The organism is Pseudoalteromonas apostichopi (assembly GCF_030297135.1).
In the GTDB taxonomy this organism is placed as follows: Bacteria; Pseudomonadota; Gammaproteobacteria; order Enterobacterales; family Alteromonadaceae; genus Pseudoalteromonas; species Pseudoalteromonas apostichopi.
Window position 1 is genome coordinate 519,042 of sequence record NZ_AP028065.1, and the last position, 57,671, is coordinate 576,712.

Annotated in this window: 50 protein-coding genes and 1 other RNA gene (2 of these 51 cut by a window edge); 18 read left to right on the forward strand and 33 right to left on the reverse strand. The window is 41.2% G+C overall.

Annotation, left to right across the window (positions count from 1 at the left end):
- From QUE86_RS02340 to QUE86_RS02355, 4 genes are all read right to left on the reverse strand, one after another.
- Positions 1-1,090 carry the beginning of a TonB-dependent receptor gene (locus QUE86_RS02340; protein ID WP_256854594.1) on the reverse strand. The gene continues 1,529 nt to the left of window position 1, outside the view, so the window shows 1,090 of its 2,619 coding nt (coding positions 1-1,090); the start codon lies at positions 1,088-1,090; the stop codon falls past the left edge of the window.
- 315 nt (positions 1,091-1,405) lie between these two features.
- The gene (locus QUE86_RS02345) at positions 1,406-2,128 is read right to left on the reverse strand and encodes an SIMPL domain-containing protein (protein WP_239978042.1); all 723 of its coding nucleotides are present in this window, start codon (positions 2,126-2,128) and stop codon (positions 1,406-1,408) included.
- Positions 2,129-2,280: 152 nt separating this feature from the next.
- A complete protein-coding gene (locus tag QUE86_RS02350) occupies positions 2,281-3,126 on the reverse strand; it encodes an HDOD domain-containing protein (protein WP_130051044.1) in 846 nt (281 codons plus the stop codon).
- A gap of 194 nt (positions 3,127-3,320) precedes the next feature.
- Entirely contained in the window at positions 3,321-3,620 is a 300-nt protein-coding gene (locus tag QUE86_RS02355; RefSeq protein WP_130051043.1) for a hypothetical protein, read from the reverse strand.
- A gap of 282 nt (positions 3,621-3,902) precedes the next feature.
- Between QUE86_RS02355 and QUE86_RS02360 the strand changes: the two genes are divergently transcribed.
- From QUE86_RS02360 to QUE86_RS02380, 5 genes are all read left to right on the forward strand, one after another.
- Positions 3,903-5,693, forward strand: a complete 1,791-nt coding sequence (locus QUE86_RS02360) for an ATP-binding protein (protein WP_286258966.1) — start codon at positions 3,903-3,905, stop codon at positions 5,691-5,693.
- A 275-nt stretch (positions 5,694-5,968) separates the two neighbouring features.
- Positions 5,969-6,169, forward strand: a complete 201-nt coding sequence (locus tag QUE86_RS02365; protein ID WP_130051041.1) for a hypothetical protein — start codon at positions 5,969-5,971, stop codon at positions 6,167-6,169.
- A gap of 245 nt (positions 6,170-6,414) precedes the next feature.
- Positions 6,415-7,794, forward strand: coding sequence for an alpha-amylase family glycosyl hydrolase (locus QUE86_RS02370; RefSeq protein ID WP_178927202.1), 1,380 nt, complete (start codon positions 6,415-6,417; stop codon positions 7,792-7,794).
- Between the two features lie 420 nt (positions 7,795-8,214).
- Complete coding sequence (locus QUE86_RS02375) at positions 8,215-8,538, forward strand: winged helix-turn-helix domain-containing protein (protein WP_130051039.1); 324 nt, start codon at positions 8,215-8,217, stop codon at positions 8,536-8,538.
- Between the two features lies 1 nt (position 8,539).
- The gene (locus QUE86_RS02380; protein ID WP_130051038.1) at positions 8,540-8,824 is read left to right on the forward strand and encodes a hypothetical protein; all 285 of its coding nucleotides are present in this window, start codon (positions 8,540-8,542) and stop codon (positions 8,822-8,824) included.
- A 661-nt stretch (positions 8,825-9,485) separates the two neighbouring features.
- Here QUE86_RS02380 and ffs read toward each other — a convergent pair.
- Both ffs and QUE86_RS02390 read right to left on the reverse strand, forming a co-directional pair.
- Positions 9,486-9,582, reverse strand: an RNA gene (gene ffs / locus QUE86_RS02385) — signal recognition particle sRNA small type.
- 138 nt (positions 9,583-9,720) lie between these two features.
- Complete coding sequence (locus tag QUE86_RS02390; RefSeq protein ID WP_286258969.1) at positions 9,721-10,590, reverse strand: DUF3014 domain-containing protein; 870 nt, start codon at positions 10,588-10,590, stop codon at positions 9,721-9,723.
- Between the two features lie 134 nt (positions 10,591-10,724).
- On the opposite strand from QUE86_RS02390, the gene QUE86_RS02395 reads away from it, so the two are divergent.
- Positions 10,725-11,870, forward strand: coding sequence for a patatin-like phospholipase family protein (locus tag QUE86_RS02395; protein WP_130051036.1), 1,146 nt, complete (start codon positions 10,725-10,727; stop codon positions 11,868-11,870).
- On the opposite strand, the gene QUE86_RS02400 is transcribed toward QUE86_RS02395, so the two are convergent.
- Positions 11,871-13,844, reverse strand: coding sequence for a monovalent cation:proton antiporter family protein (locus QUE86_RS02400; protein ID WP_167658367.1), 1,974 nt, complete (start codon positions 13,842-13,844; stop codon positions 11,871-11,873).
- Positions 13,845-13,983: 139 nt separating this feature from the next.
- Here QUE86_RS02400 and QUE86_RS02405 point away from each other — a divergent pair, with 139 nt between their 5' ends.
- Positions 13,984-14,880 (forward strand): GGDEF domain-containing protein, encoded by an 897-nt coding sequence (locus tag QUE86_RS02405; protein ID WP_167658368.1) that lies wholly within the window; start codon positions 13,984-13,986, stop codon positions 14,878-14,880.
- A gap of 25 nt (positions 14,881-14,905) precedes the next feature.
- Here QUE86_RS02405 and QUE86_RS02410 read toward each other — a convergent pair whose 3' ends face one another.
- The 6 genes from QUE86_RS02410 to lpxB all read right to left on the reverse strand — a co-directional run bounded on the left by QUE86_RS02410 (position 14,906) and on the right by lpxB (position 22,860).
- Positions 14,906-15,250, reverse strand: coding sequence for a hypothetical protein (locus QUE86_RS02410; RefSeq protein WP_130051033.1), 345 nt, complete (start codon positions 15,248-15,250; stop codon positions 14,906-14,908).
- Positions 15,243-16,553: a tRNA lysidine(34) synthetase TilS gene (gene tilS / locus QUE86_RS02415; RefSeq protein ID WP_130051032.1), complete on the reverse strand. Its 1,311-nt coding sequence runs from the start codon at positions 16,551-16,553 to the stop codon at positions 15,243-15,245. Before tilS ends, QUE86_RS02410 begins: the two co-directional genes overlap by 8 nt.
- A 90-nt stretch (positions 16,554-16,643) precedes the next feature.
- A complete protein-coding gene (gene accA, locus QUE86_RS02420) occupies positions 16,644-17,600 on the reverse strand; it encodes an acetyl-CoA carboxylase carboxyl transferase subunit alpha (RefSeq protein WP_130051031.1) in 957 nt (318 codons plus the stop codon).
- Positions 17,601-17,616: 16 nt separating this feature from the next.
- On the reverse strand, positions 17,617-21,108 hold the full coding sequence (gene dnaE, locus QUE86_RS02425) for a DNA polymerase III subunit alpha (RefSeq protein ID WP_130051030.1): 3,492 nt from the start codon (positions 21,106-21,108) through the stop codon (positions 17,617-17,619).
- The gene (gene rnhB / locus QUE86_RS02430) at positions 21,108-21,713 is read right to left on the reverse strand and encodes a ribonuclease HII (protein ID WP_130051029.1); all 606 of its coding nucleotides are present in this window, start codon (positions 21,711-21,713) and stop codon (positions 21,108-21,110) included. The genes dnaE and rnhB overlap by 1 nt, the downstream gene beginning before the upstream one ends.
- Positions 21,703-22,860 (reverse strand): lipid-A-disaccharide synthase, encoded by a 1,158-nt coding sequence (lpxB, locus tag QUE86_RS02435; RefSeq protein WP_178927204.1) that lies wholly within the window; start codon positions 22,858-22,860, stop codon positions 21,703-21,705. Before lpxB ends, rnhB begins: the two co-directional genes overlap by 11 nt.
- A 421-nt stretch (positions 22,861-23,281) precedes the next feature.
- Here lpxB and QUE86_RS02440 point away from each other — a divergent pair, with 421 nt between their 5' ends.
- From QUE86_RS02440 to cydC, 5 genes are read left to right on the forward strand one after another with little or no spacing between them, the layout of a single operon-like run.
- Positions 23,282-24,868 (forward strand): cytochrome ubiquinol oxidase subunit I, encoded by a 1,587-nt coding sequence (locus tag QUE86_RS02440; RefSeq protein ID WP_130051027.1) that lies wholly within the window; start codon positions 23,282-23,284, stop codon positions 24,866-24,868.
- A complete protein-coding gene (cydB, locus tag QUE86_RS02445; protein ID WP_130051026.1) occupies positions 24,865-26,004 on the forward strand; it encodes a cytochrome d ubiquinol oxidase subunit II in 1,140 nt (379 codons plus the stop codon). The genes QUE86_RS02440 and cydB overlap by 4 nt, the downstream gene beginning before the upstream one ends.
- A 12-nt stretch (positions 26,005-26,016) precedes the next feature.
- Positions 26,017-26,169, forward strand: a complete 153-nt coding sequence (gene cydX / locus QUE86_RS02450) for a cytochrome bd-I oxidase subunit CydX (protein WP_036969707.1) — start codon at positions 26,017-26,019, stop codon at positions 26,167-26,169.
- A complete protein-coding gene (gene cydD, locus QUE86_RS02455; protein WP_286258979.1) occupies positions 26,159-27,919 on the forward strand; it encodes a thiol reductant ABC exporter subunit CydD in 1,761 nt (586 codons plus the stop codon). The genes cydX and cydD overlap by 11 nt, the downstream gene beginning before the upstream one ends.
- A complete protein-coding gene (gene cydC / locus QUE86_RS02460) occupies positions 27,912-29,651 on the forward strand; it encodes a thiol reductant ABC exporter subunit CydC (RefSeq protein WP_286258982.1) in 1,740 nt (579 codons plus the stop codon). The genes cydD and cydC overlap by 8 nt, the downstream gene beginning before the upstream one ends.
- Here the strand turns inward: cydC and QUE86_RS02465 are convergent.
- The 14 genes from QUE86_RS02465 to rpsB all read right to left on the reverse strand — a co-directional run bounded on the left by QUE86_RS02465 (position 29,648) and on the right by rpsB (position 43,158).
- Positions 29,648-30,016, reverse strand: a complete 369-nt coding sequence (locus QUE86_RS02465) for a septal ring lytic transglycosylase RlpA family protein (protein ID WP_167658374.1) — start codon at positions 30,014-30,016, stop codon at positions 29,648-29,650. The genes cydC and QUE86_RS02465 overlap by 4 nt on opposite strands.
- A 267-nt stretch (positions 30,017-30,283) precedes the next feature.
- A complete protein-coding gene (gene lpxA, locus QUE86_RS02470; RefSeq protein WP_054553112.1) occupies positions 30,284-31,054 on the reverse strand; it encodes an acyl-ACP--UDP-N-acetylglucosamine O-acyltransferase in 771 nt (256 codons plus the stop codon).
- Positions 31,055-31,056: 2 nt separating this feature from the next.
- A complete protein-coding gene (gene fabZ, locus QUE86_RS02475) occupies positions 31,057-31,509 on the reverse strand; it encodes a 3-hydroxyacyl-ACP dehydratase FabZ (RefSeq protein WP_054562040.1) in 453 nt (150 codons plus the stop codon).
- A 10-nt stretch (positions 31,510-31,519) separates the two neighbouring features.
- Positions 31,520-32,560 (reverse strand): UDP-3-O-(3-hydroxymyristoyl)glucosamine N-acyltransferase, encoded by a 1,041-nt coding sequence (gene lpxD, locus QUE86_RS02480; RefSeq protein ID WP_130051022.1) that lies wholly within the window; start codon positions 32,558-32,560, stop codon positions 31,520-31,522.
- 9 nt (positions 32,561-32,569) lie between these two features.
- A complete protein-coding gene (locus tag QUE86_RS02485) occupies positions 32,570-33,088 on the reverse strand; it encodes an OmpH/Skp family outer membrane protein (protein WP_130051021.1) in 519 nt (172 codons plus the stop codon).
- Positions 33,089-33,100: 12 nt separating this feature from the next.
- Positions 33,101-35,572: an outer membrane protein assembly factor BamA gene (bamA, locus tag QUE86_RS02490; protein WP_130051020.1), complete on the reverse strand. Its 2,472-nt coding sequence runs from the start codon at positions 35,570-35,572 to the stop codon at positions 33,101-33,103.
- A 106-nt stretch (positions 35,573-35,678) separates the two neighbouring features.
- On the reverse strand, positions 35,679-37,031 hold the full coding sequence (rseP, locus tag QUE86_RS02495) for a sigma E protease regulator RseP (protein ID WP_286258991.1): 1,353 nt from the start codon (positions 37,029-37,031) through the stop codon (positions 35,679-35,681).
- Position 37,032: 1 nt separating this feature from the next.
- Complete coding sequence (ispC, locus tag QUE86_RS02500; protein ID WP_286258992.1) at positions 37,033-38,232, reverse strand: 1-deoxy-D-xylulose-5-phosphate reductoisomerase; 1,200 nt, start codon at positions 38,230-38,232, stop codon at positions 37,033-37,035.
- On the reverse strand, positions 38,229-39,095 hold the full coding sequence (locus QUE86_RS02505) for a phosphatidate cytidylyltransferase (RefSeq protein WP_286258994.1): 867 nt from the start codon (positions 39,093-39,095) through the stop codon (positions 38,229-38,231). Before QUE86_RS02505 ends, ispC begins: the two co-directional genes overlap by 4 nt.
- A gap of 22 nt (positions 39,096-39,117) precedes the next feature.
- A complete protein-coding gene (uppS, locus tag QUE86_RS02510; RefSeq protein ID WP_130051016.1) occupies positions 39,118-39,897 on the reverse strand; it encodes an undecaprenyl pyrophosphate synthase in 780 nt (259 codons plus the stop codon).
- A 104-nt stretch (positions 39,898-40,001) separates the two neighbouring features.
- Complete coding sequence (gene frr, locus QUE86_RS02515) at positions 40,002-40,559, reverse strand: ribosome recycling factor (protein ID WP_054553121.1); 558 nt, start codon at positions 40,557-40,559, stop codon at positions 40,002-40,004.
- A 14-nt stretch (positions 40,560-40,573) separates the two neighbouring features.
- Positions 40,574-41,323: a UMP kinase gene (gene pyrH / locus QUE86_RS02520; protein ID WP_130051015.1), complete on the reverse strand. Its 750-nt coding sequence runs from the start codon at positions 41,321-41,323 to the stop codon at positions 40,574-40,576.
- 151 nt (positions 41,324-41,474) lie between these two features.
- Complete coding sequence (gene tsf / locus QUE86_RS02525; RefSeq protein ID WP_130051014.1) at positions 41,475-42,326, reverse strand: translation elongation factor Ts; 852 nt, start codon at positions 42,324-42,326, stop codon at positions 41,475-41,477.
- Between the two features lie 103 nt (positions 42,327-42,429).
- Positions 42,430-43,158: a 30S ribosomal protein S2 gene (gene rpsB, locus QUE86_RS02530; protein ID WP_054562046.1), complete on the reverse strand. Its 729-nt coding sequence runs from the start codon at positions 43,156-43,158 to the stop codon at positions 42,430-42,432.
- Between the two features lie 271 nt (positions 43,159-43,429).
- On the opposite strand from rpsB, the gene map reads away from it, so the two are divergent.
- The 6 genes from map (at position 43,430) to QUE86_RS02560 (ending at position 52,641) form a co-directional block, all read left to right on the forward strand.
- The gene (gene map / locus QUE86_RS02535; RefSeq protein WP_130051013.1) at positions 43,430-44,215 is read left to right on the forward strand and encodes a type I methionyl aminopeptidase; all 786 of its coding nucleotides are present in this window, start codon (positions 43,430-43,432) and stop codon (positions 44,213-44,215) included.
- A gap of 12 nt (positions 44,216-44,227) precedes the next feature.
- Positions 44,228-46,846 carry a [protein-PII] uridylyltransferase gene (gene glnD, locus QUE86_RS02540; RefSeq protein WP_130051012.1) on the forward strand — a complete coding sequence of 873 codons (2,619 nt, stop codon included), beginning with the start codon at positions 44,228-44,230 and terminating at the stop codon, positions 46,844-46,846.
- Between the two features lie 9 nt (positions 46,847-46,855).
- Entirely contained in the window at positions 46,856-47,683 is an 828-nt protein-coding gene (dapD, locus tag QUE86_RS02545) for a 2,3,4,5-tetrahydropyridine-2,6-dicarboxylate N-succinyltransferase (protein WP_167658377.1), read from the forward strand.
- 167 nt (positions 47,684-47,850) lie between these two features.
- The gene (locus QUE86_RS02550) at positions 47,851-48,249 is read left to right on the forward strand and encodes a hypothetical protein (protein ID WP_286259004.1); all 399 of its coding nucleotides are present in this window, start codon (positions 47,851-47,853) and stop codon (positions 48,247-48,249) included.
- 193 nt (positions 48,250-48,442) lie between these two features.
- Positions 48,443-51,553 (forward strand): efflux RND transporter permease subunit, encoded by a 3,111-nt coding sequence (locus tag QUE86_RS02555; RefSeq protein WP_286259006.1) that lies wholly within the window; start codon positions 48,443-48,445, stop codon positions 51,551-51,553.
- Positions 51,554-51,564: 11 nt separating this feature from the next.
- The gene (locus QUE86_RS02560; protein ID WP_130052260.1) at positions 51,565-52,641 is read left to right on the forward strand and encodes an efflux RND transporter periplasmic adaptor subunit; all 1,077 of its coding nucleotides are present in this window, start codon (positions 51,565-51,567) and stop codon (positions 52,639-52,641) included.
- Between the two features lie 132 nt (positions 52,642-52,773).
- On the opposite strand, the gene QUE86_RS02565 is transcribed toward QUE86_RS02560, so the two are convergent.
- From QUE86_RS02565 to megL, 6 genes are all read right to left on the reverse strand, one after another.
- A complete protein-coding gene (locus QUE86_RS02565; protein WP_286259008.1) occupies positions 52,774-53,343 on the reverse strand; it encodes a hypothetical protein in 570 nt (189 codons plus the stop codon).
- Positions 53,344-53,534: 191 nt separating this feature from the next.
- On the reverse strand, positions 53,535-54,701 hold the full coding sequence (locus QUE86_RS02570) for a lipase family protein (RefSeq protein ID WP_256854610.1): 1,167 nt from the start codon (positions 54,699-54,701) through the stop codon (positions 53,535-53,537).
- A 39-nt stretch (positions 54,702-54,740) separates the two neighbouring features.
- On the reverse strand, positions 54,741-55,250 hold the full coding sequence (locus QUE86_RS02575; protein ID WP_256854611.1) for a DUF4198 domain-containing protein: 510 nt from the start codon (positions 55,248-55,250) through the stop codon (positions 54,741-54,743).
- A gap of 278 nt (positions 55,251-55,528) precedes the next feature.
- Positions 55,529-55,873, reverse strand: coding sequence for a 4a-hydroxytetrahydrobiopterin dehydratase (locus tag QUE86_RS02580; RefSeq protein WP_036969771.1), 345 nt, complete (start codon positions 55,871-55,873; stop codon positions 55,529-55,531).
- Positions 55,874-55,882: 9 nt separating this feature from the next.
- Positions 55,883-56,680, reverse strand: a complete 798-nt coding sequence (gene phhA, locus QUE86_RS02585; RefSeq protein ID WP_286259012.1) for a phenylalanine 4-monooxygenase — start codon at positions 56,678-56,680, stop codon at positions 55,883-55,885.
- Between the two features lie 226 nt (positions 56,681-56,906).
- Positions 56,907-57,671 carry the 3' portion of a methionine gamma-lyase gene (gene megL, locus QUE86_RS02590; protein WP_286259014.1) on the reverse strand. The gene runs 417 nt beyond the window's last position, so only the last 765 of its 1,182 coding nucleotides appear in the window; the start codon falls outside the window, past its right edge; its stop codon occupies positions 56,907-56,909.

A 57,671-nucleotide genomic window follows, 5' to 3' on the forward strand; every position in this document is an offset into this window, starting at 1 on the left:
TTAAGTCATGCGCTTGAGTTTTAAACTCACCGCGATATCCCGCATTACCATAATAACCCAAGTTATTGTGTGCTGGTAAATCACCTGCGACAACCGTACCATCAACAATCACTGGGTTCTCAATATTAGCAATATTCTGTAAGATAAAACCGCTTGAATACGTGCCATATGATTCATGTTCTGACTTTGAATATAAGTTATTGAAAACAAATTCAAGATTATCATTAGCTGCGTATTGGAATGTCGCTGTTGCGGTATCTAAATCACTATCACTTGCGTAGCGGTTGTAACCCACTGCCCCTGGATAAAATTCTGCATTCCCATCTTGGTTGGCATCTGTGCTGCGATATCCAAAACGTACTTCTTTACTATCACGCTGCGTTGCCGTTTCTTTGTGGACAAAACCTACATTAAACCCAAAATCTTGGGCTTCATTTTTCCATGAATATAAACCAGACACGTATGGCTTAGTTTCGTCTGCGTTTTCAAAATGAAATGCTTTTACTGAAAGCGCAGCATAGTTAGCTTCACTATCAAGCGGTTTACGTGTTTTTACTACAACAGTGCCGCCAATTGAACCCTCATCAATGTCAGCTTCAGCAGACTTATAAACCTCTAGAGTATCGACCATTTCTGCTGGTAATAATGAGTAATTAAAACCACGCGACGGGCGTGTAATTGATGCCGAAGCCGTTGCAGAAGCCACGTTTTGGCCATTTAACAGCGTTATATTTAAATGAGGTGCAGTACCACGAATACTCACTCGATCGCTTTCACCGCCTAAGTCTTTCTCTACTTGCACGCCTGGAATACGCTGTAGTGCATCAGCAACTGTTTGATCAGGAAATTTACCGATGTCTTCGGCAGAAACCGCATCAACAACGCTGTTTGAAAAACGTTTCATGTTGATACTTTTCTCAACTGACGCCGCATAGCCGCGTACTTCGATCTGCTCTATATCCTCTTTTGTAATTTTATTTTTTCCATCTTCTTGAGCAGCTGCAAAGGCAGTCGTACATGTTCCTAACACAAGTGTTGGGAGCAATGCTTTTTTAATACAAACAGTTAGCGTGGAGAATTTTTTATTCATGGAAATGTAACCCTATCGTTTTTAAAAAGTGAGAGATTTTGTGACTACAAACTACATAAATGCTCTTTTGAACAACAACTGGTAACAACTTTATTGCTACATTGCGGCTACAATAGTAGCAACGCCGCACAAAATCAAGATATTTTATTCTTGATAAAGTTGCAAATTAAAATATAAAATTCCTAAAAGACATCCAAAAAAACACCCTAAAAAAGGCAATAAAAATACCCCATTAAAATCAATTATTTGAATTTACAATAAAAACAAGCGCTTACAATTAAGCTAGTACCTAAAAAGCATTCTTAAAAGAAAGAATTATTCTAACAACAAATCAAACACAACATTGACACTTGCTCTGAAGGTAATCGATTCTTGTAAATACTTACCTTCTGGGACTGCATTAATACGTGAGCCCGTTACCATAATTTGTTCAATATTGTTGTTGCTACCATAGCCGAAGTGACTACCTACCTCTTGCGATTGAATACTATACACTCGACCAAGTTTCGCTTCGAATGCGCTAGCAAGGCTGCTCCCCTGTTGTTTGGCATTCACTACTGCCTTATTCAGAGCGACTTGCTCGTAGTTTGAGGCTTTCGTTGATAAAAGTTGAATTTGCTCGATTTGATTGACACCCACTTTAAGCGCAAAGTTTAAGAAACCATCCAAAAGAGAGAGTTGTTTAAGGCTGACTTTGAGCTTACGCGTGGCTCGAAAACCATCTTTAGCTAGGTTATCGTTTTCGTCATAACGCATATTGGGCTCAACAAATATCCGCCCCGCAGAGATACTTTTTTCGTCTATAGAAAAATTGCTTAATCCCGCAAGAAGTTTGTTCACTTGCGTATCGACTTGCTGCTTCGCTTGCAAACTTTCAGCTTTTACAGATTCAAACTCTAACGTGATATTAGCCATATCGGGAGCAGTACGCACAACAGCCTCACCTTTAACAACGATGTGGCGATTATCTGGTAAACTCGTTGCAGCCATCACAGAACTGGTACATAAAACCAATAGTAACAAAGATTTAAGCATCATAATCTCTCCCTAGAAAAAGTTATGATGCCTTGCTACGGTATGAAAGTATAGTAATACTATGCTTTAATGAAGTGTAAAAAAACCAAAGTTAGCAAGTCTGCACTCGCTACCGCATCGAAGTTAAGATGAGAGGAAATAAAATCTAAGCAGCTTTAGCTCGCCATCGCATTGTCGACGTAATCTTCGACCATATCTGCAAAATCTTGGTCAACAATGCCAAGTTCAGATAAGCATTGCTCTTTAATTTTAAACCACTCGCTTGAATACTGTTGGTGGCGCGCATAGTCCACAGCACTCTCTGCGCACTTTAAAATGGCATACGCCATACGCTGCTGCTCATCATTGCTTTGCTCTAAAAAGTGCGTGTTGTGATGATTTAAAATAACGTGACATAGTGGCTTAGGTAGGTGCCATGATACAGAAATAAAGTAGCCAATCACCGCATGGTCACACTGATAACGTGCTTGTTCAAGGTCTGTAATTGCGAGCTCTTTGGCTAGGTTTGCTTGCTTGAGTACCTCAACATAATCTCTAAATTTTAATGCCATGGCAGCAATACCTACATTATGAAAAAGCCCTAATGAATAAAGCTCATCCACTGGCATTAAAGACTTATAACGATTACCCAGCAACACACAGGCATTTGCAACTTCAACCGATTCATCCCAAAAGCGCTCTAAGCTAATACAAGCATTGCCTTTAAAGTTTTGCTTTAGGAGAGCCAAAGTTACCAGCCGATTAAGCTGATCTAACCCTAAAAACATCGCCGCTTGGCGTATATCACTTATGGTGCGTTGTAAGCCAAACACGGGGCTGTTGATTGTTTTTAATAATAAGGCCGAAAGGCTAATGTCACGTGATATTAAATTGGCTACTTTATCTAAGCTTGCATCAGATTTTTGCATTTCTTCGGCAATTTGGCTCAATAGCTCAGGTTTAGGTGGAATATGAAAACCGCGTTCGAGTGAAACTAGGTGTTGTTCATCTAAGTTGATCATTTGCCCAAGAGCCTCCGTTAATAAGCAACGAGCAATTTAATAGTTTAGATGTGTAAAATAACCTAAGAAGTTTGCCTTAGTATTGTTTGAGATCAATGTGTTGCGAAGAAAGGGAATTAATTCATAAAAAGCTAACATGGCATATTATGACACGTTGCTATAATATGCCGTCTTTTTGAAGGTTTGCGGTTTGCTTAGTGAGCAAGTACGCTTAGCCACTCATCAGGGTTTGCTAAAATGAACTCAAATACATCCTTGTTATTTAGAGTAATGCGAATTCCATCTGCTGTGATTGGCAAAATACCCGCACCTTTACCTGAACACTTATCAACGTTATTGATTTGCGCTCGTGAAAATCTGTATGGGCCTAAGCCTAACTCTTTATTAAACGGTTCAAAAACAATGTCTTGTTCAGTAACTAAAAGCTTACCATCCGCTTTTGCGACACCCGATTGAATAGTTGCTGCTGATTCTTTGACTGTGTGTGCGTGCATATCCTTTACTCCACTTAACAAATGAATGTTAGCCTACACTCAATTAAACCTTAAAATAGCGTACCAACTTAAGATACAACAAGTACGAAAAAAGTACAGTTAAATCAATTAATTGAAAATCATTATTTTACAAATGGCTTTTGAACACGTTAGATTACTTTTCCTTTGTATAGGACTTTTAATATTTTCATAAAAAAGCCGTCACAGCTTTTACCCTTTCTTATGTGAACAAATAAAAATGCGCTATGCTTAGAATAACAACAGGATAAGTGCCGTAAACTGATGATAAAAGCGTTGCAGCAAACTAAAAACAAGTTAAAAGTAAATGCCATTATCATGATTGCATTAGTAGCTTCGCTTACTGTTACCTCTTTATTCTTTTACAGAAATGTTGACTCTCAATGGCATGACTATTCAAAAACCGCCGCTAACATTTATGTACTTCACGACAAGCTAATTCAAAAACTCGGTTATGGTGGCTTTATTCACCATTTTAAAAACCTAGTACTAAGAAAAAATACAGATCTATACCTACCGCCCATTGAAAATGAACTCCGCGAAATAAAAGAGATCTTTGCCAAACTTGGCGCAATAAAAGAATACGATCAAACAGCACTTATTGACGTTAAAAAAACGGTTAATGAGTATAAAAATAATCTCGACATTGTTTTAAAAATGATTGCTGATGGCGCAACTAGCGAGCAAATAGATTCCAAAGTTAAAGTAGATGATACAGAGGCATTGAAGGCACTTGCCGCGTTCGAGCAACATATAAACTTAACACTTAAAGAAAAAAGTATCGCAATTGATGAAAACTTCCAAATTGCTTATACCGTTCATGTTTTAACAATTATATTGCTCACCAGCATATTGCTTATTTACTTTAGAAAGCTTTCAAACTCTTATAAACAACAGATTGAGCTTACTGAACGTGCCTTAGAAGGCACAAGAATAAAATCAGAATTTTTAGCTAATATGAGTCATGAAATACGCACTCCACTTAATGGCATAATGGGGCTATTACAAATTTTGCAACCGAACATTCAAAAACCGAAAAATATTGAAGTTGTTGCTAAGGCGCTGTTTTCTTGTCGGTCACTCCTTACCATTATCAACGATATTTTAGACTTTTCGAAAATGGAGGCGAACGAGCTTTCGATTGAGCAGGTGGATTTTTCGATGTCGAAGGTCGTTGAGTCGATCAATTCTGATTTTCTGCCGCTTTGTAACGAAAAAGCAATTGAATTAAAGATAGATATAGACGATGACGTTGAAGATTTATGGATAGGAGACCCAGTTCGGGTTCGACAAATTATTTTAAACCTGGTTTCTAACGCCGTTAAATTTACCGAGCAAGGTGGCGTGCAAATAAAGGTTAATAAATCTTCGCAAAGCCAAAAGCAAGGTGTTGAGATAGAAGTGATTGATACCGGCATTGGTATGAATAAAGAGGGGTTAATGCATCTATTTAACCGTTTTCAGCAAGCAGATAACAGCATAACACGGCGTTTTGGCGGTACAGGGTTGGGTATGTCGATCACCGCGAATCTCGTTAAACGGATGCATGGCAGTATTGATGTAGACAGCGCACTCGGTAAAGGCACCCATTTCACCGTTTATTTACCGCTAAAAGTATCTGAAAAGCAGCACTTGAATGATAGCTTTACTGATGTAACTACGCCTGACTTATCGGCTAAAACCTTATTAATTGCTGAAGATAACCCACTCAATACTATGATCATCAAATCGATGCTTGCAGAAACCAACGCAGAACTTCACTTTGCAAAAGATGGTGCTGAAGCTGTCGAGCTATTTAAACAACTCAACCCCATTTTAGTTTTGATGGATATACAAATGCCAAATATGGGAGGGATCGAAGCTTGCTCCCATATTCGTAGTATTGATAAAGAGATTCCCATTGTTGCCTTGACTGCCAACGTGATGAAAGAAAATATAATCGAATACATGAACTGTGGTTTTAATAGCCACGTAGGCAAACCCATTGAAAAGCATTTACTATTTAAAGCGCTGCATGATGCAATTGCAGTTAGCCGCGATGAGCTCATTGACTAAGCTTTTTATAGTACAGCGATAACCCTCTGATTTTTAATTTCTTATAAATATACCAATTTTTAAAAGCGTAACTTATTACTTATTTTCAATGAGTTATATTTGTAGATTACTACTAACTCCCTCTCTTATAGCGCTGTACAAATATCATTCGTTATTAATTGACTTAGCTAAAAAGATCCCTCATAGTCGAAAAAATCATCAGTACACATTACACCAAATTATAAAACCAAGTAGCAAACTAATTGCTATAAACAAAAATGTGGAGGAGATGCGTTATGAACCGTAAGTCAAAATTAATCTACCGTATTATGTTGGCCTCTAAGCTTCATAGCCGTAATAAAGAGATATCACTCGATACATTAAAACAAGGCTGTTGTCTAAGTGACTCTGAATTACTAACCATTTTAAAAGAGCTAGAAATTAAAAAACTGATCAGCTGGGATGCCAGTAAATCTGCTTTTATGATTTCAGCCTAGCTCAGCATATTTAAACGACAGCTTGGCTATGCATTGCTGTCGTTTTAACATATACCCGACCCGGTTTAATCATTTAAGTTTTTACCTTCCTAGCCCTTTAAATACACCTTTGAAAGATGAACTTAATCGATTACGTAAATATACTGTGAATACGTATGTACAAATTTGTTACACACAAACCTTGGGTATATATTTATCAGACTGTTTGTTAGTACACACAATTTAAATTGACAACAAGGTCTGACATGAATTCACTTCTTACCAAAAGCTTGCTTATATTTACACTGAGCTTACTCGCTGCATGTTCACAAACCACAAGTACAAAAAGTGCCTATGAACCAGAAGCCTATGTAAAAATAACTCATCCTGAATGGTCAAAAAATGCGGTACTTTATCAATTAAATACTCGCCAATTTACTCCAGAAGGAACCTTTATTGCAGCACAGCAACAGCTGCCTCGCTTAAAAGCATTAGGTGTAGATATTATTTGGCTCATGCCCATTAACCCTATTGGCGAAGAAAATCGCAAGGGCAGTTTAGGTAGCCCTTATTCTGTAAAAGATTACCGTAAAGTAAACCCTGAATTTGGCACATTAAATGATCTAAAAGCCTTTGTTGATAAAGCTCATGAAATGGGTATGTATGTTATTTTAGATTGGGTAGCGAATCACAGTGCCTGGGATAATTGGCTTCGCTATGAGCACCCTGATTGGTACGAGCGTGATTATCAAGGAAACTTTAGGCCAACGCCTTGGTGGGATTGGTCTGACATTATCGATTTTGATTATTCAAAGCCAGCGCTGCGTAAGTATATGACTGAATCAATGAAATACTGGGTAAAAGAAGTAGGTATTGATGGCTATCGCTGTGATGTGGCAGGCTTTGTACCCGTCGACTTTTGGAATAACGTTCGCCGTGAGCTTGATGAAATAAAGCCTGTTTTAATGCTGGCTGAGTGGGAATCTCGTGATTTACATGCTAAAGCATTCGATATGACTTACGCTTGGTCATGGTCTAAGCATATGCATAATATCGTAAATGCTCATGCCGATGTCAGCGCTCTCTTCCTTTATTATTCATGGAATGAAAGTGCATTCCCGGCCGAGGCGTACCGCCTTGTAGGTGTTGCAAATCACGACACCAATGCATGGGAAGGCACCATGTTCGAAAACTACGGCGATGCACTTGAAGCTGTAATTACACTTTCTGTGATTGGCGAAGGTTTCCCGATGATTTATAACGGTCAAGAAGCTGGCAACGATAAACGACTCGCCTTTTTCGAACGCGACCCAATAAAGTGGCAAAAGCACCCTATCGGTGATTTATACCAATCGCTATTTGCACTCAAACATAACAATGAAGCCCTGTGGAATGGTCAATTTGGCGGCCGCATGGTACATGTACCAAACACCGCACCTAAGCAGGTGCTTAGCTTTGTTCGTGCAAAAGGAAACGATAAAGTATTTGCCGTATTCAATCTTTCAAAAGAGCCTAAAACTGTCAGCTTTAAAGAGCCGTTGTTTACAGGAAAATATAAAGAAGTACTTTCTAAAGAAATAGTTGAGTTTACTGAAAGCTCAACACTAACCCTGCCTGCTTGGGGGTTTAAAGTATTCGCGAAATAACAATTTTGAGTGCACTTAAGAGAGCATGAATTCCTTTATCAATTCTTATAAAAAAGGTGCTACTGCTGCACCTTTTTTTATTTTTAAGTATAGAAATAGTTTAGTAAAAGCAATGGCGCTAATACGACTGTCTAACGCTAGATTAGGCCAGTTATCTACTATTTTTTTCATTTCTAGAGCGAGTAACCACTGCGCAAAATTGATACTTTTTTATTAATAAATTTTCATTTCATACTACTCATCTTTAAAGTTTGAAAATCTCAATATTTTAAATAAACATAGTAATTTCATAACCTTAAGAATTTAGCGGTTTAGTAATTTAATCGTTTAGTAATTTAATATTTTTAATGGTTTTAATACTTTTAATAATTATTGATATGACAATTAAACCAAGTACCATATTTGGATACGGAGGATGAGATGAAATCAGAACACTCAGGAACCAGCCAAGCTCCAATCAAAAACAAACCTCTTATTTTTGATTACGGAAGCCTGACTATTTATGGAAAAAAATACAGAGTCAGCCCTGCCACATTTAGGGTTTTTGAGGTTCTTTATCGGAATATTGGAAAAACAGTTAATAGGTACGAATTACTAAGGATTGGTTGGCCAGAACAGAAAGCTGTTATTGGCAATGTAAATGTTTCAATTTATCAGTTAAGAATTATCTTGAATGACACCAGCTACATTATTGAAAGTGTGAGAGGAGTCGGTTTCAAGTTAATAAATATAAGGAGAGAATAAAATGAACGTATTGGACAAGAATATAGATGAGTCTATTGTTAACTTAATACTTGTTATTGACTCTTTACCACGTCTCAACTTCGCGAGAAATAACCGAGCATCTATTTCAGAGCTCTCCAGCAAACTACTTCTCGCAGGCCTAGATAACACATCACTTGAAGACAAAATAAACTTTATTAAGCTCAGCTCTACTTTTCTTAATGATGCAATGCATCATAACGACACTGAAGAAAAAGCATTAAATAGAGAAGAAATTGATTACATAAACTATGTAACAAGTAACTAAAATGATAATACTCAAAAAAAACAAATTAAGAATTATCAATCATTCTTTAGCACTTTCGTTGTTAACATTGGTGCTGTTTTACGTCGACTTTAAGCTCTTCATTTTGAGCCTAACATTCTTAATTTTATTCATCGTTTTCTGTTTCATTTCAAGATTAGAAAAGTATAGACAAGGGCTATACTTTTCATTCTTATCATTTGAATCTTACATTAATTCTGAAAGAGTTCTTGAAAGAAGGTTACCTTTCTATACTTACTATTGGGACAATAAAGCATTCCCAATTCACTTAAGTTTTAGGGAGCATTAAGGCGCTCACTATACACCTGCCTAACACCCATTGTGCCACCATTGAACATGCATAAATACAAGCAGCAGTTTGACCTATTTTAAGAACTCTAGACTCCTCACTTATCAAAAACCATACAAAAATTAAGTCTGTCAAATTGCACTGCAAGCCTAACGAACCGCATTAAGGCATAAGCAACAATACCATCCAAATACTATTGCACATAAACACGGCACCGCGTCTTGGACTGAAAAAGCCAATCATCTAGAGCAATTAAAATAAAATCAGATAAATATTGGATTACAACAGAGTATTAAAACTTGAAAAAGATAATGAAAATAAAGAAAGTCACCCAAATAGGATTTTGGGTGGCAGTCTTACCAGCCGCATCTCGGCACACACGTCACACGCTGTGGCTGCTCCCTTCCGGGCCTGACCAGGTTCACCTGCTAGTGTTGCGAGAGGACCAATAAGACTACCATTGAGGGCCTTGTTTGGCGCGGGAGGGATTATCTCTACTTTTAGCCTGTTATTCAAGGGGTATTCGAAAAAGAAAGTGCGATTGCATGCTTAGTATACAATCGCACAGTAAATAAGTGATTTTCGTTAATTACTTTTCAAGCTCAGCTTTAATGTTGCGCAGAGCTGCTTTTACTTTTTTCATGTTCTCTGGACCCATACGCAGCAATTGTTTTTGCGCATCAGGTAAATTTTCCCACTCAGAATAAGCATATTGATAAGTGACTGAGTTACGAACTAGTGGCATATCACCTTTTGGTTCTGGCGTATCTAGAAGCACATCAATAGCTTCTTCTAAAGTCCCAGTAAATGCATCACCTTCGTAGCCAATTTCTGCATAAGCTTCGTTGATAAGAGGTTTATATTCATCATACATACGAATCACTTGCGCAGCACTTAAGCTTGTAAAGAGTTTCACATAAGGCGTATAGCGCTCATAGCTGTTTGGATCAATTGTTAAAATATCACCTTCTATGACTTTGAACGACTCCTTAGGGCGCTCAACAGGAGCATGACTTAATGCTACTTTACCTTTTGCAATGTTATCAACATACACAACACCACGACGAATAAGATCATCAGTCACCATTAAACTCATCACTTGGTCACTTAGTAATTCATCCATGCGAGCAACAACAACTTCATCACTTTCATTTAAGGTTGGTAATGGCTTAACTTCAGGAACTGGCTCAGGAGTGCGCTCTGGAGCTGTATCTACTACAACAGGCTCTGGTTCAGGGGTTGTAACTTTTGGTTCTGACTCTGCTTCTGGTTCTTGATATTCCACAACAGGTACTTCTTCAGTAACAATGTCTTCAACAACTTGAACTGGTTTATCTTCAGGCTTTAATAAAATAAACGCTGCTACACCAGCGATAAGGATAAGAATAACAACCGCAAAAATGAGGTTATTATTTGATGAACCTTTTTGTACTTCAGGTTCTGACGAATGCTCCGACATAGACACTCCCTTAAAAATAAAACAGATAAAAATACGAAAAAACCATTTAGCCTTGAGCTAATCTTTGCTTCTTCTAGCTTAAAGACTTACAGTTGATAAATAAAGTAAAGACGCACAACTATTTAAATGCAACCATGAGCAGTAAGTTAAAAAAAACACAACACTCTAAAATCGCTTTATTACTAACAGGTGGTGGCGCACGAGCGGCTTATCAAGTCGGTGTACTTAAAGCGATAACGCAAAGCATGCCTCGAACAGCACCGCTGCCCTTTACTATTATTAATGGGACATCAGCTGGCGCAATTAATTCCGCAGCATTAGCTTGTTATGCATCTTGTGCGCACTTAGCATGTAAAAAACTTGAATGGGTTTGGAAGAACTTTTCTACTTCTCAAGTATATAAAAGTGACTTTTTAAGTGTGTTTTTGCATATTACTCGCAACATGCTGACAAGCTTTCAATCTGAACATATAAACCACCCACCAGCGAGCTTATTAAACAATAAGCCACTTAGAAAACTACTGCACGAAATACTCGATTTATCGCGTATTGAACGAAACCTACATAAAAACTATTTAGATGCAGTTTCAATTACGGCTTCAAGTTATACCACTGGCGACTCTGTAGCGTTTTTTCAGTCACTGACACAAAATCCTTGGCGCAGAGCAAAGCGTGAAGGCCAAGCAACCCGCATTAATGTTGAGCACTTAATGGCATCAAGTGCCATTCCTATGGTGTTCCCAAGTGTAAATGTTTATAACCACTATTTTGGTGACGGCTCTATTCACCAACTCTCGCCGCTTAGCCCGTCAATACATTTAGGTGCTGAGAAAATCTTTATTATTGGTGTTGATGAGCCAAAAGAGTTGCACCCACCGGGTTATCAACCCCATTACCCAGGTCTTTCTAATATTGCTGGTCACTTACTCGACAGTGTGTTCACAGACACGCTACAGTCTGATTTAGAGCGCTTACAACGTATCAATCGCACTTTGAGCCTATTGCCTGCCCGCGACAAGCACCAGGAACTAAAACAAATCGAAACATGCGTCATCAATCCATCGCAAAACTTCAATGCGATTGCTGCTCAGTTTTATGATGATATGCCCATGGCAATCAAATTACTACTGCGCATGATAGGTGTGAAAAAGCGTTCTCAATCAAGTTTAACCAGCTACTTGCTCTTTGAGAAACGCTATACCCAAAAGCTAATTGAAATTGGCTACCAAGATGGTCTCAATAAACTACCAGAAATTCGCAAATTCTTAGAGTTGGAGTAGCTATTCCATACCATCGAGTAAAAAGCGCTCTACCCGCTCTACTCGCCGAGGTTTACCTTGGAGCACTAAAATATCGCCGGCCAGTAAAATAGTTTGTGGTGAAGGAGCGTCAATTTCGCGGTCTTGTCGGCGCAGTGCTCTAACCGACACGCGGCGCTGCTCAAGCTTTAGCTCGCTAATTTTCTGATTTACCGCATAAGCATGCTCAGGCAACGCAATAACATGCAGATACTCAAGTCTGTCTGAGCTCGCCTCTTCACCATCAAGTTTATCACCAGTGAAAAAACCATGTAGAAACTTATAGCGATTACGCCTTTCTTTACTAACACGGCGAATAATTCGCGTCATCGGCACGCCAGACATATAAAGCACATGTGACACCAACATTAAGCTTGCTTCCAGCGTCTCTGGCACAACTTCAGTAACACCAAGCTCTTTAAGGGTTTCAAGTTCTGTATCATCACGCATCCTTACAAGTATTTTAACATCAGGCGCAATTTGCTTAATGGCATCTACAACTATTTGAGTTTGCTCAAAATCTGTAAAAGTAATGATCACTAGTCTTGCACGCTCTACACCCGCTGATTTTAAAATATCTTTTTGATTTACATGGCCAAATATAACAGGCTCGCCAGCTGCTTTAGCTTCTTGCAGCAAGATAGGGTTACTTTCTACCGCTACATACTCAATAGCTTCAGGTTTTAAAAAGCGTGCAACAGTTTGGCCTACGCGAGAAAAGCCACAGATCACCACATGATTTTGATACAAAGGACTGCTGGTCGCAGGCTGTTGCCAGTACTGACCTGTGTGGCTCAAAAGACCCAGTTTTTTAAGAATAAGGGGGGTTTTATCAATGAGGTAAGGCGTTAACGCCATTGAAAGCACGCCAACTGCAATTAAAAATGAAGCTTGCTCTGAGCTTATTAATAAATGCTGCGAAGCAAGCGCTATTAATACAAAACCGAACTCCCCCATTTGCCAAAGCATTATACCTGCCGATACAGCATCTTGCTTACGTTCACCCATCACTTGAGCAGAAATCGCGAGCACTGCAATTTTAAACAATAACAAGCCAATTAATACGGTGATGATCCAGTACCAGCTATTTAGCACATAAAGCACATCTAACTGCATACCTACAGTAACAAAAAATAGCCCCATTAAAATATCGCGAAAAGGCCTAATATCGGCTTCTAATTGGTGTCGATAATGACTTTCACCCAACATCATACCAGCTAAGAAAGCCCCTAACGCCATTGATAAGCCAAATAAGTAAGTTAGACCTGCGGCAAATAAGGCAACCAGTAAGGTCGTTAGCATAAATAGCTCATCGGTTCTTACTAGCGCTATTTCGCTAAACACTTTAGGTAAAATCCACTTACCTATACCAAACAACAAAATACACACCAAGGCACCTTTGGTGAGAGCAAAAGCAAGTGCGCCAACAATTTCTTCAGAGCCACTTTGAGCTAGTAAAGGATAAACAATGAGCAGAGGAACAACAGCAATATCTTGAAATAGCAACACCCCGATTGCCAGCTGACCGCGGCGCTGATTTAAATCTCCTGATTCTTTAAGCAACTTAACCACCACCGCCGTTGAAGACAGTGCCATCAAACTGGCAATAGTAAAACTATTTAAAAGGCTGTGCTCCAACAATAGTAAAACCAGCATAAACACAATACTGGTTACCACCACCTGCAAGGATCCAAGGCCAAATACAATGTTGCGCATAGCCATTAAACGCGGCAATGAAAACTCAAGCCCTAAACTAAACAATAAGAACACAATGCCTAGCTCAGCAACAAAATGCATTTCATGGCTTTGCGCCATCCAGCCTATACCATGACTACCCGCCAACAAGCCTGTAGCAAGATAAGCAAGAATAGGTGGTAAACCAATTCGTTTGAAGAACCAAACAAATAATACGGCAGCGACGAGCAAGCCAAACACTTGAATCAGCACATTTTGCAAGCAATAAACTCCTTTCTACTTGATGATAAAGCTGTACCCTCCTTTAAATATAGCAACCATCTGTTTTTCAGCCAGTTTAAAAATGTGGCACAAATCTCGCTAACTATGAGTATCTAAACACTCCGGGGGGAGAATTATCATGGAAAATGTCCATATTTTGACGCAGCGGGTGTCTGCGCGAGGCGAGTTTCTGCCGTTTTCGGCAGAGCATTACCGAATAAATGAAACGAATAATCCACAAGACTTGGTCGCGAGGTTACAAACCACGTTATCAATCGAAGAAATTTTGACTATTTTTGCCGAGCACGCAAAACAATTAATCAATTTATCTGGGTTACAGTTTCAATCTGCGCTCGGAGTGTCACAAAGTGCTGGAAGCGATACCAGTCAAACACCCTACTCTTTTGATTTAGATATCGAAAGTGAACGATTAGGGCAATTAATTTACTTTAGCCAATTTCCTATGGGCAAGGCAATTGAAGCTAAACTAAAAATGCTTCATGCAGTCCTTGTTTATCCGTTACGTAACGCACTTATGTACACCCGCGTATTACGCTTGGCTACTAAAGATGCACTAACTGGCTTAAACAACCGTAGTCAATTTAATGACAGCTTGGCACAAAAATTAGAGCGTTGCCGCCGACAACATCGTCCGTTTAGTTTAATGCTGCTTGATTTAGATAACTTTAAACAAGTTAACGATACCTATGGTCATAAAATTGGCGACGATGTTTTACAAGAATTTGCTGAAGTTTTGCGTTGCAGCGTGCGTGGAACAGACTCAATTTTTCGCTTTGGCGGAGACGAATTCGCGTTATTAATTGATGACCCCGAATTTACAACCAATAAAGTGGTTGCAGAACGCATTATGAAACTAGTAGAAGATTCCAGCTTAATGAAAAAATATAGTGTTTCTTCTAGTATTGGTTATACACTCGCCAATAACCAAGACTGCGAAAATGAAGTATTCGCACGTGCTGATAAAGGCCTTTATAAGGCAAAAGCAGCAGGCAGAAATTGCGCACGAGCTTACTAATCAAGTAAAAGCCTAGCATCCCCCGCTAGGCTTTTTTGTTTATAAATTTATAACCAAGTAGTACTAACCAAAAACCAGCAAAGAAGCCAGTTAATAAGTAAAGCAAGGCAGCCATGTTGGTAAGGGGCGATACCATCACTAAAGCCAATGGCGTAAGCACGCCTAAAATAAAGAAAATACCGCCTTTACCTGACCAATAGCCTAGCAGCAATATTGAACAAACTATGCCGCCAGCTAGCGCATAAAAAAGTGTGTTTAAAGTCAGTTCTGTATAGGCAAAACCAGCAATAACAGCCACTAACACAGATAACACAAAGCCTAGTGGTGCTTTATTAACTAGCGATAAACCTACATGTGGTTGTTCACTCATAGGGTGTCTCCCAGATAATTCCATCTTCAACACTGTGCTGCTCACTAACAAAGTAGCCAACAACTTGCACAAGTTGATCATTATAAAAAATAAGTGGTGTCTGCGCACGAAGCCAAGGGGCAACTTTGGCATCTTTAAACCAATGTTTTAAGGTATTTGAGCCAGGTTTATGCAAAGGCTTTATGCGCGCTTGTGGTTTATTAAATTCAACCCTTACTCGCTCATCTTTTTGAGGTTTCCTAACACCTTTGCCCGCTTTGACAATTAATTTGCGGCCATCTGTAAGTTCAACGCTCTGCAAAGCAATATCCATTGCCTGTGGTATTGCTTGCTCCGTCACAAAGTACAAATATTGCTGATGACGACGAACATCGCCGCTTTGCAAACAGATTTTTAACTGCGCATCGGCTTTTGCCGTTAAGCCTTGCTCGATAATTTGCTGCAGTTGATTTTCAGAAGGTAACTGATACGTAAACTGATTAAGCCACGCACGCACTAGGTTAGCTTGTCTGGGCTTACTAAAATCAGCAATTGCCGCACAACTTAAGCCTTTATACTTATTTTGACAGTTTGCAAGATCGTTTTGGGTATACTCATCAAGTAACGATTGCTGTTGCTGTAACAGTCGAATACTACGCGCTGCACTTTTTTCAAAGCCTTGAAAGCGTTCAGTTAAAGTAGGCATTACCTGATGACGTAAAAAATTACGGTCAAAGCGTTCATCAACATTTGAGTCATCGGTGATGTGGGTAATGGCAAACTCATCGGCAAACTGCTCTATTTGCTCACGAGTAATATCTATCAGTGGCCTAAAGCAAACTCGCCCAGAAGCTAATAATCGCTTTTGTTGCATCGATGCCAAGCCCTGTAAGCCTGAGCCGCGTTTAAGCCGTAATAAGAAAGTTTCAAGTTGGTCATTTAAGTGCTGACCAAGCAGAATAACACTACCAACCAAACAGTGCTCATCGAGAGCTTGGTATCTTGCCTCTCGAGCTTGTGCTTCGAGTGAAGTACGCGAGCGTTCAATAATTTCAACCTGCAACGCTTTAAATGTCACACCTAGCTCTTCGCATAGCGATTTACAAAATACTTGCCACTCATAAGCATGTTCACTCAAACCATGATTAACATACACGGCTTCAAGTTCAAGTTCAGGATGCTGTTTTCGAGCTAAGCTCATTAGATGTAATAACACGACAGAGTCAACACCACCTGATAAGGCGACACTAAAGTAGCGTTGCTGAGCGTTCAGCAAAGGCTGTAATTGTGCTAAAAAATGGTGATATAAACCTGATGTTTGCATTAATAACCAATGAGTATATAAGCGCCTGAGTTATCGGCATTATAAAACAAAAAAAGCCGCAAAAGCGGCTTTTTTCATTTATTTGCTGTGTTAGCAATAACCAAACGACATTAAACGCTTGTAACGCTGATCAAGCATTTCATCAAGTGAAAGGCCTTGTAACTCAGCAAGATCACGCTTAAGTTGGTTTTTAAGGTTACGAGCCATGGCATCATAATTGCGATGTGCGCCACCTAGCGGCTCATCAATTACGTTGTTGATTAAATCAAGCTCTTTAACACGTGCAGCAGTTACACCCATTGCTTCTGCAGCTAATGGTGCCTTGTCTGCGCTTTTCCATAAGATTGATGCACAACCTTCTGGCGAAATAACTGAGTAAGTGCTGTATTGCAACATGTTAACGCGGTCACCCACACCAATTGCTAATGCACCACCAGAACCACCTTCACCGATCACAGTACAGATGGTTGGTACTTTTAATGCAGCCATTACTTTAAGGTTACGAGCAATAGCTTCACTTTGACCACGCTCTTCTGCACCAACACCTGGGTATGCACCTGGCGTGTCGATGAATGTCATGATTGGCATTTTGAAACGCTCAGCCATTTCCATTAAGCGTAGTGCTTTACGGTAACCTTCTGGCTTTGGCATACCAAAGTTGCGTTTAATTTTTTCTGCAGTATCACGACCTTTTTGTTGGCCAATAACCATCACTGGTTGACCATCAAAACGTGCAACACCGCCTAAAATAGCTGGGTCGTTAGCAAAAGTACGGTCGCCTGCTAGTTCGTCAAATTCCGTGAAAATACGCTCGATGTAATCACGAGTATAAGGACGCAACGGATGACGGGCTAACTGAGAAACCTGCCAAGCACCTAATTCAGAGAAAATTTTCTCTTTCATTTCAGCACTTTTCTCTTTTAATCGACTGACTTCCTCTTCTAATCCAAGGTCTAATTCGCCAGCGCGGCTTACATTTTGTAATTCTTCAATTTTTGCTTCTAATTCTGCAATTGGAAGCTCAAAATCAAGATAATTGAGGCTCATGCTCTAAACTACCTAATTAATTAAATTCTAGTTCTACATCTTGCGCCGCCATAAGCGATAACTTGTGAATTAAGTCATCGCTCGGCGTAACACACCATTCGGTTCCTAAAGTAATCTCAGCCAACGCATCCGGACGTTGATAGAATACTTTAATAGGACAAGTACCAAACTTATAAGGTTCCAGTACTTTTTGTAAATTATCGAAGAAGTTCGCCTCGATCTGCACCATATTTAAGGTCATTTTAATCGCTTTTATACGTTTTTCTCGCGCCTCAGCGATGGTGCATATGTCTCTAGCGGTCATTGTAATGCCACCGGAGAAGTTATCAAAGCTGACCTGTCCTGATATTACCAAGATATTGTTTACTTGCAGCAAATCTTGGTACATTTCAAACTGTTCTGGGAATAAGCGTACATCAATACGGGCACTCTTGTCATCTAAAGTTACAAGACCCCAACGATTTCCCTTTTTGTTTATCAGGGTTCGGGCAGAAATCACTAAGCCTGCAGCTGTGGACTGCACATCGCGATTAGTTGGCTGTAAATCGACTAGTCTTCCCGTTGTATAGTGTTTTAACTCTTTACGATACTGATTAATTGGGTGGCCAGTTAAATACAGGCCTAAGGTTTCTTTCTCACCATCAAGCCACTCATTGTCGGTTAAATCGGTTGCTTTAATGAATGCTTGTTCAACTTCATCTGGCTCTGTCGCAAGTAAACCAAATAAATCTGCCTGCCCTAGTGACTCAGCCTTATGATGCTGATCGGCTGCTCGCATTGCATCTTTTAAACTAGCCAATAAGGTAGCACGACCAGGCTGTGTCTTATCTGGGCCAAGTTGATCGAGTGCTCCGGCATAAATAAGCTTTTCAACAACACGCTTATTTAAACGCTTTAAGTCAACACGGGCACAAAAATCAAATAAGTCTTTAAACGGACCACCTTCGCTACGAGCTTCTAAAATAGCTTCAACAGGCGCCTCACCGACCCCTTTAATCGCACCGATACCGTAGACAATTTCACCTTGTAGATTAACCGTAAACTTGTACTCACCGGCATTTACATCTGGTGGAAGCAAGGTCAGTTTCATGTTTTCACATTCATCTACCAAGGTAACAATTTTATCGGTGTTATCCATATCCGCCGACATTACCGCAGCCATAAACTCTGCTGGGTAGTGGGTTTTCATCCACAGTGTTTGGTACGATACTAAGGCATAAGCAGCTGAGTGAGATTTGTTAAAACCATAACCTGCGAACTTCTCTACCAAGTCGAAGATTTTCATTGCAAGTTCGCCGTCAACTCCGTTATTAACAGCTCCTTCTTCGAAGGTTGAACGTTGCTTTGCCATCTCCTCTGGCTTTTTCTTACCCATCGCACGACGCAACATATCAGCGCCACCAAGCGTATAACCTGCTAGAACCTGCGCAATCTGCATTACTTGTTCTTGGTATAGAATGATACCGTAGGTTGGCTCTAATATTGGCTGCAGACTTTCATGTTGCCATTGAACATCTGGGTAGGATATTTCTTCTCGACCATGCTTACGGTCGATAAAGTTATCTACCATGCCTGATTGCAATGGACCTGGGCGGAATAGTGCTACCAGTGCGATCATATCTTCGAAACAGTCGGGTTTCAGACGGCGAATCAAATCTTTCATACCACGAGATTCTAGCTGGAATACCGCGGTGGTTTCGGCGCGTAGCAGTAACTCAATACTTGGCTTATCATCAAGAGGAATAGCGTTGATATCAACCGGCTCTTTCCCCTCTCGGGCTAAGCGCTCATTAGTCATATCAAGCGCCCACTGCAAGATAGTTAACGTTCTTAAACCTAAGAAGTCGAACTTAACTAAGCCAGCCGTCTCAACATCGTTTTTATCAAATTGCGTTACTGGGAATTTACCTTCATCATCACAATAAAGGGCCGCAAAGTCAGTGATAGTAGTTGGAGATATTACAACACCACCAGCGTGTTTACCGGCATTACGTGTACACCCTTCAAGGATGCGACACATATCGATAAGTTCTTTTACCTCTTCATCACCGTCGTAGGCTTCTTGTAAACGTGGCTCAACATCAAAGGCTTTAGCTAAGGTCATACCCGGATCGCCCGGTACTAATTTCGAAATACGATCAACAAAGCCGTAAGGGTGACCTAATACACGGCCTACGTCCCGAATAACCGCTTTTGCGGCCATGGTACCAAAAGTGATGATCTGAGATACCGCGTCACGACCATAAAGCGCCGCTACGTGATCGATTACCTCATCGCGTCGGTCCATACAGAAGTCGACGTCAAAGTCGGGCATTGAGATACGCTCAGGGTTCAAGAAACGTTCGAATAGTAAGTCAAATTCTAACGGATCAAGGTCGGTAATCTTTAGTGCATAAGCAACTAGCGAACCAGCACCAGAACCACGCCCTGGTCCTACCGGAATATTGTTATCTTTACTCCACTGGATGAACTCCATTACGATCAAGAAGTAACCAGGGAACCCCATTTGGTTGATTACCTCGAGCTCTATTTTTAGACGCTCATCATACTCAACACGTTTTTCTTTACGCTCTTGCTCATCGGGGAATAAAAACTGTAAACGCTCTTCAAGACCATCTTCAGAAACCTTTACCAAGAAGTCGTCAATTTTCAGCGATCCAGTTGGATAATCTGGTAAGAAGTAAGTCCCTAGCTGCACGGTCACATTACAGCGCTTGGCAATTTCAACGGTGTTTTCTAACGCTTCTGGAATATCGCTAAATAGCTCAGCCATTTGCTCCGCTGTTTTAAGATATTGCTGCTCAGAAAAGCGTTTTGGTCTACGTTTATCTTCTAATGTGTAACCGTCATGGATTGCAACTCGGATTTCGTGGGCTTCAAAGTTTTCTGGTTTTAAAAACACTACTTCGTTAGTTGCCACCACGGGTAACTGCTCTTTTGCGGCAAGCTCAACAGCTAGGTGTAAATAGTCTTCTTCTAAAGCACGCTCAGTACGAATAAGCTCAATGTAATAATGATCGCTAAAATGCTGCTTATAAAAGCTAACTACCGATTCAATGAGCCCAGGGTTACCTTTTAATAGGGCTTTACCTAAGTCACCATCTTTCGCACCAGATAATAAGATTAGGCCATTTTTGTGCTCCACCAGCCATTCACGGTCAACCACAGGGCGATGAAATAAATGTCCGCGCTGATATGCTTTAGAGATCAATAAAGTAAGGTTTTTATAGCCTTCGTTATCTTTCGCTAAGATGGTAATACGACTAGGTTCGTCTTCAAATTCAGGGCTTCTTAACCAAAAATCAGCGCCGACAATTGGCTTAATACCGGCACCATGGGCAGCACCATAAAAACGCACCAAACCACATAAGTTCATCTGATCGGTAATAGCCAATGCAGGCATTTGCAGCTCTTCTGCTTTAGCTACAATCGGCTTAGTTTTAGCTAGACCATCCACCATTGAGAAATCTGAGTGAACACGTAAGTGAACAAATTGCGGCGCTGGCATTACAATTGCTCTCCTTTTAACGCCAAAATGCGCTGAACAGGTTTAAAGCTTTTACGATGTTCTGCAATTGCACCGTATTGTTCGAGTGCCGCAAAGTGCGCTTTAGTCGGATAGCCTTTGTGGCCTGCAAAGCCATAATCAGGATAACGCTTATCAAGCTCAATCATTTCATCATCACGGGCAACTTTAGCTAAAATAGAAGCAGCTGAAATCTCTTCGACCAAGCTATCGCCTTTTACTACCGCCTGTGCTGGAACTGTCAGTTGGCTTGGCACACGGTTGCCATCAATAAAAACAAACTCAGGTTTAACACTTAAGCCTTCAACTGCGCGACTCATTGCTAGCATAGTGGCGTGCAATATATTTAATTCGTCAATTTCACTTGGGCTACAGCGACCAATGGCATAACACAGCGCTTTTTCTTTTATTTCTGCAGCCAATAATTGACGTTTTTTGTCTGATAACTTTTTAGAATCGGTTAAACCTGCAATAGGCTTATTTGGGTCGAGTATCACCGCAGCGGTAACAACATCACCGACCAATGGACCACGGCCAACTTCATCTACACCAGCAATATAATTAACATTCGGTCGTTCAATTTGCATTTAGTAACTCCGCGACTGCTGCTGCAGCTTGTTCATTGGCATTTAATCTTATGTCTTTATGGATGGCTAAAAAGCGCGCTTTTAGTTCACTGTTATCCGTATTCAACATAGGTGTTAGCGCAGCTGATAAGTTATCAACATTACACTCTGCTTGTAGGTATTCTGGTACTAGTTCTTCATTGGCTAATAAGTTAGGCAACGAGAAATATTTAATGTTAAAAGTGAATAATGTTTTGAATATCCAATAACTCATAGGCTTAATTTTGTAGCCCACGACCATCGGCTTTTTATACAACATGCCTTCAAGTGTTGCGGTTCCTGAGGCAAGTAAAATGGCATCCGCTGCTTGCATTGCAAGGTTTGACTGACCATCCAATAATTGCAGTTTTAGCTCAGGAGCTGTTTTTTCTAAAATTTCACAAAACTGTGCTTTTCGTTTCTCATTAACTAATGGCACCACAATTTTAAGATCAGGATTTTGTGCTTGTAGTTTAGATGCCGTTTCGATGTAGGTTTCGCTTAAAAGCCCCACTTCAGAACCACGGCTACCCGGTAATAACGCTAGCACTTTATCTGTTTGTGCTAAACCAAGTTTGTTACGAGCCTCGGTTTGGTCATGCTCAAGTGCAATATCATCGGCAAGCGTGTGCCCAACAAAAGTACATGGTACACCGTGTTTATCGTAAAAGGCTTTTTCAAACGGTAATAATGCCAACACTAAATTTGTGGCTGCACTGATTTTATGAATACGTTTTTCACGCCACGCCCACACTGATGGACTAACATATTGTACTGTTTTAATGCCTGCTTCTTTTAGCGGTTTTTCAACACGTAAATTAAAGTCAGGCGCATCAATACCAATAAATACATCCGGTGGATTGTCGATAAAATGTTGCACTAATTGTTTGCGTATTTTAAGTAAGCGAGGTAACCGGCCAAGTACCTCAACTAAACCCATTACCGATAATTCATCCATATCGAATAATGTTTTACAGCCAGCCGCTTGCATACGCGGGCCCGCAATCCCTTCAAATATGGCATCCGGAAAACGGCGTTTAAGTGCTTTTATTAGCCCTTCACCTAAAATATCACCAGATAACTCACCTGCCACCAAGGCAATACGTAACGGCTTTGTATGTTCTTTCATTCGTTGATAATTCGCAACTTTTGGCACTAATAAAAATGAGTTTACCGTGTTTTAGCAGTCGGATAAATGTCACAGAGTTAATAAATACTAGAAATCGAAATTAGCATGCTTACTTGCTCAATGATTGAGCTTCTTAAGCGCGAATCGTGCAAGTTTATTGCCGCTTGCTAAAAAAAATATATGAAAAAGAATAAAATAAGCCATAGCTAACAGGCTTTTTATAACGATTAAATATTTGAAATTTTAGAGTTTTATCTCTAATCTGTAGAAAAGATGAACATAATTAATTCATCTTTATTTCATATTTTCCTATTGACTAAAATGAATACAGGTTTACTATTTGCAAAGTTTCAATAATTACTGAAACTTTATAACCGATAATTTGTCGTGTCTACCGCACCCGCTAACAAGGAGCTTAACAATGATAGATGAAACATTTGTGGATCTATCGCGATTGCAATTTGCAATCACTGCCCTATTTCACTTCCTATTTGTCCCACTTACCTTAGGTATGACGTGGATTTTGGTGATCATGGAATCCGTTTACGTGATGACTGGTCGAGAAATTTATCGTGATATGACTAAGTTCTGGGGTAAGTTATTTGGTATTAACTTTGCGATTGGTGTGGCCACAGGCCTTACCATGGAGTTTGAGTTCGGTACCAACTGGTCTTATTACTCTCACTATGTGGGCGATATTTTTGGTGCTCCACTAGCGATTGAAGGCTTAATGGCTTTCTTCTTAGAATCAACTTTTGTGGGTATGTTCTTTTTAGGCTGGGAACGACTGACACGACGCCAGCATCTTGCTGCAACCTTCTTGATGGCATTAGGTACTAACTTATCTGCGCTATGGATTTTAGTAGCAAATGGTTGGATGCAGAACCCGGTAGGTGCTGAATTTAATTACCAAACCATGCGTATGGAAATGACCAGCTTTGCTGAATTGGTATTTAACCCAGTCGCACAAGTTAAGTTTATTCATACCGTATCAGCAGGCTATGTTGCAGCATCTATGTTCGTACTTGGTATTAGTAGCTGGTACATCTTAAAAGGTCGCGACCTTGCTTTTGCAAAACGCTCGTTCTCGGTCGCGTCAGGTTTTGGTTTAGCGTCTATTCTTTGTGTTATTTTACTTGGTGATGAATCTGGCTACGAAGTTGGCGAGGTGCAAAAAGTAAAACTCGCTACCATTGAAGCTGAGTGGCACACCGAAGAAGCCCCTGCTGCATTCACACTGGTAGGTATTCCTGACTCTGAAGAGCAAGTAACCCACGCTGCTGTTAAAATTCCATATGCGCTAGGTATCATTGCAACGCGCTCAATTGATGAGCAAGTAACAGGCATTAAAGACCTCGAAGCACAGCATGAAGAGCGTATTCGTAATGGCATGATTGCATACGAATACCTAGAGAAGCTTCGTGGTGGTGAAGACACCCCTGAAAACATTGCTAAATTCGATACTTTAAAAGCTGATCTTGGCTATGGTTTGTTACTTAAGCGCTACACACCTAACGTGGTAGATGCAACAGAAGAACATATTCAAAAAGCAGTGAAAGACTCAATCCCTCAAGTTGGCCCTATGTTCTGGTCATTTAGAATCATGGTTGGCTGTGGTGTCATTATGCTTGGCGTATTTGTTCTGGCGTTTTATTACAATGCACACCGTATTATTGAGCAAAAGCGTTGGTTACTCTGGGCTGCAGTATGGAGTATTCCACTTCCTTGGATTGCCATTGAGTTTGGCTGGATTGTTGCAGAATACGGTCGCCAACCTTGGGCAATTTCAGAAATTCTACCGACCTTCTTGGCAACCTCGTCGCTGACGGTGAATGACTTATTGATTAGTATTACTGGTTTCTTAGTATTCTATACAGGTCTAGCTGCAGTTGAAGGCTGGTTGATGCTGCGCTTTGTTAAACAAGGTCCAAGCTCGCTTCATACCGGTAAATATCACCATGAACTTGCCAAAGCGGATTCACTTGTAAGCGAAGGAGCTCAGTCATGATTTTTGATTACGAAACACTAAAACTAATTTGGTGGCTGTTAATTGGTGTATTACTGATTGGCTTTGCAGTGACCGATGGTATGGATATGGGCGTGGCAATTTTGCTTCGCCTGGTTGGTAAAACTGATGTTGAACGCCGTACAGTAATTAACACCATTGGCGCTCACTGGGATGGAAACCAAGTATGGTTCATCACCGCAGGTGGTGCCCTCTTTGCTGCTTGGCCTATGGTGTATGCAGCCGCATTCTCTGGCTTTTACTTTGCAATGATGCTGGTGTTATTTGCGCTATTTTTCAGACCGCTTGGTTTTGATTACCGCTCAAAAATAGATTCACCACGCTGGCGTAATAACTGGGATTGGGGCCTGTTTGCAGGTAGCTTTATTCCAGCACTCGTATTTGGGGTTGCCTTTGGTAACCTATTACAAGGTGTGCCTTATCATATCGATGATCTACTACGTGTTAGCTACCAAGGTTCATTCTTTGCGTTATTGAACCCGTTTGCCATCGTCGTTGGTCTCGTTAGTGTACTTATGCTAGTTGGTCATGCGGGTATGTGGTTGCAACTTCGAACTGATGCAGAAGTAGCAAAACGTTCAGCACAATATGGCCAATATGCACTTATGGCGTTTATTGTATTATTTGCCTTAGCAGGTGTGTGGGTATCTCAAATTGACGGTTATAAAATCGTTAGCATGGGCGATACACAAGGCTTTGCAAATCCATTGGCTAAAACAGTAACTCAGGCACCTGGTGCATGGCTTGATAACTATACAAAAATGCCATTAACAATGCTGTTCCCTGCTCTTGCTTTTATCATGGCTGCACTGGCAATTGTGTTATCTAAATTACAAAAACCAGCGATGGCACTTATCGCTTCAAGCTTAATGCTAGCAGGTGTGATATTGACTGCGGGTATGTCAATGTTCCCGTTCGTTATGCCTTCGAGCAATAACCCAAATATTAGTCTAACTATGTGGGATGCAGTTTCGAGCCATATGACATTAAACGTGATGTTTTTCGCTGCCGTTATTTTTGTACCACTTATTCTTATTTACACGACATGGTGTTATGTGAAAATGTGGCGCAAAGTAACCATCAATGAAATTGAAAACAACACCCACGGTAGCTATTAAGGAGATTTAAATATGTGGTATTTTGCCTGGATATTAGGTGTTCTATTAGCCTGTACTCTTGGGGTGATTAACGTAATGTGGTACGAATTTCACCAACATAAAGATTCTATCGCTGATGATGAGCTAGAGCTGTACGCGAGACTCAAAAACAACGATGACAACTAAACCCCGACCAAATCGCGCGCAGCAGCAAACGCTGCGCGCTTTTTTAAAGCAGTATAGTCAGTCCGCTTCAGGACTTCTTAAATTAAGCATTAGTCTGGGTACACTCAATGCCCTATTAATGATTGCCTCTTGTTATCTTCTTGCAAACGCTGTTCATCAAGTCATGTTTGAGCAAGCAGACTTGCAAGCTGTAACCCCCTTGTTATGGCCTCTTGCTGGACTTATCTTACTACGCGCTGTGCTTGTTGCTCTTAGTGAGCGAGTAAGTAACCTTGCCGCATTAAAAATAAAAAACGTGATGCGCAATACATTACTTGAAAAGTTAACCAAACTTGGTCCGGCCTATAGTGAACAAAAAGGACATGGCGCAACGCTTAATACATTACATAATGGTGTTGAAGCGCTGCATCAATACTACGCAAACTACATTCCCAGCGTGGCATACAGCGCACTGATCCCTTTGGCTATATTAGTAGTGATTTTTCCAACCGATTACAAAGCTGGGCTCATTTTTCTTTTAACAGCCCCGCTTATCCCATTTTTTATGATTTTAGTGGGCCATAAAGCTGAGCAGCTCAACCAAGAACGTTGGCAGCAACTTGCTGTACTCGGCAATTACTTTTTCGACCGTCTACAAGGGCTTACTCAATTAAAACTATTTAATGCAACCAAGCGTGAGCTAAATAGTATCAGTCAGATTTCTGATGATTACCGTGGTGCAACCATGGGAGTATTGAAAGTTGCCTTTTTATCTTCTTTCGCACTTGAGTTTTTAGCCACTATTAGTGTTGCACTTGTTGCAGTGATCATTGGCTTTAGACTGTTTTTTGGTACGCTCGATTTTGCCACCGGATTTGTAGTGCTATTACTGGCTCCTGAGTTTTACTTACCACTTCGACAAATGGGCACTCATTACCATGCAAAGCTCGAGGGTATTAGCGCCGCTGCTGATATGGTCGACATAATTAATCAGAGCGACGCCGATGAACATTTAGGTTCCTCTAAACTTGAGTTACCGCTAAAAGACATACAACTGAGTGCGCTTAGCTACCACTATCCCGAAACAAATGAAGGGGTGACTGATATAAACTTAACCCTTCCTAAAAAAGGCCTAATTGCATTTGTGGGTGAAAGTGGCTCTGGTAAAAGTACCTTATTTGATTGCCTATTGGGTTTTCATCATCAAGCCAGCAGTGCCATTATCATTAACGGACAGCAACTAAGCACTATTGCTTTACATGATTGGCAAGCCCAACTTGCGTGGATCCCACAACAAGCCACGTTATTTTATCGAACTGTTGCAGACAATCTGAGATTAGCTAAACCAGATGCAAGTCAAACAGAACTCGACGAGGCCGCAATGAGAGCAGGTGCGCTAGAGTTTATAAACGCCTTACCTGATGGATTTAATACCTTATTAGGTGAGCACGGAGAAGGCCTCTCTGGGGGGCAAAAGCAGCGCATAGCCCTTGCCCGTGCGTTTTTAAAGAATGCCCCTGTGCTAATGCTTGATGAGCCTACAGCGCACTTAGACAGCCAAACAGAGCGCCTAATCAATCAGGCAATTCAAGATTATGCAAAAAACCATCTCGTGTTGGTTATTGCTCACAGGCTTAATACGGTAAAACAGGCGGATAATATTTACGTAATGCAACAAGGTCAAATTGTTGAATCTGGTCATTATCAGCAACTCATTGAACAAGCAGGCCTCTTTGCTAAACTCGTGAGCCAAGGTGAAGCCCATGCATAACTTTATACGCTTATTAAAGCTATGCAAGCCTCATGCTGGCATGCTGTTACTGGGTGCTTTTTTAGCAAGCTTAACGGTACTTGCTAACGTTGGCTTACTCGCTATTTCGGGCTGGTTTTTAGCAGCCATGGCAGCCGCTGGTATTGCCGGAGTGCAGATGAATTACTTTACTCCAGCTGGGGTGATCCGCTTTTTAGCGATAGTACGCACAGCTTCACGTTACGGTGAGCGGATGATAACTCATAATGCCACCTTTTTATTACTGAGCGAATTTCGCGTAAAAATGTTCAGGACCCTCAGCCAGCTAAACAACGTTGACTTAGCAATGAGTCGTAGTAGCGATTTGTTTAACCGCCTGCAAAACGATGTTGATGCGCTAGATAAGTTTTACCTAAATGTGCTGCTTCCCATTATCGTCGCGATTATCAGCATCCCTATCGTAATGGCATTTATGGCTATGTATAGCGCTGAGGTTGCATTAGTCTGCTTTATTTCACTGATGATTATTGGCGTACTGCTACCAGCAATATTAAGCCGTAAACTTCACAAACAAGCAGATAAAGAAACACAAATTTCAGCAGAGTTAAGGTCTGAACTTGCCGATACTCTAAAAGGTGCAAGAGAGCTTGCTGTTTATCAAGCACAAGAAGCGCAATTAACCCATTGTGACTCACTGAGTAAGCAATACAACAGCCAGCTCTATAACCGTCACAAAGCCGTTGCAAACAGCAATGGCTTAAGCACTTTGGTGATACAACTTACCATGCTAGCCAGTGTATTTATGATAATTCCGCTGGTTGCAATGGGAACCATGAAAAACGTTGAACTGGCGATGCTCGCGTTATTTGTATTAGCAAGTTTTGAAACAGTGCTCACCTTGCCCACTGCATTTATCGAGTTGCCACTCACCCTGAGTGCTGCAAAGCGACTGTTTGCACTTGAAGATAAGCACAGCAGCCATCTAAGTAAACAGCAAAACAGCTTAGCTCACCAATCTGCAATTGGTCTTGAACTGGCTGCGGTGAATTACCAATACGCAGGAGCGAAAAACAAAGCTCTTAATAATATCAATTTTGTGATTACACCGGGGAGTAAGCTTGCGCTAGTGGGTGCCAGTGGCAGTGGCAAAACTACCCTTGTTAACTTACTCACAGGCCTTTGGCCAAAGCAATCAGGCTCATTAAAATTCATTACAGATCAAGGTACCTTTGAACTAGAAAGCATGACGGCTGCAACACGCTTTAAGCAGCTGACAATTGTTGCTCAGCAACATCATATTTTTGATGGTACGCTTCGTGAGAATCTTCGCTATGCAGCGCCAGAGGCGACTGATGAAATGCTTATTGAAGCCTGTGAACAAGCTGAACTTGGCTCTTGGCTAAACAACTTAAAGACCGGCCTTAATACCCGTTTAGGCACCGCGGGAAGAAAACTTTCACATGGTCAGTCACGTCGAATCGCCATTGCCCAAGCCCTATTAAGGGAAGGTAATTTAATTGTTCTTGATGAACCAACAGAGAGCCTAGATAACCATACCAAGCAGAAATTGCTCACTACGCTTGAAAAAATATGGGCCGATAAAACTATGCTGACCATTACTCACGATCCAGAAATGCTAAGTCGTGTTGACAAGGTTATTTGGTTAGAACAAGGACAAGTAAGAGCGCTTGCAAGTCATGCTGAATTAGTGGCGAATGAAGCTGATTACGTGGAGCTTATCACCCGTTTTTAATCGAGTCGCTCAACTGTGACGTCAATCACACCTTGCTTTACAGAGGCAATTTGTGAGAACGCCTTTTTTGATAAATCGATAATACGACCGCGGATAAATGGGCCGCGGTCATTAATGGTAACAATCACACTTTTATTGTTACTAATATTGGTGACCTTTACTCTGCTGCCAAAGCCAAGCGTCTGATGAGCCGCGCTCAATGCCTGTTGATTAAACACCTCTCCACTTGCTGTAGTTCGGCCATGGTATTTATCAGCGTAATAACTGGCTTTGCCTTTTTCAATCACTCCTTTAGATACCGAAGGCGCACTACTACAACCAGTTATAATTAAGCTTAATAATGCAAAGAGGATGAGTTTGTTCATATTATATAATCCTTTTTCTTACCATAAAGGTAGCAAGCGCTTATACCAATTCGCTTAATTAAATGGTCTATTTTGAGGCAATAAAACCTCGTTGATAACAAGGCAAAAATTTCGTTATTTAGTTGTTCTAAATCAGAAATTTTTAACGCAGGTAGCGACAGGTTTGATCCCTCAAAATGATTAAGTATTTTTGCGGATTGGTATTAGCAAAACCTGAACTATAAAACAAAAAAGCCACCTTACGGTGGCTTTTAGTCTATCGCTTATTTAGCGAATAATTCCGCGCTCAGAGCTTTTCACAAAGTCTATCATCAGCTGAACAGCTGGGTACTTCGCAGCATCTTCGCTTAGCTCAGCGATTGCTTCTTCAACACCTAAGCTCTTACGGTAAAGTGTTTTATATGCACGACGTGTGGCCATGATTTCATCGCTTTCAAAACCTCGGCGCTTCATGCCTTCAGTATTGATTGCTACAGGGCCCGCCGGCGTACCAATAGTTGTTACAAATGGCGGTACATCTTTATTAACACCTGAGTACATACCAACAAAGGCATGAGAACCGATTTTACAGAACTGATGCACACCAGAATTACCTGCAAGGATCACCCAATCACCTACATGAACGTGGCCAGCAACAGAGGCATTGTTAGCAAAAATAACGTTATCGCCCACGACTGCATCATGTGCAACGTGTGTGTAAGCCATGAATAGGTTATTGCTACCAATTTTTGTCACACCTTGATCTTGAATTGTACCTCGGTGAATAGTTGCACACTCACGGATCACGTTGTTGTCACCAATAATCAAGGTTGTTGGCTCATTAGCGTACTTTTTATCTTGGCAAGCTTCACCAACCGAAGCAAATTGGAAAATATGGTTACCAGAACCAATCGTCGATGGGCCTTTTACAACCACATGAGATTCGATGATACAGTTATCACCAATAGTTACATCGTTACCGATATAGCTATAAGGGCCAACTGATACGTTATTTCCAAGTTTTGCACCTGGTTCGATTATTGCCGTAGGATGGATCACTATTAAAACTCTCTTCTCGCACACATGATTTCGGCAGTACACACTACTTTGCCGTCAACTTTTGCTTCTGCTGCAAATTTCCATATATTGCGGCGCTCTTTTACAAACTCTACATGCAAATGCATGGTATCACCAGGTAATACCGGCTGTTTGAATCGCGCATTGTCGATCGCTGCGAATAAATATAGTTCGTTATCACTGCGATTTTCTACTGTCTTAAAACCAAGTAAGCCAGTTGCTTGTGCCATTGCTTCTAAAATCAACACACCTGGAAAGATAGGTTGATTAGGAAAATGACCCGTAAAAATAGGTTCGTTCACTGTTACGTTTTTTATAGCATGTAACGACTCGCCTGGCGTGTAATCAAGTACACGGTCAACAAGTAGCATCGGGTAACGATGCGGAAGTAAACTCAAGATATCTTGGATATCAAGACTATTTAATTCATTTGCCAAAATAGCATCCTTATTTGTCTTCAATATTGAGTGACTTTGTCAGTAACTCAAGTGCTTTAATGCGGTCTTTCATATCGCCAAGGTTACGGATATGGGCAATACTACGTCGCCATTCTTTATTGGTTAAATGTGGCAAGCCTGAAGAATAAATTCCAGGTTCTGTGATTGCCTTAGTCACCATACTCATGCCAGTGATTATAGCACCATCACATACGCTAATGTGACCATTAATTGCAACCATGCCGCCAATCTGACAATTCCTACCGATCACTGTGCTGCCAGCAAATACCGTGCAACCAGCAACCGCTGTACCTGAACCGATCTCGACATTATGCGCTATTTGACATTGATTATCGATAATTACATTGCTGTGGATGATAGTATCGTCTAGTGCGCCACGGTCAATCGTGGTAGACGCACCTACCTCAACCTTATCACCGATTATAACTCGACCAAGTTGCGGTATTTTCACCCATTCGCCACGCTCGTTAGCGTAACCAAAACCATCACTGCCCACGACCGTATTCGCTTGGAATAAACAGTCACTGCCAATTTCAACTTCATGGTAAACGCTAACATTTGCCCAAAGCTTTGTGCCTTGACCTATTTTTGCTTGCTCACCGATAAAACAGCCTGGGCCAATCTGCACATTGTCAGCAATAACAGCACCCGCTTCAATTACCACATTGGCTGCGATCGCGACATTATGGCCAATAGAGGCTGAATCGTGAATGACTGCACTTGGGTGAATACCCGACACTGCAGAGCGCGGTGTGGTGTCCATCAATTGAGCGAGCTTTGCGTAACAAACATAAGGGTTTGCAACAACAAGTTTATTACCTGAAAAGTACTCAGCGTCTGCTGGTGACAAAATCACTGCACTTGCTTGAGTATCATCTAATTGCGAGCGATATTTCTTGTTCGCTAAAAATGCAATATGCCCATGTTGGGCATTTGCAAGTGTAGATATTTTTTTAATCTCTGTGGCGCCGTCACCTTGAAGGTCAGCGCCCAGAAGATCCGCTATCTGCGAAAGCGTGTAGTTTTGCATATATGATTTCTATTGCTTACTTACTTTTTCAACAACTTTACTTGATAAGTCATCGACAGTTTTAGGGTTAACATAAATCGTTGTTTCTTTAACTTTAACTTCATCGAATTTGCCAGCTTTTGCGACTTCTTCGATTGCATCCAAGATTAGCTTTTGAACTTTAGCTAGTTCTTGGTTTTGACGCATTTTGATTTCTTGCTCTAAAGGACGACCTTTTTCTGCAAGCTGCTGTTGCATACCTTGAATCTTAGTACGTAATTCATCTTTTTGCTTATCGCTCATTGTTGTCGCTTCACGCTTGAACTTTTCAGCTTCAAAACGAATATCACCTTGAAGCTTTTCAAGCTCTTGACGACGCTCAGAGAATTCAGCTTCTAGCGTTTGCTCTACTTTTGCCATTTGTGGGATTTGCTTGTAGATTTCTTGCATATCAACAATACCTACTTTGTGCGCAAATGCGTTAGTAGATAGACCCATAGATAAGGTAGCAAGTAGTGCAAAAGCTGTTGATTTAATTGATTTATTCACGAAAGAACTCCTTTAGAATGTATTACTAATGTTAAAGCTGATGGTCTTCGTATCGTCATCTTCTTCTTTTTGCAATGGATACGCAAAACTGATCAGCATTGGACCCATTGGAGAGATCCATTGTAGAGAAAGACCGGTTGAAACCCTAAAGCGCATTGGATCTGAATAATCATCCAATTTTGCACGCTGATCTGTTGACAGGTTTTGATAACGGTCAATATTAAACTCTGTATCCCATACGTTAGCTGCATCTACGAAGAAGCTGGTACGTACAGAGCTGGTGTTTTCTTCATCTAAGAAAGGTGTTGGAACAATTAGCTCCATCCCTGCTACCGCTTTGGCGTTACCACCAATTCGGCCTGCTGTGTAAAGTTGATCAAATTCTGATGCACCACCAATGCTACCAGTCGTAGTGCCATCAGGTAATGGTGTACCAGGAATATTTTGCGGAACACGCGATACAGCCCGTGGCAAAATCGTATTTCGATCGAAGCCACGTAATTCCATCTCAGTGATTCTGAAGAACTCTTGGAACGGTAGTGTTTGGTCATAACCATTCGTTGTTCCATAACCATTACCATAGCCAAGTGCTGCACGAGTTGAAAATACCCAACGATGGTCATTACTGATTGGCCAGTAGAAACGCGAGTCGTAGTTTAACTTAAAGTACTGTAAATCAGAGTTCGGGGTTGTTGCTGTTAAGTTAAGTGATTGGCGCGAACCTGCTGTTGGGAATAAACCACGGTTAACAGTAACACGTGACCAACCTGCGCTTAACTCGTACTTGGTAAAATCAAAGCCAGCATCTGGATTTTCAGGATCTAAGAAAGTTTCACGAATAACACGTGTTTGCTCATATTCAGCAATATCAGATAACTCTTCTTGCACCCAACGGACACCAAAGTTAATACGGTTTACAGCATCAATTGGGAAGCCAATATTAGTACCAATACCATAACTCTTTGACTTATAGTCGATTAGGCTGAACTTGCTCGCATCATAGTTGCTGTAGAATATACTACTACCTTGCGATACACCGTCTGGAGTAAAGTAAGGGTCTGTGTAAGAAACGCTGACACGCTCAGAACCACGTGAAGTATTAATGTTAAAACCAATTTGGTTACCAGTACCTAAAAAGTTTGACTCACTCACACCAATGTTAAATTGCAGACCCAAATAAGAACCATAAGCAAGACCAGCATTGAAGCTACCTGCAGATTGTTCTTTAACAGTAAAGTCAACATCAACTTGGTCATCAACACCAGGGACTGGAACAACATTGAAATCAACGCTTTCCATATAAGGTAAACGCTGGATTTGTAGCTTAGAGCGCTCAAGGCTTTGGTTTGATAGCCACGCACCTTCAAGCTGTGTCATTTCACGACGTACAACTTCATCAGAGGTATTTTGGTTACCACCCACAATAATACGACGAACATAAACACGCTTGCCTGGGTTTACTGATAACGTTAGCTGAACTTCTTTATTTTCGTCATCAATCTCTGGGATTGTTCGTACTTCAGCATTAGCATAACCAAAACGTGCTAAGTAGCTTTTAATAAACTCTTCAGAAGAAGTAACCACAGAGCCATTATAAAGCTCGCCAGTTTTCAGCGGAATAACACTTTTAATTAGTTCTTCACGACCTAGCAAGTCACCAATAAAGTCAAAGCCTTTAACTTTGTATTTAACACCTTCGGTAATATTCGCTGTAACATACACAGAATCACGCTCAGGGCTTACTGATACTTGTGTTGAATCGATATTAAAGCGTAAGTAACCACGGTCAAGGTAGTAGCTGCGAATTTTTTCTAAATCGCCTTCAATGGTTTGCTTTTGATAACGGTCGCTAGACATGAATTGCCACCACGGCAGATCTTGCTGAGACTCTGCTAACTTAAGCAATTCTTCATCAGAGAATAATTCGTTACCAACTAGGTTAATCTGACGAATTGAAGCTGCATCACCTTCATCAAATTCAAACATTAGTTTTACACGGTTACGCGGTAACTTAATGATGCTTACATCCACTTTTGCATTGTATTTACCAATACTATGGAAAAATTCAACTAAGCCTTTTTCAATGTTATCAAGGACTGTTTTATCAAGCGGCTCACCAGTACGGATATCTTGCTGGTCTAGCGACTCATTTAGCTGCTCATCTTTGATGTCTTTATTGCCATCAAATTCGATCATGCTGATCGTTGGGCGCTCAGTCACTCGGAAGATAACACTGTTGCCATCACGTAACGCTTTAATATTGTCAAAGTGACCTGAACGATAGAGAGCCTTTATGGTTCTTGAAATTGTGTACTCATCAATATTATCGCCCACGTTGATAGGAATATGTGTTAACGCAGCACCGAGTGCAACACGTTGTAAGCCTTCAACTTTTAAATCATCTACAATAAAGGAGTTTTGGCCTAGGGCTGCAAAGCTAGCACCTAATAAACTTGAAACTGCCAAATGTTTTTTTATAGCCATTTTGTTATCTTTATCCTTTACAACTGTATTACCGCTCAACACCTTATAAATTTAACTTTTGCGGTGTTTTACAATCGTGTTCAAATTGGAATTTTTCGCTTATTTGTTATAAACGCGATACATCATTGAACAATGCGAAACATGTTAAAAACAGAAGCAGCAAGGCCCCCACTTTAAAACCAAATTCTTGCGTCTTTTCAGAGACCGGTTTTTTGCGAAAAAGTTCAATTATGTAATACATTAAGTGCCCACCATCTAGCACTGGCAGCGGTAATAAGTTAAATACGCCAAGGTTTACACTGATTAATGCTAAAAAGCTTAAAAATGCAACCAAGCCATAGCTTACGCTAGTTCCCGCACCAACTGCAATGCCCACCGGACCACTTAAATTTTTAACCGATACCTGACCGGTAATTAAATTACCAATCATATCAAAACTAAGAGTAATTAAACGCCATGTTTCGTGTATGCCCAGCACAATACTATCGACAGGGCCATAATGTCTAGTTTCAATATAGTTTTCTGGCCATGGCTCAACCACCGGAGACACACCTAGAAAGCCCTGTGCAACACCAGCATCATTAGTTCTGCTTTGTGGCGTCACTATTAGCTCTTTTATACTATCTTGCCTTTGTACACTAAATTGTAAGGATTTGTTAGGTGATTGCTGAATTAGTGAAACTAACTTGGTCCAACTGCTGATATTTTCACCATTTACGGCAATGATTTTGTCATCAACTTGTAAGCCAGCAGCCTCAGCCGCCGAACCTTTACTGATCATGGCCACTTGTAAAAGTGCTTTAGGGCGAAATGGTACAATACCAATTGAGGTTAATGGCGGAACATCTTGTTGATCTAATTTCCAGCCATCTAGGTTGAGTGTACGTACGTGCTTTTGATAATTCTGGTCACGAAGCGTTACCACAACACTTTTTTCACCTAAACGGCTCATTAGCGAGAATGTTGCATCTTGCCAAGTGTTGATATCGTCTTCACCGATTTTGATAATTTGCTGGTTTGGTTCAATATTGGCAGCAGCTGCACGGCTACCTTGCGAGACCTCGCCAACGACAGGTTTTAACGACTGTACGCCCACCATATACATCACTGCAAGAGCAAAAATAGCAAATAAAAAGTTCGCCATCGGACCTGCAGCAACAATAGCAATACGTGCTTTAACTGATTTGGCATTAAATGATAAATGACGCTGCTCTGGCGGAACTTCGTCAACTCGCTCATCAAGCATTTTGACATAACCACCTAATGGAATCGCCGCAATCACATATTCTGTTTTGTGTTTGTCATACCATTTTATCAATGGCTTACCAAAGCCAATCGAGAAACGTAGTACTTTAACACCTGCTTTACGAGCGACCCAGAAGTGACCATATTCATGTACAGTTACTAAAATACCAAGCGCAAGGATAAATGAACCAAGGTTCCAGAAAAAATCAAACATGCTAGTCGAAGCCTCTTTTTACAAACTCAGTAGCCTTTAGGCGTGCCGCTTGGTCACAAGCTAAAATCTCTTCAAGTGTTTGCACGTTAATGCCTTGTGTAGCATTGAGTGTTTCTGCGTTGATTCGGTAAATATCCGTAAAGCCTATTTGACCATCTAAAAATGCAGCAACAGCTATTTCATTAGCTGCATTTACTGTAGTAGTTGCACCTTGCCCCATTTCACACGCATCAATTGCGAGTTTTAAATTAGGGTATCTCGCATAATCAGGCTTGGTGAAAGTAAAGTCTGCCATTTGTGAAAAATCGAGAGGTTTTACACCTGCATCAACGCGATCAGGAAATGCTAAAGCATGCGCTATAGGAGTGCGCATATCAGGATTACCCATTTGCGCAAGCACAGAGCCATCTTGATATTGCACCATAGAGTGAATAATGCTTTGTGGGTGAATTACCACTTCAATATCACTAGCATGGCAGTTAAACAACCACTTAGCTTCAATAAACTCGAGGCCTTTGTTCATCATGGTTGCTGAATCAACGGAAATCTTTTGTCCCATTGACCAGTTAGGATGAGCCACCGCTTGTGCAACAGTTACTGATGATAACGTAGCTATGTCGCGCTTTAAGAAAGGACCGCCAGAGCCAGTTAATAAAATTTTACTCACGCCATTGTCAGCCAGTAAGCCCGACGCATTTTGTAGTGATGCTGGCATACATTGGAAAATAGCATTATGTTCACTGTCGATAGGCAGCAAAGTTGCGCCATGCTGTTTAACTTTATCGATAAACAACTGACCCGACATGACTAGAGATTCTTTATTTGCTAACAGCACTTTTTTGCCAGCTTCAACCGCACTTAAAGTCGGGAGCAGGCCTGCAGCACCAACTATAGCTGACATCACAGTATCAACATCTGCATGAGCAGCTAGTTCACTCATAGCCTCAACACCCGCTAGCACTTGTGTGTTACATGAACTGTTAGCGAGTAAGTTCGAAAGTGCTGAAGCGGCTTGTTGGTCAGCCATGACAGCAAATTTAGGTTGATGCGCGATACACAGCTCAGCCATTTGATCGGCATTTTTACCGGCTGCTAATGCAAAAACCGTAAAACGCTCTGGGTTTCTAGAAACAACATCTAAGGTGCTTAAACCGATTGAACCAGTTGCGCCCAATACGACAAGTTGCTCTATTTTGCTCATAAACTCAGTGTCCATGCGTAGCAAAGTACAAAAATAGGCGCAGCTGCGGTAAGGCTATCGATACGGTCTAAAATACCGCCATGACCTGGTAAACATGAGCCACTGTCTTTTAAACCAACTTCTCGTTTGAACATGCTTTCGAGTAAATCACCTACCGCTGAGAATAATGCGATAAATGCAGTCATCACCGCATAGATGGGCCAAACACTCATATCAACATTAGTGAAGTGACAAAATATTAAGACAAAAATAACTGAGGCCACGACCCCACCTAATAAACCTTCTATCGTTTTATTAGGACTTACTTTTGGCATTAACTTGCGTTTACCAAAATTTTTGCCGGTAAAGTAAGCACCAATATCAGCGCTCCATACAATTCCTAGCACAACTAAAATCAGCATTGAACCAAAATGTGTTGACTCGTTGTAACCTGCGCTACGCAGTGTATTTAGTGCAAGCCAAAGCGGTACTAAAGTTAAAACCCCTGCTATGGCGCGCATCACAATACCTTCATTCCATGCTTTTGCCATTGCTGGATAGCGCCAAACTAAGTAAGTTGCCACAATCCACCAAGCAAATGACAGGGTAAATAAATAATTTGCATCACCCACTAATTGACCATTTTGCCAAAGTGATTCTATTGGCCAATGCCAGTTAAGTAATGCCAAAAATGCCGCTGTTGCTGCAACAAATCCAAAACGTTTAACTTTATCGCACAGGCCCATAAATGCAGACCATTCCCATGCACCGAGTAAAACAATACCGGCGGCGATATAACTAAATAGTGTTAATGGGGTATAAAAAACCAAAATAAGTGCAAGTGGTGCCAACACGAGCGAGGTTAAAATTCGTTGTTTTAGCAATGTGTGTACCTTCAACTAGTAATTAGGTCTCGGCGAGTAATTGTTTTATTTGTTCGCCTGTACAACCGAATCGTCGCTCTCTGGCAACGTAACATGCGATAGCGTCAGCAAATGCAGCTTCATTGAAGTCTGGCCAAAGCGTATCAGTAAAGTAAAGCTCAGCATAAGCCGCTTGCCATAAAAGGAAGTTACTGATGCGTAAATCTCCACCGGTGCGGATCATTAAATCAAGTTCACCTTGATCGGCCATACTCATTTGTTCGGCCATGAGCTCTTCAGTAATATCTTCTGCGGCCATTTCACCGGCTGCGACTTTTTTCGCAAGCATTGTTGCGGCGTTAGTGATATCCCAACGTCCGCCATAATTAGCTGCCACGTTTAACTGTAGACCCGTATTATTACGAGTTAATTCATGGGCTGCATCAACTTTCTCGCGCAGACCTTCTGAAAAGCGTGATAAATCACCAATTATGTTTAGCTTTACATTATTTTTATGAAGCTTTTTAACTTCTTTGCCCAGTACGAATAAAAACAGCTCCATAAGCGTATTTACTTCGTCCTCTGGACGTCGCCAATTTTCGCTACTAAATGCGAATAGTGTTAACGACTGTATACCTAAGCGAGTACAAAATTGCACTGATTGACGAACTGCATCAACGCCCTTTTTGTGTCCGTAAACACGCGGGCGATTTTTCGCTTGTGCCCAACGTCCGTTGCCATCCATGATTATAGCGACATGCTTAGGCAAACTTTGCTGGGAAATTTTATCAGCGTTAAGAACCATAAATATCGAGTATTCCATAAAAAAACGCCGTCTAGTATACCCTAGACGGCGTTTCAAAACTAATAAATTTAGTTGCGCCTGTTTACTTACAGAATCAGTGTCTGAAAGATAAACAGCAGCAATTAGATTTCCATTAGCTCAGCTTCTTTTGCAGCTAATTGTGCATCCATCTCTTTGATGAACTTATCTGTAAGCTTTTGGATCTCGTCTTCTGCTTGACGTGCTTCATCTTCAGAAATATCTTTTTCTTTCAATAAGCTCTTAATGTCGCCATTTGCGTCACGACGGATGTTACGTACAGCAACACGGCCGCTTTCAACTTCGCCACGTACGATTTTGATTAGGTCTTTACGACGCTCTTCTGTAAGTGGAGGAAGTGGAACACGGATAACTGTACCTGCAGACATCGGGTTTAAACCTAAATCTGAAGCCATGATCGCTTTTTCTACTGCTTGCGCTAATGACTTGTCGAACACGCTAATTGCAAGTGTACGTGAGTCTTCAATTGTTACGTTAGCAACTTGGTTTAATGGTGTGTCAGCACCGTAGTAAGACACTTGAATACCATCAAGTAATGCTGGGTGCGCACGGCCTGTGCGAATTTTAGATAATTGACTGCCTAGTGCCGCAACACTTTTTTGCATACGTTCTGACGCATCTTTTTTGATATCGTTAATCACGGTTCAATCCTAATCTATTTGCTAGTTTCATCTGAGGCTTGTGAAGAGATAAGCGTTCCTTCATCTTCGCCCATAATAACACGCTTAAGCGCGCCTGATTTATTCATGTTAAATACGCTTAATGGCATTTTGTGGTCACGCGCCAGCGTAAATGCAGCTAAATCCATAACCTTAAGCTCTTTATCAATGATTTCATTGTAGCTTAAGTGGCGATATAGTGTAGCTTCTGGGTTTTTCACTGGATCATCAGAGTAAACACCATCAACTTTAGTCGCTTTGATTACAGTATCTGCTTCAATTTCAATACCACGTAGACACGCTGCTGAGTCAGTCGTGAAGAATGGATTACCTGTACCCGCTGAGAAAATTACAACGCGGCCAGATTTTAATAGGCTAATAGCTTCTGCCCAGTTGTAAGCATCACATACACCGTTAAGTGGAATAGCTGACATTAAACGACAATTTACAAATGCACGATGAAGTGCATCACGCATTGCCAAACCATTCATTACAGTAGCAAGCATACCCATGTGATCGCCTACTACGCGGTTCATGCCCGCTTCTGCTAATGAACCACCACGCAAGAAGTTACCGCCACCGATAACTAAACCTACTTCTACGTCGAGCTCTACAAGTTCTTTAATTTCTTGAGCCATACGGTCAAGTACTTTTGGGTCGATGCCGAAGCCTTCGTCTCCCATTAATGCTTCACCGCTAAGTTTAAGAAGAACACGTCTAAAAATAGGTTTACGATTGATAGTCATAATATTTGGGCCAGCCTTAGTAATGAGATAAAAAATAACCGCGCTATGGTTACACATAAAACGCGGTTATTTTAAAGAATTTTCACCAGTGACGCAAAAGCTAATAACAGATTAATTTCATCTAATTGGCCTACGTCACTAAGTTAGAAAATTACTCGCCTTTTGCAGCAGCGATTTGAGCAGCTACTTCAGCAGCGAAGTCTTCTTCTTTACGCTCGATACCTTCACCAACTTCTAAACGGATGAAGTTAGAAACAGTTGCGCCTTTCTCTTTAAGAATTTCGCCAACTGATTTTTTAGGTTCCATGATGAAAGCTTGACCAGTAAGAGAGATCTCACCAGTGAATTTCTTCATACGACCGATAACCATTTTCTCAGCGATTTCAGCAGGCTTGCCTTCGTTCATCGCGATATCGATTTGAACTGCTTTTTCTTTTTCTACAACGTCAGCTGGTACGTCTTCTGGGTTTACGAACTCAGGCTTAGACGCAGCTACGTGCATAGCAACTTGCTTAAGTGTTTCTTCGTCAGCTTCACCAACTACAACAACACCGATACGGTCGCCGTGGCGGTAAGAAGAAAGTTTGTCACCGTCGATGTACTCAACGCGACGAACATTGATGTTTTCACCGATTTTAGCAACTAGAGCAACACGAGTTTCTTCGAACTGTGCTTTAAGTGCGTCGATGTCTGCTTTAGATTCTGCAGCAGCGTCAAGAACTTGGTTAGCGAAACCAAGGAAGTTAGCGTCTTTAGCAACGAAGTCAGTTTGACAGTTAACTTCAAGAAGTGCAGCGAAACCGTTACCTTCTTTGATTAAGATTGTACCTTCAGCAGCGATGTTACCTGCTTTTTTAGCAGCCTTTGCAGCACCGCTCTTACGCATGTTTTCGATCGCTAACTCGATGTCACCGTTAGTTTCAGTTAACGCTTTTTTACAATCCATCATGCCAGCGCCAGTACGCTCGCGTAATTCTTTAACTAGGGCAGCAGTTACAGCCATTAGAATATCCTCAATTGAATTCTGTTATAGGGAAGCGGTATAGGCCGCTTAACAAGAATAACAAGTCTTCACCTTAATTAGATGAAGACTTGATGACAGCTAATTACTCAGCTTCTACGAAGTCGTCTTTCTCAGCTTGAGCAACGATGTTGTTCTCACGACCTTCAGTGATCGCAGCTGATACAGCGCCTGTGTAAAGTTGGATAGCACGGATCGCATCGTCGTTACCAGGAACGATGTAATCAACACCGTCTGGGTTAGAGTTAGTATCAACGATAGCAACAACTGGAATACCTAGGTTGTTAGCTTCACGGATAGCGATGTGCTCGTGGTCTGCATCGATAACGAAAAGCGCGTCAGGAAGACCGCCCATGTCTTTGATACCACCAAGGCTCTTTTCAAGCTTTTCCATTTCACGAGTAAGCATTAACGCTTCTTTCTTAGTTAACTTCTCGAAAGTGCCGTCTTGGCTTTGCGCTTCAAGATCTTTAAGACGCTTGATTGATTGACGAACTGTTTTCCAGTTAGTCAACATACCACCTAACCAACGGTGGTTCACGTAGAACTGCTCGCTTTGGATCGCTGCTTCTTTAACTGCTTCGCTTGCTGCGCGCTTAGTACCAACGAAAAGTACTTTACCTTTGTTAGAAGCTGCGTTCGATAAGAACTTAAGTGCTTCGTTGAACATTGGTACAGTTTGCTCTAGGTTGATGATATGAACACGGTTACGAGCGCCGAAGATGAAAGGCTTCATCTTAGGATTCCAGTAACGTGCTTGGTGACCAAAGTGAACACCAGCTTGAAGCATATCGCGCATTGAAACGTTTGCCATTTGTATAATCCTCTATAATTTAGGGTTAGGCCTCCACATATCCCATAGCACCAACACCGCAGTTAATTTGTAACTTAAGTGCACCCAAGTGTATGTGACGATACGTGTGTGTGTTAAAATAAAATTGTGTTTGCCTTAAATACAAAAAATCAGTTAAGAATTTATTTGTAAAAAGACGGCGCGCTTTATACCATATTAAAATTGAAAACTCAACGTCTAGTGCAAAATTTGTGCACTAAAAACTGACCTGAAAAACAACTTTGGAGCCTCAATGAGTGCTGTGATCAAGACCCCTGAAGAAATCGAAAAAATGCGTGTTGCCGGGCGCTTAGCCGCCGAGGTACTAGAGATGATAGAACCGCATGTGGTGCCAGGTGTAACCACAGATGAACTAAATACAATTTGTCATGATTATATTGTCAATGTTCAAGATGCTATTCCAGCACCGCTTAATTATCACGGTTTCCCAAAATCAATTTGCACCTCAGTGAACCATGTAATTTGTCACGGTATTCCAAATGACAAACCGCTTAAAGAAGGCGATAGTGTAAATATCGACGTGACTGTGATCAAAGATGGCTATCACGGTGATACATCTAAGATGTTCCACGTTGGTACACCTAATATTCAAGGTAAACGCCTTGCTGAAATTACCCAAGAAAGCCTATACCTTGCAATTAAAATGGTAAAACCAGGCGTACGCTTAGGTGATATCGGTGCTGCAATTCAAAAATACGCTGAAGGCTTTAACTACTCAATCGTTCGCGAATACTGTGGACACGGCATTGGCGCTGAATTCCACGAAGAGCCGCAAGTGATGCACTATGGCAAAGCAGGTACTGGCGAAGTATTAAAAGCAGGCATGTGTTTAACAATCGAGCCTATGGTTAATGCCGGTAAACGCCAATGTAAGCTACTAAAAGATAACTGGACTGTAGTAACAAAAGACCGTTCATTGTCTGCACAGTGGGAACATACACTGTTAGTGACTGAAAATGGTGTTGAAATTTTAACGCTCCGATCAGATGATACTATCGACAGGATCATCGAACACTAGGAGCCAGCCCCTGTGGCATTACCCAATAAAGTAAAAAAGTTGCTCAGCCAAGCTGAGCAACTTAGCGATTATCGCGACTGTTCTAGTTATTTTTATAAATGGCTACAGAACGAATTCTCAAAACAACCCGTTAGCAACTTAATTAATGCCCGTGCTGAGTTTATCGACCGCTTATTAATTAAACTGTTTCACGATTACAACCTTGCTCACGAAAGTGACCTAGCCCTCATTGCTGTGGGAGGTTATGGTCGAGGCGAACTGCACCCCTACTCCGATATCGACTTTATGCTGCTAGTTAGCGAGCAACCAAGTGAAGCTGTGTGTGAAAAAATTGGTCAGTTCGTTACCATGCTATGGGACCTTAATTTAGAGATTGGTCATAGTGTTCGTACGATAGAACAAGCATTAGAACAAAAACGCGAAGATGTGACATTTGCCACCAGCTTACTCGAAAGCCGATTAATCTTCGGTAATCATATCGAATTCGAAAAACTAAAAAAACACCTGCTTGATACGCCTATTTGGCGCTCAGACGAATTCTTTTTGGCAAAAGTTCAAGAGCAAAGTTTACGCCATAAAAAATGCCATGGTACGGCTTATAACCTTGAACCCAATATCAAAGAAAACCCAGGTGGCCTGCGCGACCTACAGACCATTATTTGGGTTGCTAAAAAGCACTTTAGAGCCGAAACATTACAAGAACTTATAAATCACGGCTATCTTACTCACGAAGAATACCAAGAGCTGTCTGAATGTTTAGAAAACCTTTGGAACATTCGTTTTGCGCTGCACATCGCTGCGGGTCGCTCTGAAAACCGTTTGTTGTTCGATCATCAACCTCATGCCGCAGAAATTCTCGGCTTTGGTAGTGATGGTAAAGCCTCGGTCGAGCGCATGATGAAACGCTTATTTAGGATCATGAGCCGCGTACGTGAGCTTAACCAAATGCTGCTTTCATACTTTGAGCAAAGCATTTTACCGGGTGCAGGTGAGTTACCTGTGATTGAACTTGACCGTAACTTTGAGCGCATTGGCCATCAAATTCGTGTTAAAAATCCATCGGTATTTTTCCGCCGTGATCAGCTATTTGTGTTGTTCGAACACATTGCTGATAACCCAGAGATCACCCATATTTACCCAAGTACCATACGCACAATGCGTCAAGTTCGCCGTCGTTTACTAGGTGATTTACAAGATTACGCCGCTTGTCGTGAGGCATTTTTACGCCTAATAAAGCATCCTAACGGTATGGGTCGTGCATTTACCCTAATGCATAAACACGGCATTATTGCCGCCTACTTACCGCAGTGGCGTAATATCTTCGGGCAAATGCAATTTGATTTATTTCATGCCTACACAGTGGATGAGCACACCCATAAACTGATCAACAATATTTATAAGTATTTTGATAAATCAAAAGTCAGCGAATTTCCGTTATGCAGTGAAATTGTCACTCGTATGGATAAGCCTGAGTTACTTTATTTAGCTGGTATTTTCCATGATATTGCGAAAGGTCGTGGTGGCGATCACTCAGAACTGGGCTCGGTTGATGCAATCGCATTTGCTAAGCTACACCGCTTCCCAGCATCAGATGGCAAGCTAATTTCGTGGTTAGTGGCTAATCACTTACTAATGTCGGTAACAGCGCAACGTAAAGACATAAATGACCCAGATGTGATCAAAGACTTTGCGAGTAAAGTAAAAAATGAGCGCCAGCTTGATTACTTATATTGCTTAACTTTAGCTGATATTCGCGCAACCAATGATAATTTGTGGAACGATTGGAAAAACACCCTACTTCGTGAGCTTTATTTACACACCCAGCGCGCGCTTCGTTTAGGGCTTGAAAACCCGATGGACCAACGTGACCAGATACGTGATAAAAAGCAGCAAGCCAAACAGCGCTTATTGAATCATGGCTGTAACGAAGATCAAATCGACTTAATCTGGAGCCGCTTTAAAGCTAACTACTTTACAGCCTTTAGTGAACAGCAAATTTCATGGCATACAGAGCACTTATTGAGCTGTGATGATTTAAGCCAACCAAGCGTTGCAGTTTCAAACACTGCAATGCATGGCGGTACGCAAGTCTTTGCCTACAGCCCTTACTCAGGCGGTTTATTCTCTCGTTTAGTCAGTGTAATTGGTTCGAAAAAAGCGCAAATTCAACATGCACAAGTTTTGACTACGAAAGACGGCTACGTGCTATTTAGCTTTGTTATTTTAGAGGTCAATGGTGACCCTATTGCGAGTAATCGAGCACAAGGCATTAAACGTGCATTAGATCTTGCTATTAGCGACCCGAAAAAGAAAATTCGCTTTAAGAAGAATCGCTCACAGCGCTTCAAAGACTTTAATATCAAACCAAAAATTGTGCTTAGACCACATGCTCGTAAAGATCGCAGTTTAATTGAAATTCAAGCGGTGGATATTCCGGGTCTGTTGACGAAAATAGCTGAAGTTTTCCAAGCACACTTATTACATATTCATGCCGCACGGATCACCACTGTTGGTGAGCGTGCAGAAGATTTCTTCGTGGTATCAAATAACGAATACCAAGCATTAACAGACGAAGAACAAGCTAAAATTCATCAAGCATTGCGTAAAAAACTCAACGCAGAAACCGAATAAGAGGATCTTATGTCAGATTTAAAAACCATGATCGAAAACGCCTGGGACAACCGCGATAGCATCAGCCCGAGTACGGTATCAAGTGAAGTAAAACAAGCTATTATCGATGCGCTTGAATTACTTGATAGCGGCGCTGCTCGTGTTGCTGAAAAAATCAGCGGTGAGTGGGTTGTACACCAATGGTTGAAAAAAGCAGTGCTACTGTCTTTCCGTATTCGTGACAACCAACCAATGAACGATGGTGTTAATCAGTTTTACGACAAAGTACCACTTAAATTTAGCGACTATACACCAGAACAATTTCAACAAGGCGGTATGCGTGTTGTGCCTAATGCTGTTGCACGTAAAGGCAGTTTTGTAGGTAAAAACGTGGTGCTTATGCCGTCTTATGTCAATATTGGTGCCTACGTTGATGAAGGCACCATGGTTGATACATGGGCAACGGTTGGCTCATGTGCTCAAATTGGTAAAAATGTTCACTTATCGGGCGGTGTAGGTATTGGTGGCGTACTTGAGCCACTTCAAGCAAACCCAACTATCATCGAAGACAACTGCTTTATTGGCGCGCGTTCTGAGATTGTTGAAGGCGTTGTAGTTGAAGAAGGCGCGGTTATCTCAATGGGTGTTTACATCAGCCAAAGCACACGTATCTATGACCGTGAAACTGGCGAAATCCATTACGGCCGAGTACCAGCCGGTGCAGTTGTTGTTCCAGGTTCTTTGCCGTCAAAAGATGGTTCGCACAGCCTATATGCTGCCATCATAGTGAAAAAAGTTGATCAACAAACTCGCGAAAAAGTAGGTATTAATGCCCTACTTCGCTCGATTGATGAATAACAAGACTGAGCTTTAAGCCGTCAGCTTTAAGTTTTAGAGATAAGAAGCGCGATGCTAACTAGTTTCGCGCTTTTTTATTATCTGTAATGCAGTGATTTTTAACTAGTTTATTGAGATACGCTCAAAAATATGTTTTAGTATAAAAAACAAACAAAATAATAGTAAAAATGTTTAAGTCTTTTCGCAGTTTTACCCACACAGAGTTATTTTATTACACAGGATTATTCTATCTTGTGGCAATCTTGCTGTTTGTATCACGTAGCTACCTATACGAGTTGTTTGTAACAGATACAAATTCACATCGCGTTGAGGTCAAAAAACTTGAAGTTGCTTTAACATCACACGTTCACAAAGAATATGTTTTTGATGCATTACAAACAACCCTAGATAGCCTTGCAACCCCAGATCGAGTTGCTGTTAAAATCCAGTGTTATACAACTTTCTGCGATGTTAGTTTCACTAATCCCTTTATCACCATTAATGACCACAATCACTACAGTGCAGAAGTAAAACGTGTGTTTGATCAAAATGTTGACAAACTGCTTCAAAAAGATACTACTCACTAGTTTCAGGCTCCATTACATAAGGCTTAAAACTTAAAGATCCCCTTGTTAAATTGTTACATCTTATTTCAAATACACACTTTATCGCTTAATTACGGCTATTCAGCGTTACTTCTGAAACACATTTCATTTACCTCACTGGCACTTTTTTTACATCGCACTACAATGCACACAAACTGATTTTGGAACACACACAATGAACCTGACACGTAGTTCGCTGAAAAACCCTGCGAGTGTTATTGTCATCTTGGTGTTGATTATGTTGTTTGGCATGTTGAGCATTTTTAAGCTGCCAATTCAGCTCACACCAGATATTGAGCAACCGCAGATCACTATTTTTTCTGGCTGGCGCCAAGCTGCGCCTGAAGAGATTGAATCGGTGATCATTGAGCCGCTCGAGAACGCAGTAAAAAACACCCCGGGTGCGCTAGAGGTTAATACTTACATTAACCGCGGTAATGGCTCTATCAAGTTGACTTTTGCTGTTGGGCAAAACATGCAGCAGGCAATGCTTGATGTGTTAACTAGCCTTAACCAAGCGCCGCCCCTGCCATTAGATGCATTTGATCCTGTGGTATTTGCTGGCGGTAATAATGGTGAAGCCGCAGCAACTTTACTGGTCACTCCGAAAGACTTTAATAGCGACAGCCTTGATTTAGACATGGCGCAGTTCCAAAAACAAATCGATGAATTTGTTGAGCCCCGTTTGGCACGTATACCTGGAGTTGCCCGTGTTGATTTAGCCAGTGAACGACCAAAAGAATTACGTATTACCTTTGACCCTCACAAAGCCGCCGCACTGGGCGTCAGCCTTGACCAAATCAGTAATGTATTAGCCAGCTCACGCGATACTTCCGGTGGCCTAGCTAATGTTGGCCGTCGTCAATATACGGTACGCTTTACGGGGCAATATGATTTATCGAGCATGGCACAAATGCGCGTTGGCTATTCAGGCGACAGACCCATTTACCTTGGCGATATCGCAAGTGTAGAGCGTACTTTCTCTGACCGTTTAGGGATGAGTGGTCGAAATGGTAAACCCGCATATTACATTCGTATTTCGCGTGCTAACGAAGCCAATACCGTTGCCCTGCTCGACGACATTAACCTTGCTATTAAAGAGCTCAACGAAGGGCCGCTGGCTGAAAATGGCTTATCGATTGAATTAAGTTTTGATGCCTCTGTGCATATTCGTAATGCCTTGTCGCTGGTTAAAAGTAACTTAGGCCTAGGCGTTTTGCTGTCGTGTTTAATCTTGTGGTTGTTCTTTAGGGGCTTAAAGGCCACGTTTGTGATTGCAGCGACAATTCCTGTCTCTTTGTTAGTCGCATTTTTAACGTTAAACATTTTTGACCGCAGCTTAAATGTTATTTCACTGGCGGGCCTTGCCTTTGCCGTTGGCTTAGTACTTGATGCCGCCATCATAGTGCAAGAAAACATCGCAAGGCTCAGAAGCGAAGGCTTTGATAGTAAAAAAGCCGCGCTAAAAGGCGCAGCTCAAGTAACAGGCGCTTTATTTGCTTCAACCACCACCAGCGTTGCTATTTTCTTGCCTATTTTATTTATGGCAGGTATTGAAGGGCAGTTATTCTCTGACTTAGCGCTCACTTTATCCATTGCTGTAATTGCCTCTATGATTTGCGCAATTACACTTATTCCGTTGGCTAACCACTTTTGGCCAGACAAAGAGCTCAAAGCAGATCCTTATCGTGAATATTGGCACAAGCTAACTAACTTCATCATGGCGCTTACCAATACCCGCGTGAAACAAATAGTATGGATAGTTTCGTTATTAGGTGGCTCACTCGTCGCGACCATGACCATGCTCCCGAAAACTGATTTTATGCCGCGTGCACCAACCGATGGCTTTTTCTTTAACTTGAATACCCCGCCTGGCGGCAATGTGCAGTTTATGGAAGAAGAGCTACTGATGCGTATCAAAAAGCGCTTAATGCCTTATTACACAGGCGAAAAAGAGCCGGGTATTAAAGACTTTAACTTTTATGCGTTTGGTTCTAATGCTGGCGGCTTTATTTATTCTGCCGATCCACAACGCGTTGAAGAATTAATGAAAGTAGCCCGAGAAGAAATCTTCATTGATTTACCCGACACCCAAGTATTCTTCTTTAGAGGGTCGATGATCCAAGTGGCCAATGGCGGTGATGGTCGTAATATCAATATAGATTTAACAGGCCCTAATATGGATGAGCTCATTGCAGGTGCTAATGTGGCGCTACAAGCTGTCACCGAAGCTATGCCGAACGCCACAGCCAGGCCACAACCACGACTCGATATGGCTGAACCTGAGCTTAGACTCACACCCAATGACCGTCGTATAACTCAAGCTGGGCTAACTCGTCGTGATGTATCTCAAGCAGTGCAAGCCTATACAGGCGGGTTATTTGTTAATGAATACTTTGATGGCAACGAACGCATGAATGTAATTTTGCGCGGTATTCCATGGCAAACACCTGAGGAGCTTAAAGCACTTCCTATTGTGACCCCGCGTTCAGGTATTCAAACCTTAGGCGAGCTTGCCAATATTGAACGCACCGTGGGACCAACCCAACTTAGACGTGTTAATGGCCGCCGTACAGTGAGTATTGTTGTCACACCACCAGCAGATATGAGTTTGCAGCAAGCACAAACCATTCTTTCTGAGCAAGTTATGCCAAAAGTACGTGCAAGTTTGCCCGACAGCTCCGGCGCGATTTTGGCAGGTAATGCACAAAAGATGAATTCAGCCATGCAAGAGATGACAATCAACTTTATCTTGGCTCTGTTTATTTTATTCTTGCTAATGACCGCATTGTTTAAGTCAGCCAAAGACAGTGCGTTAGTTTTACTGGTCATGCCATTGGCAATTGCAGGCGGTGTACTGGCCCTATTCGTACTTAACTTATTTACCTTCCAATCGCTCGACTTACTGACCATGATTGGCTTTATTATCTTGCTGGGTCTGGTGGTAAATAATGCCATTTTATTGGTAGACCAAACCCGCGTTGCGATGGCCGCAGGACTCAGTCGAGAAGACGCCGTTCGTCAAGCAGTGCTGCTGCGCGCACGACCCGTTTACTTAAGTACTTTAACCAGCTTATTTGGCATGCTGCCACTGATGCTAATGCCGGGGGTAGGATCAGAAATTTACCGTGGTCTTGCCACTGTGATCGTCGGCGGCATGGCCATTAGCGCCCTATTCACCCTGATATTAATGCCAAGTTTATTACAACTTGGCAGACAACTGCCGCACGTTAATAACAAACAGCAACCAGAAAAAACGCCTTTAAGCTTGGTATCGAATCAATGAGTATTAAAACAATGAACACACCTTTTCGTAAATTAACCGCTCGCTTTTGTGCGCTAATAAGCCTTATCGCATTTAATGCCTTTGCAGTCGTGCCGGTTACTGTAGAAACTGTCACACAAGCTCCACTGACAAGCGAAATTGAAGTCAGTGGCACTTTGTATGGCAAAGATGATGTAACCCTAACAGCAGGCGTTAGCGGCCGTTTATTATATGTTGTTGAGCCAGGTACTCTGGTTAAAAGTGGCGACACCCTCGTACGTATGGATACCTTACCGCTTGAACTTGAAAAAGCACGTCAGCAAGAAATGCTCAATCGCGCCAAAATAAACTTACGCTTATATCAACAAGAGCTCGCTCGTTTACAAAAACTCGCCAAAGCCAGCAGTGCTGCAGCAAGCCAAGTCGATGATATGCAAAATAAGCATGACCTTGCGTTATCTGATATCGCATTGGCTAAAGTTGAATTAAAAGTAATAGACGATCAGCTTTCCCGTGCAACCGTCCGCGCTCCATTTGATGGCGTGATCAGCGAGCGTTTTAAACGCGCTGGTCGCGAAATAAATCGCGCAGATGAACTGGTCACCCTTCTTGATATTAATAACTTAGAGGTGCGTTTGTACGTGCCTGTTAAATACTTAAAGTTTTTACACAAAGGCATAGAGTTACCAATTCAAGCCGGCGACTTATCAGCCCCTGATATGACAACAGCCACCGTAACAGCGGTGATCCCATCAACCGATCCGCGTTCACAAACTGTAGAAGTACGCGCCCTACTACCAAGAGACGCCGAGCAAACATGGGCGATTGGCCAACTGGTTGATGTAGCCGTGCCACTAAAAAGCAAAGGGGATGTACTACTGGTGAATCGCGATGCGCTTATCTTACGCAAAAAAGGCACCCATATCGTCAAAATCGACAACGACAACAAAGCCCTGCAAGTTCCCGTTAAAGTAGGTAATGGTAAAGATAAACTTGTTGAAGTCACCCCGACTTCTAACATCGCTTTAAATGCGGGCGATAAAGTTGCAGTGCGCGGCGCCGAGCAACTACAAACCGGGCAAGAAGTCGAAGTTCAGGTAAAGCAATAGCAAGTAAGCTATGTAAGAAATAGACAGCCAGCTTTAGAGGATACTTTCAGAGCTGGCAGTTTCGACAATATAAATCCCAATACTGTTTTCTTTGAAAAAAATACAGCTCATAACGCCAAACACCTTCCCGCTTTATTGCAAACAGCCATACCCTTTTAATGAAATTTCTTGAGTATTCGCGCCGCTTTGGTTTTTATGTTGAATGATCAAACGTGAATCTTGGCTAGTAAACGTAAAGGTTCCGAGCCAAGGTAGCTGGGCAATTGGTTGCATATGGTAAAAACCATAGGCATCAAAGCATATAAATGAAAACTCATGATGTACCGGGGCAAATACGCCATAATCAGCGGTAAATACAGCAATGTTATCTTGCAGCATAAAGTGTTTCGCTTGCGTGCCCGCTACTAAATACCAAAAGCATATTGCAGTCATTATCACAACTTGTAAGCCGCCGAGTAAAAATACTGAAAATTTAAGCATACGGGTCGATTTACTGGCTTCCATATAAAGGCGCTTTGCTTTGAGTAATAACCAAAGCCCGATGGCAACCATAGTGAGCTTTACAATCATCAGCGCTACGCCTACTTGATACATCAGCTTAGGGCTATGCCATTGCATGCCAAATGTTTGCGGGATGAACAAACTATCAATTAAGGGCAGTAAAATGAGTAGGAATGGCAGAATAAGCGCTTTGTTTTTCATTATTTACTTTTCTAGTGTTCTCGCAAAGATAAGAGCCTAATGTTAATTCTTGGGCTCTAAAAAAGCAAAAAGGCGCAACCTGAGGTTACGCCTTTTATCGTTCTGGGCAGAACTTAAAATTTACAGTGCAGCGAATACATCGTCTGTTTTTACTTTAGCAACTTCATAAATATTTATTTATGTAATGGTTGCTAGTTTTGCTTCATTGCTTGCCTAGCAGCTTTATACAAACGCCCAATAGTTACACTGAATACCCAACGAATAAAGCTCTCTGTTAATTTTATTGGGATACTTACGCCTTTACCTGCAAAAGCCAGCATACATGCTAACAAACCTCTAAGGGGTTCTGTTTGCTCTGTTTTTATCTTAGCTATATCAGCCAGAGTACGAGCCATAACATCATAAACAGTGGCAACAGGCACTAATGTAGCTTGTAAACTAGCGACGATACCTGACGCTCCGCCATCAACCAATATTGTCATTAATGCAGCTGCTATTTTATCAGCCCAATGTGTTGAGTATGTAGTCTGAAGGCGATGGTTATAATTGAGTATTACACGCTGGCTTATAGAGGTTGATGATTGCACACCTAAATTCTCCCAACGATTATGATCTGCTGTATTTATATATCCAGGCCCATTCGGCATTCCATGTGCTGCGAAACTAATTCCTTGAGCTCGCGATAATATATATTCTCGTCCATTTAACGGAGCATGGTAAAAAGGCCAAACAGGTACCTTAGGAACAGGGTCATTTCCATGAACACAACGGTAAGTCTTTTCAATTCTTGAGTGATTATTTATTACAAAATCTTTTTTGCCAACTCGCGGAGCACCAAAGGTATATACGTAAACTGTTTTATCAAATTCTGTACTTATCCAGTCAGCAGCTAATGTCGCTAAGGCTCCACCCAAGCTATGTCCTACACAATGAACAACCCCATCTTTTTTGTCTCTTACACCAGGTTGGTTAAAAAAATCAAAAAGACTAGGTCTTATAGAAGCAAAACTACGCTGAAAACCAGAGTGAACAGCATTCCCATTATCACTATTCGTACTATGGGCTGTTGCATCAGTAACCCAGTCAGCTAAGGCATCAGTTCCTCTAAAAGCAACTACATAATCATTTTTATGTATCATACTACTAGCCTTTCCTTGACCAATAAGTGCGAAGCCTGTTTCTTTACGCCAGAAAAATCCCCCAGAAGTCCCCTTGTGTACTCCGTTTGATAGGTCAAAGCTAAAGTGTTTATCGATATCTTGGTTAACTGCTAATCGAGCCCCTTTTGATAAGCCATTTTTAATAGAGTATGAGGCTAGTGCTAGGCTAGATGCCATCCTGGGTGAAATTGCGTGCATAATGTTTCCTTACATTAAAATTAAAATTAATATTAAAAATTAATCAATATCTGCATAAGTAGATATCTCTTGATTATTATAAAAAGATGTTATGAGGCTATCTTGGAAATAGCATATAGATAAAACGACTTGAGAGCGCATACCACCATAACTTCTTGTATCAACTTCATGGTGTATTTCTTTATTTTGTAGATCTGCATTTAATCTTAATAACAAATCAGTTAACGGCTTAACTGGTTCCCACACCTTACTCGTATACCATAGTTGATATAACTTATCGTCGCGCTCAACATAAATCGCTTGTAATACTGGCATGTTCTGTCCAAAGATACTCCCTGGCTTACGAGATTTGATTACCATTTTTGTAAACGAAAACTCACCATTTTCATTTGTAAATGTATGCTCTAGTTGTTCTTTACCATCTTTGTACCCATCATATGCTAGGCTTCTTGCTACTTGCACACCTGATAATGGCTTACCCCCATCAGTTATTCGACCTGATACCTCCGGCGACATTTCTACAGTATGCAATTTAAATCGACCAAACATAGCTTGTACCTCAAGTGGCTTTAATAAAAGTAAAAGATAAAGGCAAATATAAGCTGATAATATGATATGGCGTAAAAAATAAAAGCTCAGGGTTTGAGTGCTTTCTATAACCTTAGAGGAATAAACGATAAACCACCTTCCCTAGTATTTACCTATATGAGGTTCATGCTAGCCTTTTTATGAAGTCCCTTCAAGTAGGGTGCTGAAATCAGAACTAAAAAAGCAAAAAGGCGCAACCTGAGGTTACGCCTTTTATCGTTCTGGGCAGAACTTAAAATTTACAGTGCAGCGAATACATCGTCTGTTTTAGCAGCACAGATAAAATCATTTTTGTGTAATCCTTTGATAGAGTGGCTCCACCAAGTAACGGTTACTTTGCCCCACTCGGTTAACAGACCTGGGTGGTGACCTTCTTCTTCAGCCATATCGCCCACTTTATTAGTGAACTCAAGTGCTTGCTTGAAGTTTTTAAACTTGTAAACACGCTCTAATTGCATAATGCCGTCGCGCACTTCAGGAACCCAATCTGGGATCATTTTGATCAATTCTGCTAATTCAGCATCAGATACTTTAGGCGCATCCGCACGACACGCTTCACACTTTTGTGTGCTTAATGAAGACATTATAAATCCTTAACTTGCTAATTTTTCTTTAGGAGGAAACTTTGGCTCATGTAGCCCTAATTCTTTTGCTTTACTCACCAGCGACATGATATCCATTTGTGAAATATCAAATAAGTCATTGATTGAGTTAATGGTGTAGTACACAGGCTGCATAATATCAATACGATAAGGTGTACGTAATACATCAAGCACGTTCATCGCATTGATTTCTGGCTTATCTGAGTACACATATTGTGTTTCGCCTGGGCTTGATAAAATACCACCACCATAAATTCGCAGACCTTGTTCGGTTTGCATTAAACCAAACTCAACAGTAAACCAGTAAAGGCGTGCTAAATAAACACGATCTTTCTTTTCAGCGGCATAACCTAACTGACCATATCTGTGTGTAAATTCAGCAAATGCTGGGTTGGTAAGCATAGCACAGTGACCAAAAATCTCGTGGAAGATATCTGGCTCTTGTAAGTAGTCAAACTCTTCACGGCTGCGAATAAAAGTCGCTACTGGGAACTGCTTGTTTGCTAATAATCGAAAGAACTCATCAAAATCGATCAGTGCCGGAACAGGCGCAACTTGCCAGCCCGTTGTTTCGAGTAACACTTCGTTGAGTTCACTAAGTTGTGGAATACGATCTGTTGGTAAATTAATTTTCTTAAGACCTGCTAAATATTCATCACAGGCTTTACCTTCAATGCAAGCGAGTTGGCGAGCAACTAGCTCTGACCATATTTTATTTTCTTCTTCGCTCCAATGGATAACCCCATTTTCATCAGGTTGCTTGGAGGTATAATTACTTGCTTTAGCCATAATAACCTTCTTCGTTAAATCTTGATCAGCATTGATCAGAATCTCATTAACTTGTTAAGTCGATACTATGTAAAAGTAAGCGAAATTTTAATAGTTAAGGCTGTTTCCGAGGTTTGCAGAAACAGCCTTAACGTAAACATTAAATTACAGAAAAAGATCTAAAAGTTTACACACCCCATATTTAAAGGAATTAAAGAAGGTATTGGCGTAAACTTAAAATTACAACCTATCCAATGAATGTAAATGCAGTTTTAAGATCGTTAATAATATCGTTAACATCTTCTAGACCAACAGATAATCGAATTAGGCCATCACTGATCCCAGCAGCCGCTCTTTCTTCAGGTGTATAAGGCGAATGTGTCATCGATGCCGGGTGTTGAATAAGGGTTTCAGCATCCCCTAAACTAACCGCAAGCGTGCAAAGCTGGGTGTTATTTATAAATGTTTCGCCATCTTCGAGGCTGCCCTTAATTTCAAAGGCTATAACACCACCAGCAGCTTTCATCTGTGAGCCAATAAATTTGTGACCCGGGTGTGATTTAAGACCCGGGTAATAAACTTGGCTTACTAGCGGGTGTTGCTCTAAATATTCAGCCACAACTTGAGCACTCGCGCAGTGGCGCTCCATGCGCACAGCTAGGGTTTTTAAACCACGATTAATTAACCATGCATCATGCGGGCTAATCGTTGCACCAATATCTTTTAGCACCGTCATTTTTATCAAATTGATATGCTCTTCTGTACCGCAAACTAGCCCTGCCACCACATCACCGTGGCCATTTAGGTATTTAGTTGCGCTATGTACCACAATATCAATGCCAAACGAGGTCGGTTGCTGTAGCAATGGAGTTAGGAATGTATTGTCGATAACGCTTATCAGTTGATGCTGCTTGGCAACATCGGTAATTAAACTTAGATCAAGCACCGCCATGGTCGGATTAATTGGTGTTTCTGCAAAAATCATTTTTGAGTTTGCTTTTACCGCCCCGCG

What these genes read in the sequence shown, in the direction of transcription:
- QUE86_RS02410 (WP_130051033.1), bottom strand. Translation starts at nt 15,250, where the DNA reads ATGAGTGAACAACCACATGTAGGTTTATCGCTAGTTAATAAAGCACCA.
- QUE86_RS02345 (WP_239978042.1), bottom strand. Translation starts at nt 2,128, where the DNA reads ATGATGCTTAAATCTTTGTTACTATTGGTTTTATGTACCAGTTCTGTG.
- QUE86_RS02580 (WP_036969771.1), bottom strand. Translation starts at nt 55,873, where the DNA reads ATGTCTTCATTAAGCACACAAAAGTGTGAAGCGTGTCGTGCGGATGCG.
- QUE86_RS02395 (WP_130051036.1), top strand. Translation starts at nt 10,725, where the DNA reads ATGAGCAGTAAGTTAAAAAAAACACAACACTCTAAAATCGCTTTATTA.
- QUE86_RS02570 (WP_256854610.1), bottom strand. Translation starts at nt 54,701, where the DNA reads ATGCACGCAATTTCACCCAGGATGGCATCTAGCCTAGCACTAGCCTCA.
- tilS (WP_130051032.1), bottom strand. Translation starts at nt 16,553, where the DNA reads ATGCAAACATCAGGTTTATATCACCATTTTTTAGCACAATTACAGCCT.
- phhA (WP_286259012.1), bottom strand. Translation starts at nt 56,680, where the DNA reads ATGGCTAAAGCAAGTAATTATACCTCCAAGCAACCTGATGAAAATGGG.
- ispC (WP_286258992.1), bottom strand. Translation starts at nt 38,232, where the DNA reads ATGAGCAAAATAGAGCAACTTGTCGTATTGGGCGCAACTGGTTCAATC.
- map (WP_130051013.1), top strand. Translation starts at nt 43,430, where the DNA reads ATGAGTGCTGTGATCAAGACCCCTGAAGAAATCGAAAAAATGCGTGTT.
- QUE86_RS02375 (WP_130051039.1), top strand. Translation starts at nt 8,215, where the DNA reads ATGAAATCAGAACACTCAGGAACCAGCCAAGCTCCAATCAAAAACAAA.
- cydX (WP_036969707.1), top strand. Translation starts at nt 26,017, where the DNA reads ATGTGGTATTTTGCCTGGATATTAGGTGTTCTATTAGCCTGTACTCTT.
- QUE86_RS02350 (WP_130051044.1), bottom strand. Translation starts at nt 3,126, where the DNA reads ATGATCAACTTAGATGAACAACACCTAGTTTCACTCGAACGCGGTTTT.
- rnhB (WP_130051029.1), bottom strand. Translation starts at nt 21,713, where the DNA reads ATGCAAATTGAACGACCGAATGTTAATTATATTGCTGGTGTAGATGAA.
- QUE86_RS02405 (WP_167658368.1), top strand. Translation starts at nt 13,984, where the DNA reads ATGGAAAATGTCCATATTTTGACGCAGCGGGTGTCTGCGCGAGGCGAG.
- QUE86_RS02365 (WP_130051041.1), top strand. Translation starts at nt 5,969, where the DNA reads ATGAACCGTAAGTCAAAATTAATCTACCGTATTATGTTGGCCTCTAAG.
- bamA (WP_130051020.1), bottom strand. Translation starts at nt 35,572, where the DNA reads ATGGCTATAAAAAAACATTTGGCAGTTTCAAGTTTATTAGGTGCTAGC.
- QUE86_RS02550 (WP_286259004.1), top strand. Translation starts at nt 47,851, where the DNA reads ATGTTTAAGTCTTTTCGCAGTTTTACCCACACAGAGTTATTTTATTAC.
- uppS (WP_130051016.1), bottom strand. Translation starts at nt 39,897, where the DNA reads ATGGAATACTCGATATTTATGGTTCTTAACGCTGATAAAATTTCCCAG.
- accA (WP_130051031.1), bottom strand. Translation starts at nt 17,600, where the DNA reads ATGAGCCTCAATTATCTTGATTTTGAGCTTCCAATTGCAGAATTAGAA.
- cydC (WP_286258982.1), top strand. Translation starts at nt 27,912, where the DNA reads ATGCATAACTTTATACGCTTATTAAAGCTATGCAAGCCTCATGCTGGC.
- lpxB (WP_178927204.1), bottom strand. Translation starts at nt 22,860, where the DNA reads ATGAAAGAACATACAAAGCCGTTACGTATTGCCTTGGTGGCAGGTGAG.
- QUE86_RS02380 (WP_130051038.1), top strand. Translation starts at nt 8,540, where the DNA reads ATGAACGTATTGGACAAGAATATAGATGAGTCTATTGTTAACTTAATA.
- dnaE (WP_130051030.1), bottom strand. Translation starts at nt 21,108, where the DNA reads ATGCCAGCGCCGCAATTTGTTCACTTACGTGTTCACTCAGATTTCTCA.
- QUE86_RS02565 (WP_286259008.1), bottom strand. Translation starts at nt 53,343, where the DNA reads ATGAAAAACAAAGCGCTTATTCTGCCATTCCTACTCATTTTACTGCCC.
- QUE86_RS02390 (WP_286258969.1), bottom strand. Translation starts at nt 10,590, where the DNA reads ATGTCGGAGCATTCGTCAGAACCTGAAGTACAAAAAGGTTCATCAAAT.
- QUE86_RS02440 (WP_130051027.1), top strand. Translation starts at nt 23,282, where the DNA reads ATGATAGATGAAACATTTGTGGATCTATCGCGATTGCAATTTGCAATC.
- QUE86_RS02360 (WP_286258966.1), top strand. Translation starts at nt 3,903, where the DNA reads ATGATAAAAGCGTTGCAGCAAACTAAAAACAAGTTAAAAGTAAATGCC.
- lpxD (WP_130051022.1), bottom strand. Translation starts at nt 32,560, where the DNA reads ATGCAAAACTACACGCTTTCGCAGATAGCGGATCTTCTGGGCGCTGAC.
- QUE86_RS02555 (WP_286259006.1), top strand. Translation starts at nt 48,443, where the DNA reads ATGAACCTGACACGTAGTTCGCTGAAAAACCCTGCGAGTGTTATTGTC.
- QUE86_RS02355 (WP_130051043.1), bottom strand. Translation starts at nt 3,620, where the DNA reads ATGCACGCACACACAGTCAAAGAATCAGCAGCAACTATTCAATCGGGT.
- rseP (WP_286258991.1), bottom strand. Translation starts at nt 37,031, where the DNA reads ATGTTTGATTTTTTCTGGAACCTTGGTTCATTTATCCTTGCGCTTGGT.
- pyrH (WP_130051015.1), bottom strand. Translation starts at nt 41,323, where the DNA reads ATGACTATCAATCGTAAACCTATTTTTAGACGTGTTCTTCTTAAACTT.
- rpsB (WP_054562046.1), bottom strand. Translation starts at nt 43,158, where the DNA reads ATGGCAAACGTTTCAATGCGCGATATGCTTCAAGCTGGTGTTCACTTT.
- QUE86_RS02575 (WP_256854611.1), bottom strand. Translation starts at nt 55,250, where the DNA reads ATGTTTGGTCGATTTAAATTGCATACTGTAGAAATGTCGCCGGAGGTA.
- QUE86_RS02560 (WP_130052260.1), top strand. Translation starts at nt 51,565, where the DNA reads ATGAACACACCTTTTCGTAAATTAACCGCTCGCTTTTGTGCGCTAATA.
- dapD (WP_167658377.1), top strand. Translation starts at nt 46,856, where the DNA reads ATGTCAGATTTAAAAACCATGATCGAAAACGCCTGGGACAACCGCGAT.
- cydD (WP_286258979.1), top strand. Translation starts at nt 26,159, where the DNA reads ATGACAACTAAACCCCGACCAAATCGCGCGCAGCAGCAAACGCTGCGC.
- tsf (WP_130051014.1), bottom strand. Translation starts at nt 42,326, where the DNA reads ATGGCTGTAACTGCTGCCCTAGTTAAAGAATTACGCGAGCGTACTGGC.
- QUE86_RS02465 (WP_167658374.1), bottom strand. Translation starts at nt 30,016, where the DNA reads ATGAACAAACTCATCCTCTTTGCATTATTAAGCTTAATTATAACTGGT.
- QUE86_RS02370 (WP_178927202.1), top strand. Translation starts at nt 6,415, where the DNA reads ATGAATTCACTTCTTACCAAAAGCTTGCTTATATTTACACTGAGCTTA.
- cydB (WP_130051026.1), top strand. Translation starts at nt 24,865, where the DNA reads ATGATTTTTGATTACGAAACACTAAAACTAATTTGGTGGCTGTTAATT.